At 62.8% G+C, this 54,437-nt stretch carries 56 protein-coding genes (2 of these 56 only partly in view); 35 read left to right on the forward strand and 21 right to left on the reverse strand.

Features of this window, described 5'->3' with window-relative positions; genetic code table 11:
• The 4 genes in view from HNQ39_RS27395 to HNQ39_RS27410 are tightly spaced (at most 9 nt apart) and all read left to right on the forward strand, a layout consistent with a single transcriptional unit that may run on beyond the window.
• Window positions 1–267, forward strand: partial view of a YjhG/YagF family D-xylonate dehydratase gene (locus HNQ39_RS27395; RefSeq protein WP_184203789.1) — the final stretch only. The gene continues 1,623 nt to the left of window position 1, outside the view; the window shows 267 of its 1,890 coding nt (coding positions 1,624–1,890); the start codon falls outside the window, past its left edge; its stop codon occupies window positions 265–267.
• Between the two features lie 9 nt (window positions 268–276).
• A complete protein-coding gene (locus tag HNQ39_RS27400; RefSeq protein WP_184203790.1) occupies window positions 277–678 on the forward strand; it encodes a hypothetical protein in 402 nt (133 codons plus the stop codon).
• 3 nt (window positions 679–681) lie between these two features.
• On the forward strand, window positions 682–1,131 hold the full coding sequence (locus HNQ39_RS27405) for an HNH endonuclease (protein ID WP_184203791.1): 450 nt from the start codon (window positions 682–684) through the stop codon (window positions 1,129–1,131).
• Window positions 1,132–1,137: 6 nt separating this feature from the next.
• On the forward strand, window positions 1,138–1,641 hold the full coding sequence (locus HNQ39_RS27410; protein ID WP_184203792.1) for a hypothetical protein: 504 nt from the start codon (window positions 1,138–1,140) through the stop codon (window positions 1,639–1,641).
• A gap of 1 nt (window position 1,642) precedes the next feature.
• Here the strand turns inward: HNQ39_RS27410 and HNQ39_RS27415 are convergent, their stop codons facing one another.
• Entirely contained in the window at window positions 1,643–3,217 is a 1,575-nt protein-coding gene (locus HNQ39_RS27415; RefSeq protein ID WP_184203793.1) for a diguanylate cyclase domain-containing protein, read from the reverse strand.
• Between the two features lie 44 nt (window positions 3,218–3,261).
• On the opposite strand from HNQ39_RS27415, the gene HNQ39_RS27420 reads away from it, so the two are divergent.
• On the forward strand, window positions 3,262–4,164 hold the full coding sequence (locus HNQ39_RS27420; protein ID WP_184203794.1) for a hypothetical protein: 903 nt from the start codon (window positions 3,262–3,264) through the stop codon (window positions 4,162–4,164).
• Here the strand turns inward: HNQ39_RS27420 and HNQ39_RS27425 are convergent.
• The gene (locus HNQ39_RS27425; RefSeq protein ID WP_184203795.1) at window positions 4,088–5,983 is read right to left on the reverse strand and encodes a hypothetical protein; all 1,896 of its coding nucleotides are present in this window, start codon (window positions 5,981–5,983) and stop codon (window positions 4,088–4,090) included. The genes HNQ39_RS27420 and HNQ39_RS27425 overlap by 77 nt on opposite strands.
• 75 nt (window positions 5,984–6,058) lie before the next feature.
• Between HNQ39_RS27425 and HNQ39_RS27430 the strand changes: the two genes are divergently transcribed.
• The 17 genes from HNQ39_RS27430 to HNQ39_RS27510 all read left to right on the forward strand — a co-directional run bounded on the left by HNQ39_RS27430 (window position 6,059) and on the right by HNQ39_RS27510 (window position 23,859).
• Window positions 6,059–7,318 carry an MFS transporter gene (locus HNQ39_RS27430; RefSeq protein WP_184203796.1) on the forward strand — a complete coding sequence of 420 codons (1,260 nt, stop codon included), beginning with the start codon at window positions 6,059–6,061 and terminating at the stop codon, window positions 7,316–7,318.
• Window positions 7,319–7,419: 101 nt separating this feature from the next.
• Entirely contained in the window at window positions 7,420–7,785 is a 366-nt protein-coding gene (locus HNQ39_RS27435) for an NADH-quinone oxidoreductase subunit A (RefSeq protein WP_184203797.1), read from the forward strand.
• Between the two features lie 15 nt (window positions 7,786–7,800).
• The gene (locus tag HNQ39_RS27440; protein WP_184203798.1) at window positions 7,801–8,274 is read left to right on the forward strand and encodes an NADH-quinone oxidoreductase subunit B; all 474 of its coding nucleotides are present in this window, start codon (window positions 7,801–7,803) and stop codon (window positions 8,272–8,274) included.
• 6 nt (window positions 8,275–8,280) lie between these two features.
• Window positions 8,281–8,892, forward strand: coding sequence for an NADH-quinone oxidoreductase subunit C (locus tag HNQ39_RS27445; protein ID WP_184203799.1), 612 nt, complete (start codon window positions 8,281–8,283; stop codon window positions 8,890–8,892).
• A gap of 84 nt (window positions 8,893–8,976) precedes the next feature.
• Window positions 8,977–10,143, forward strand: a complete 1,167-nt coding sequence (nuoD, locus tag HNQ39_RS27450; RefSeq protein ID WP_343075992.1) for an NADH dehydrogenase (quinone) subunit D — start codon at window positions 8,977–8,979, stop codon at window positions 10,141–10,143.
• On the forward strand, window positions 10,143–11,297 hold the full coding sequence (locus HNQ39_RS27455; protein WP_184203801.1) for an acyltransferase family protein: 1,155 nt from the start codon (window positions 10,143–10,145) through the stop codon (window positions 11,295–11,297). The genes nuoD and HNQ39_RS27455 overlap by 1 nt, the downstream gene beginning before the upstream one ends.
• 21 nt (window positions 11,298–11,318) lie before the next feature.
• A complete protein-coding gene (locus tag HNQ39_RS27460; protein ID WP_184203802.1) occupies window positions 11,319–11,855 on the forward strand; it encodes an NADH-quinone oxidoreductase subunit NuoE family protein in 537 nt (178 codons plus the stop codon).
• 2 nt (window positions 11,856–11,857) lie between these two features.
• Window positions 11,858–13,165: an NADH-quinone oxidoreductase subunit NuoF gene (gene nuoF, locus HNQ39_RS27465; RefSeq protein WP_184203803.1), complete on the forward strand. Its 1,308-nt coding sequence runs from the start codon at window positions 11,858–11,860 to the stop codon at window positions 13,163–13,165.
• A 9-nt stretch (window positions 13,166–13,174) separates the two neighbouring features.
• Window positions 13,175–13,951, forward strand: coding sequence for a glycosyltransferase family 2 protein (locus HNQ39_RS27470; protein ID WP_184203804.1), 777 nt, complete (start codon window positions 13,175–13,177; stop codon window positions 13,949–13,951).
• A gap of 2 nt (window positions 13,952–13,953) precedes the next feature.
• The gene (nuoG, locus tag HNQ39_RS27475; protein ID WP_184203805.1) at window positions 13,954–15,816 is read left to right on the forward strand and encodes an NADH-quinone oxidoreductase subunit NuoG; all 1,863 of its coding nucleotides are present in this window, start codon (window positions 13,954–13,956) and stop codon (window positions 15,814–15,816) included.
• Window positions 15,817–15,825: 9 nt separating this feature from the next.
• Window positions 15,826–17,250: a complex I subunit 1/NuoH family protein gene (locus tag HNQ39_RS27480; RefSeq protein ID WP_184203806.1), complete on the forward strand. Its 1,425-nt coding sequence runs from the start codon at window positions 15,826–15,828 to the stop codon at window positions 17,248–17,250.
• 3 nt (window positions 17,251–17,253) lie between these two features.
• On the forward strand, window positions 17,254–17,733 hold the full coding sequence (gene nuoI / locus HNQ39_RS27485) for an NADH-quinone oxidoreductase subunit NuoI (RefSeq protein ID WP_184203807.1): 480 nt from the start codon (window positions 17,254–17,256) through the stop codon (window positions 17,731–17,733).
• The gene (locus HNQ39_RS27490; RefSeq protein ID WP_184203808.1) at window positions 17,734–18,414 is read left to right on the forward strand and encodes an NADH-quinone oxidoreductase subunit J family protein; all 681 of its coding nucleotides are present in this window, start codon (window positions 17,734–17,736) and stop codon (window positions 18,412–18,414) included.
• A 2-nt stretch (window positions 18,415–18,416) separates the two neighbouring features.
• The gene (nuoK, locus tag HNQ39_RS27495; RefSeq protein WP_184203809.1) at window positions 18,417–18,725 is read left to right on the forward strand and encodes an NADH-quinone oxidoreductase subunit NuoK; all 309 of its coding nucleotides are present in this window, start codon (window positions 18,417–18,419) and stop codon (window positions 18,723–18,725) included.
• A 2-nt stretch (window positions 18,726–18,727) separates the two neighbouring features.
• Window positions 18,728–20,683, forward strand: a complete 1,956-nt coding sequence (gene nuoL / locus HNQ39_RS27500; protein ID WP_184203810.1) for an NADH-quinone oxidoreductase subunit L — start codon at window positions 18,728–18,730, stop codon at window positions 20,681–20,683.
• 3 nt (window positions 20,684–20,686) lie between these two features.
• Entirely contained in the window at window positions 20,687–22,144 is a 1,458-nt protein-coding gene (locus tag HNQ39_RS27505; RefSeq protein ID WP_184203811.1) for a complex I subunit 4 family protein, read from the forward strand.
• A gap of 2 nt (window positions 22,145–22,146) precedes the next feature.
• The gene (locus HNQ39_RS27510) at window positions 22,147–23,859 is read left to right on the forward strand and encodes an NADH-quinone oxidoreductase subunit N (protein ID WP_184203812.1); all 1,713 of its coding nucleotides are present in this window, start codon (window positions 22,147–22,149) and stop codon (window positions 23,857–23,859) included.
• Between the two features lie 34 nt (window positions 23,860–23,893).
• Here HNQ39_RS27510 and HNQ39_RS27515 read toward each other — a convergent pair whose 3' ends face one another.
• The 3 genes from HNQ39_RS27515 to HNQ39_RS27525 are packed head-to-tail and all read right to left on the reverse strand — an operon-like array spanning window position 23,894 to window position 26,055.
• Window positions 23,894–24,319: a hypothetical protein gene (locus HNQ39_RS27515; RefSeq protein ID WP_184203813.1), complete on the reverse strand. Its 426-nt coding sequence runs from the start codon at window positions 24,317–24,319 to the stop codon at window positions 23,894–23,896.
• Window positions 24,313–25,035 (reverse strand): SDR family oxidoreductase, encoded by a 723-nt coding sequence (locus HNQ39_RS27520; protein WP_184203814.1) that lies wholly within the window; start codon window positions 25,033–25,035, stop codon window positions 24,313–24,315. Before HNQ39_RS27520 ends, HNQ39_RS27515 begins: the two co-directional genes overlap by 7 nt.
• Window positions 25,036–25,086: 51 nt before the next feature.
• On the reverse strand, window positions 25,087–26,055 hold the full coding sequence (locus HNQ39_RS27525; protein WP_184203815.1) for a hypothetical protein: 969 nt from the start codon (window positions 26,053–26,055) through the stop codon (window positions 25,087–25,089).
• 105 nt (window positions 26,056–26,160) lie between these two features.
• Here HNQ39_RS27525 and HNQ39_RS27530 point away from each other — a divergent pair, with 105 nt between their 5' ends.
• The 3 genes from HNQ39_RS27530 (at window position 26,161) to HNQ39_RS27540 (ending at window position 30,115) form a co-directional block, all read left to right on the forward strand.
• A complete protein-coding gene (locus HNQ39_RS27530) occupies window positions 26,161–27,885 on the forward strand; it encodes an ankyrin repeat domain-containing protein (RefSeq protein WP_184203816.1) in 1,725 nt (574 codons plus the stop codon).
• Between the two features lie 25 nt (window positions 27,886–27,910).
• Window positions 27,911–29,173 carry a glycosyltransferase gene (locus HNQ39_RS27535; protein WP_184203817.1) on the forward strand — a complete coding sequence of 421 codons (1,263 nt, stop codon included), beginning with the start codon at window positions 27,911–27,913 and terminating at the stop codon, window positions 29,171–29,173.
• A 135-nt stretch (window positions 29,174–29,308) separates the two neighbouring features.
• Window positions 29,309–30,115 (forward strand): M48 family metalloprotease, encoded by an 807-nt coding sequence (locus tag HNQ39_RS27540; RefSeq protein WP_184203818.1) that lies wholly within the window; start codon window positions 29,309–29,311, stop codon window positions 30,113–30,115.
• A gap of 3 nt (window positions 30,116–30,118) precedes the next feature.
• Here the strand turns inward: HNQ39_RS27540 and HNQ39_RS27545 are convergent, their stop codons facing one another.
• From HNQ39_RS27545 to HNQ39_RS30420, 3 genes are all read right to left on the reverse strand, one after another.
• The gene (locus tag HNQ39_RS27545; RefSeq protein WP_184203819.1) at window positions 30,119–30,736 is read right to left on the reverse strand and encodes a redoxin domain-containing protein; all 618 of its coding nucleotides are present in this window, start codon (window positions 30,734–30,736) and stop codon (window positions 30,119–30,121) included.
• A gap of 8 nt (window positions 30,737–30,744) precedes the next feature.
• Complete coding sequence (locus HNQ39_RS27550) at window positions 30,745–31,215, reverse strand: hypothetical protein (RefSeq protein ID WP_184203820.1); 471 nt, start codon at window positions 31,213–31,215, stop codon at window positions 30,745–30,747.
• An 84-nt stretch (window positions 31,216–31,299) separates the two neighbouring features.
• On the reverse strand, window positions 31,300–31,422 hold the full coding sequence (locus HNQ39_RS30420) for a hypothetical protein (protein ID WP_281380369.1): 123 nt from the start codon (window positions 31,420–31,422) through the stop codon (window positions 31,300–31,302).
• Window positions 31,423–31,468: 46 nt separating this feature from the next.
• Between HNQ39_RS30420 and HNQ39_RS27555 the strand changes: the two genes are divergently transcribed.
• Genes HNQ39_RS27555 through HNQ39_RS27570 form a run of 4 tightly spaced genes read left to right on the forward strand, consistent with a single transcriptional unit; the run spans window position 31,469 to window position 34,953 of the window.
• The gene (locus HNQ39_RS27555) at window positions 31,469–32,824 is read left to right on the forward strand and encodes a hypothetical protein (RefSeq protein ID WP_184203821.1); all 1,356 of its coding nucleotides are present in this window, start codon (window positions 31,469–31,471) and stop codon (window positions 32,822–32,824) included.
• Window positions 32,821–34,167: a hypothetical protein gene (locus HNQ39_RS27560; RefSeq protein WP_184203822.1), complete on the forward strand. Its 1,347-nt coding sequence runs from the start codon at window positions 32,821–32,823 to the stop codon at window positions 34,165–34,167. Before HNQ39_RS27555 ends, HNQ39_RS27560 begins: the two co-directional genes overlap by 4 nt.
• Before the next feature lie 43 nt (window positions 34,168–34,210).
• Window positions 34,211–34,630, forward strand: coding sequence for a XisH family protein (locus HNQ39_RS27565; protein WP_184203823.1), 420 nt, complete (start codon window positions 34,211–34,213; stop codon window positions 34,628–34,630).
• Window positions 34,612–34,953: a XisI protein gene (locus HNQ39_RS27570; protein WP_184203824.1), complete on the forward strand. Its 342-nt coding sequence runs from the start codon at window positions 34,612–34,614 to the stop codon at window positions 34,951–34,953. Before HNQ39_RS27565 ends, HNQ39_RS27570 begins: the two co-directional genes overlap by 19 nt.
• Here HNQ39_RS27570 and HNQ39_RS27575 read toward each other — a convergent pair.
• The 4 genes from HNQ39_RS27575 to HNQ39_RS27590 form a co-directional block, all read right to left on the reverse strand.
• Window positions 34,950–36,224, reverse strand: a complete 1,275-nt coding sequence (locus HNQ39_RS27575) for a cyanophycinase (protein WP_184203825.1) — start codon at window positions 36,222–36,224, stop codon at window positions 34,950–34,952. The genes HNQ39_RS27570 and HNQ39_RS27575 overlap by 4 nt on opposite strands.
• Window positions 36,221–37,564 (reverse strand): sulfatase family protein, encoded by a 1,344-nt coding sequence (locus tag HNQ39_RS27580; protein WP_184203826.1) that lies wholly within the window; start codon window positions 37,562–37,564, stop codon window positions 36,221–36,223. Before HNQ39_RS27580 ends, HNQ39_RS27575 begins: the two co-directional genes overlap by 4 nt.
• Before the next feature lie 207 nt (window positions 37,565–37,771).
• On the reverse strand, window positions 37,772–38,248 hold the full coding sequence (locus tag HNQ39_RS27585) for a GNAT family N-acetyltransferase (protein ID WP_184203827.1): 477 nt from the start codon (window positions 38,246–38,248) through the stop codon (window positions 37,772–37,774).
• Entirely contained in the window at window positions 38,245–38,763 is a 519-nt protein-coding gene (locus HNQ39_RS27590) for a hypothetical protein (RefSeq protein WP_184203828.1), read from the reverse strand. Before HNQ39_RS27590 ends, HNQ39_RS27585 begins: the two co-directional genes overlap by 4 nt.
• A gap of 118 nt (window positions 38,764–38,881) precedes the next feature.
• Between HNQ39_RS27590 and HNQ39_RS27595 the strand changes: the two genes are divergently transcribed.
• Window positions 38,882–39,340: a DUF1579 family protein gene (locus HNQ39_RS27595; protein WP_184203829.1), complete on the forward strand. Its 459-nt coding sequence runs from the start codon at window positions 38,882–38,884 to the stop codon at window positions 39,338–39,340.
• Here the strand turns inward: HNQ39_RS27595 and phnE (HNQ39_RS27600) are convergent.
• From phnE (HNQ39_RS27600) to HNQ39_RS27615, 4 genes are all read right to left on the reverse strand, one after another.
• Window positions 39,327–40,073 carry a phosphonate ABC transporter, permease protein PhnE gene (phnE, locus tag HNQ39_RS27600; RefSeq protein WP_184203830.1) on the reverse strand — a complete coding sequence of 249 codons (747 nt, stop codon included), beginning with the start codon at window positions 40,071–40,073 and terminating at the stop codon, window positions 39,327–39,329. The two genes, HNQ39_RS27595 and phnE (HNQ39_RS27600), sit on opposite strands and share 14 nt — an antisense overlap.
• 91 nt (window positions 40,074–40,164) lie before the next feature.
• Window positions 40,165–40,959 (reverse strand): phosphonate ABC transporter, permease protein PhnE, encoded by a 795-nt coding sequence (gene phnE / locus HNQ39_RS27605; protein ID WP_184203831.1) that lies wholly within the window; start codon window positions 40,957–40,959, stop codon window positions 40,165–40,167.
• Window positions 40,956–41,726 (reverse strand): phosphonate ABC transporter ATP-binding protein, encoded by a 771-nt coding sequence (gene phnC, locus HNQ39_RS27610; protein ID WP_184203901.1) that lies wholly within the window; start codon window positions 41,724–41,726, stop codon window positions 40,956–40,958. Before phnC ends, phnE (HNQ39_RS27605) begins: the two co-directional genes overlap by 4 nt.
• 15 nt (window positions 41,727–41,741) lie before the next feature.
• A complete protein-coding gene (locus HNQ39_RS27615) occupies window positions 41,742–42,755 on the reverse strand; it encodes a phosphate/phosphite/phosphonate ABC transporter substrate-binding protein (protein WP_184203832.1) in 1,014 nt (337 codons plus the stop codon).
• 81 nt (window positions 42,756–42,836) lie between these two features.
• On the opposite strand from HNQ39_RS27615, the gene HNQ39_RS27620 reads away from it, so the two are divergent.
• The 4 genes from HNQ39_RS27620 (at window position 42,837) to HNQ39_RS27635 (ending at window position 48,518) form a co-directional block, all read left to right on the forward strand.
• A complete protein-coding gene (locus HNQ39_RS27620; RefSeq protein WP_184203833.1) occupies window positions 42,837–44,015 on the forward strand; it encodes an FhaA domain-containing protein in 1,179 nt (392 codons plus the stop codon).
• A gap of 102 nt (window positions 44,016–44,117) precedes the next feature.
• Window positions 44,118–45,611 carry a protein phosphatase 2C domain-containing protein gene (locus HNQ39_RS27625; RefSeq protein ID WP_184203834.1) on the forward strand — a complete coding sequence of 498 codons (1,494 nt, stop codon included), beginning with the start codon at window positions 44,118–44,120 and terminating at the stop codon, window positions 45,609–45,611.
• 6 nt (window positions 45,612–45,617) lie between these two features.
• Window positions 45,618–47,312, forward strand: a complete 1,695-nt coding sequence (locus tag HNQ39_RS27630) for a serine/threonine-protein kinase (protein ID WP_184203835.1) — start codon at window positions 45,618–45,620, stop codon at window positions 47,310–47,312.
• A 33-nt stretch (window positions 47,313–47,345) separates the two neighbouring features.
• Window positions 47,346–48,518: a M24 family metallopeptidase gene (locus HNQ39_RS27635; RefSeq protein ID WP_184203836.1), complete on the forward strand. Its 1,173-nt coding sequence runs from the start codon at window positions 47,346–47,348 to the stop codon at window positions 48,516–48,518.
• 92 nt (window positions 48,519–48,610) lie between these two features.
• Here HNQ39_RS27635 and melA read toward each other — a convergent pair whose 3' ends face one another.
• Complete coding sequence (melA, locus tag HNQ39_RS27640) at window positions 48,611–50,455, reverse strand: alpha-glucosidase/alpha-galactosidase (protein ID WP_184203837.1); 1,845 nt, start codon at window positions 50,453–50,455, stop codon at window positions 48,611–48,613.
• 93 nt (window positions 50,456–50,548) lie between these two features.
• Here melA and HNQ39_RS27645 point away from each other — a divergent pair, with 93 nt between their 5' ends.
• Window positions 50,549–51,016, forward strand: coding sequence for a DinB family protein (locus HNQ39_RS27645; protein WP_184203838.1), 468 nt, complete (start codon window positions 50,549–50,551; stop codon window positions 51,014–51,016).
• A 12-nt stretch (window positions 51,017–51,028) separates the two neighbouring features.
• Here the strand turns inward: HNQ39_RS27645 and HNQ39_RS27650 are convergent, their stop codons facing one another.
• The 4 genes from HNQ39_RS27650 to HNQ39_RS27665 all read right to left on the reverse strand — a co-directional run.
• The gene (locus tag HNQ39_RS27650; RefSeq protein ID WP_184203839.1) at window positions 51,029–51,925 is read right to left on the reverse strand and encodes a dihydrodipicolinate synthase family protein; all 897 of its coding nucleotides are present in this window, start codon (window positions 51,923–51,925) and stop codon (window positions 51,029–51,031) included.
• 18 nt (window positions 51,926–51,943) lie between these two features.
• Window positions 51,944–52,756 (reverse strand): M48 family metallopeptidase, encoded by an 813-nt coding sequence (locus tag HNQ39_RS27655; protein ID WP_184203840.1) that lies wholly within the window; start codon window positions 52,754–52,756, stop codon window positions 51,944–51,946.
• Between the two features lie 8 nt (window positions 52,757–52,764).
• On the reverse strand, window positions 52,765–53,784 hold the full coding sequence (locus HNQ39_RS27660) for an outer membrane protein assembly factor BamB family protein (protein ID WP_184203841.1): 1,020 nt from the start codon (window positions 53,782–53,784) through the stop codon (window positions 52,765–52,767).
• A 96-nt stretch (window positions 53,785–53,880) separates the two neighbouring features.
• Window positions 53,881–54,437 carry the final stretch of an outer membrane protein assembly factor BamB family protein gene (locus tag HNQ39_RS27665; RefSeq protein ID WP_184203842.1) on the reverse strand. It continues 718 nt past the right edge of the window, so 557 of the gene's 1,275 nt are visible here — the last part of the coding sequence; the start codon falls outside the window, past its right edge; the stop codon is at window positions 53,881–53,883.

Below are 54,437 nucleotides of genomic sequence, written 5' to 3' on the forward strand. Positions count from 1 at the left end.
GGCCCCGAGGCGCTGGCGGGCGGCCCCATCGGCAAGGTCCGCGACGGCGACACGATCGAGATTATCGTGGATCGCGTGAACCTCACCGCCTCCGTGAACCTCACCAGCGACCCCGACTTCGCCACCCGCCCGCTCCGCGACGACCTCGCCCCCGACCCCCAGCTCCCCGACGACACCCGCCTCTGGGCCGCCCTCGTCACCGCAAGCGGCGGCCTCTGGGGCGGTTGCGTCTACGACACGGAGAGCATCCTCGCCAAGCTGAGATAAAATACCCCCATGAGCCTGACAATTTCGTTGCCACCTGATGTCGCTCGTCGTATTGCAGACGAGGCGGCTCGTGAAGGGCTGGATGCACCGTCACTGGTGCTCAAGATCCTGCTGACTTCACCGGGTGGCTCAGGGATGAGTGAGCGCGAGGCAGAGCTAGTCGCACAAATCCATCGCTTGAGTGCGCCCAAATCGCTGAGTGAGCAGCGGCGCTACCAAAAGCTTCGCCGAAAAAATCAGGCAGGAGAGCTCACGGAGGCAGAGCGTGAGCAGCTTTTTGCCCTCATCGACACCGATGAGCTTCGTGCGGCAGAGCGACTGGAGTATCTTGGGGAGCTAGCTCAGCTACGGGGCACCTCGGTACGCGAGGTCATGAAGTCCCTGGGCCTGCGAGTGCCCGGTGTTGCCTAGTCAATGGCCCTACGGAGACGCCCCACACAGCGGCAACGTGAGATTATCACAGAGCGTGCCGAGGCATGTTGTGAGTACTGCAAAACGCCTCTCATCCTTGCCAATGTTGAGAACTTTGAGCTAGAGCACATTGAGCCTGTCGTTTCGGGTGGCTTGACCGTGCTGGAGAACCTAGCGCTCTCCTGCCCCGGCTGCAACGATATCAAGCAGGTGCAAACACAAGCACTTGACCCTGAATCGGGCGCGTATGTAGCGCTTTTTCATCCACGCCAGCAGCTCTGGGAGGAACACTTTGCCTGGAGTGCAGACGGCCAGCTGATCCAGGGAAAGACTCCCTGTGGTCGTGCCACCGTCGTCGCACTACGGCTTAATCGCATCGGACTCGTCAATCTGCGTCGTGCCCAGTGGGCACTTGGAATCCATCCGCTCCAAGAAAAGAGCGAGGAAAGCTAAGACAATATGCCAGACTCCAACGAAAGTGATTTTGGTGAGGAAGACGATCGAGAACCATCGCCACCGCCTGATCGCATTACGGCGCTAACACTGGAGCGCTTCGGCGTAGAACGGAGCTACCAGGCGACTTTTGCGATTCAGTTCGAGGAATACGATGCAGTCGTTTCTTATAGTGGGCAGGGCATCGGTCTGGAAGGTAAGCGTCGCGGTAAGGTGAAGTTTGCCCCACTGTGGAACCTGATTCTCCTGCTTGCGGAGCAGAGCCATACACTCGCCGATCACTACAGGCCTGATGCGACATTTTCTTATTCTTTTGGTACTCTCTTCAATGCAAAGCTGTTCATCCACCGTGGCGAGTACACACAGCGTATTTACTGCCAGGACGGTGAGGCGCCGCCGCTGGTACAAGTCGCACTTCAGCTTCTAGACTTACTTCTTGATCAAGCTGTCTGGGAAGGCGAACCGTTCACAATTCATCGCTTCCCACCAAATCTAGTGCGTGATTTGTAGGTTAGGCGGCGGCTCGGAGGGGCTCGGTGGTGATGTCAAAGCTGTGGGTGACACAGTTCTTGCCGTGGTTCTTGGAGTAGTAGAGCGCTTGGTCGGCCTGCTCGGTGAGCTCTTTGGGGTCGCGGGTGTTGAGGCCTAGGGTGGCGACTCCGACACTGATGGTCACGGGGCGGCGGGGCCAGGGAAGCTCGGCGATCATGCGGCGGCAGCGCTCCGCCACGACCCGGGAGTCGTCGGCGCTGGTGTGGGGGAGCACGATGGCAAACTCCTCCCCCCCGTAGCGTGCGGCGCAGTCGGTCACGCGGGTGGCTTTGAGCAGCGCATCCGCGATCGTGCAGAGGACATCGTCGCCGGCGGGGTGCCCGAAGGTGTCGTTGTAGGACTTAAAGCTATCGACATCCAGGAGAATCAGCGAGAGGGGGTACTGGTAGCGCACGCTCATCCGGTACTGGCTGAGGAGCTCTTCCTGGAACTTGCGGTGGTTCTTCAGGCCGGTCAGCCCATCGACAGTCGCCTGCGCTTCGAGCTGGAGGTTGGCCTCGGCGAGCTCCCGCTGGCGCTGCTCTAGGCGCCGGTTGAGCTTGTTGAACTCGATCAGCTGCTGCTCGGCGATTTTTTGGAAGTGCCTCCGGTCGCGGATATCGGCGAAGGTGGCGACCGCGGCGTAGGGGCGCACCTCGTGGGGGCGGAAGAGGGGCGCGGAGTTGATCGAGACCCAGAGCACCTCGCCATCGGGGCGGTGGAGGCCCATGATGACGTTCTCTTGGGGGACTCCCTCGCGCAGAGAGACCGTGATGGGGTGCTCGTTGCTGGGAAACGGCGAGCCATTGTCCCGCACCGCCATCCAGCGCGGGTCGGCGAAGGTTAGGCCCTGGAGCTCGTCGGCCCCGACTCCCAAAAGCTGCTCGGCGCGGGGGTTGCACAGCACAATCCCGTGGCTGGGCTCCTGCACAATCAGCCCATCGTGCATCGCGGCCACGGCTTGCTGGAAGCGGTCGTCGGCCTCTTGGATATCGAGCTGCGCCACCGAGAGCTCTTGTAGCAGCTTGCCCTGGCTCTGGAGGTGGACAAAGAGCTCTAGCTGCGAGACAAGAGTCCGTGCGAGGCGCTGGAGTCCTTGCTTCTGGCTCTCCGTGAGCTTCTTAGGCTTGGGGCCAAGGACACAGAGCGCCCCCAGAACCTGGCCGTCTTGGGTGACCAGAGGGGCTCCTGCGAAGAAGCGAGCGCGTGGGGGCTCCGTGACCAGAGGGTTCTTGGCAAGGCGTGGATCACGGGTGGGATCGCTGACCACCAGCACCTCGGTAGGGCAGGCCATGACCAGCTGCACAAACGGCCAGATGCCCGCGGTCTGATCGGGCTCTAGGCCCACGGACGACTTGAGCCAGCGTCGCTCCGCATCCGCAAAGGCAATCAGGCCAATCGGCATCCCCGCGAGAGAGAGGGCAAGCTGGGTTGTATCCTCGTAGGTATTCTCTGTCGAGGACTCAAGCGCAGCTGTGTCTAAGACGTGGTAGCGCTGTAACGCCCAGAGACGCCGTGCCTCGTCATCAGTGAGTTGGGAGTTTGTGTTTGGCAACAGATATCCTCTGCCCGATATTATGGGAATAGAAAGTATTTATATTGAGAGAGAGCGACCAAATTTGGCAAAGACCGGTACTGGGAGCAGGTAGTGCGGCGGCGCTCCCCGTCTGGGGAAATACAAAGGGGCTTCGGCTCGGGCTCCCCCCGACACCAGGGCCGCCGGGGCTCCTGCGTGTCTATGCACCCTACTTAGGCCAGGCCTACCCACGGGTCGTCAACTACATCGCGGTTGAGCCGGTCGTGGCGGGGCGGCGCGGGTTCTCGGAGCTAGAGAGCCGTGGGATTGTGGCGGGCGAGACCAAGGAACAGGGAAAGACCTTGACCGTGCGCTTTACGGTGGAGCCCCTGGCCAATGGCGCGAGGCCGATGATCGAGGCGGTCTTTCACGCGGAGCGCCCCTACGACGTCACGCTGCGCTGCCTTGCCGCACCGGGGAGTGCCCCGATGGAGCGCTGCATCCTCACCGCGACCATGGGCAACTACGGCCGGCTGCGAAGGCTCTTTCTCAAGGACCGGGTGGTCGAGGCAAAGACCCTCTGGCCCACCCTGGCTCCCGACCGCCTGGGCTTCGAGCCCCACCGCAGCTTTCCCGCCCACGAGCTCGTGAGGCGCGGCAACGAGGTCGTGCTGGCGGCGGAGACCGACGAGGCAGACCTGCTCGCCGCGACCTATGCCCCGGCGACATTTCCCGGCTGGTTCTACGAGGGCAAGCCTGGTCGGCATCTCTGGCGCACCAAAGAGGTCCCTGGCTTGATCGCCCGTGTCAATGCCCGCCGCACCTACTGGCTGAGCGAGGCCGCGATCCCCGGCGGGCTTGCCTTTGAGAACATCGAGCTCGACGCGCCGTTTGTGAGCGGCCAGGAGTTTACCTTTGCGATTGAGCCGCAAGCCGCGCCTGATAGGCCGTCTCGGACGCCGTCAGCTCCGCAAGCTCCCGCTTGAGCTGGCGCTCTTGTTGGGCGACAGAGGGCACGAGCAGCGCATAGGCCACGCAGAGAGCCGCAGCCACGGGTAGGGCGGTCTGTGCGGTGCCTCGTGCGACTCCGTAGGTGGCGGGAACCCGGCGTCGCCAGCTCACAAGCGCCAGTCCCACGAGCCAGAGAAGGGGTAGTGCCAGAGTCACTCCGACGAGGCTCGTCCAGAGCAGGACGGCCCCTTCCATCTCAGGGGCACTTGTTCCGCCAGCGAGGCCTTGCATCAGCCCCACCATCGCCAGCCACGGCGCGATCGCTCCCGCCTCGGCGCGCACCAGGAGCGCGATGGCGAGATAGGGCAGGAGCCAGGTCGCGGAGAGCAGACCGAGCCGCCGTCCCCAGCTCCCCTCGGCCTTGCGGAGCTTCCAGAGCGCCACAGGGAGCAAGAGGGGGCAGAAAACGAGGCCCAGCCCCCAGCCGACCGCCGGGTGCGCGGCCTCTCCCGCAGGCCAGCGGCGCAGGAGCAGCTTGCCGATCCCCCCGAGAAGCACTACCAGAGCAAAACTCAGCAAGAGATTCAGTGCTGTCAGGTGCCTAAAGTTCTGGATCATGACTCGTGATACGCCATAGAGAGACTGATCGGTTGTTTTCTCGTAGGTTGCAGTGAGCGTCTCCTTGCGCGCCCGGTTTTGCACGATCGTCTCAACCAGGTCTTTCGCTCCGTTCTTGGTCGCAAAGGCCTTCCACTGCCGCAGACGCTCCGTCGCCACTGCCTCAGCTTGTGCCTTACGCGTGGCCTGCTCTTCCGCCGAGGGGAGATCTTCTGTACAGTCGAGGCAGCCCGGCGGCCCCTGAAGGTGGGCCTGTGCGGCGGAGGGGGAGGCGACTGCGGGGGCACCCCCCGGCCGGCCGTAGGCGACAGCGACCATGGCGGTGCCCACCAGTGCGCCGATATGGTTATTGCTCTGCTGGCCGACTCTCTCTCCTAGTAGCATCACCGAGCGGCGTAGGGCGAGGCCATTTTTAATATCGCCCGCTTGCTCTTTCTGCATCGCTTGCACGGTCGCGAGCCGTGCAAGGGCACGTAGCGAGGCGTAGTGGGGAAAGAGGGTGGCGGCGGCGACCGCGGTCTCGGTGAGGGCGAGCTGTGGGCCAAGCGCTGCCTCACGGAGCCGGAGCGTCCCCTGCATCTCCGTGCGCACGCCATCATCGAAGCGCGGGCAGAGCGCGGCGCGGTGTAGAGCGGCCTGCGCCTTGGAGTCCCGCTTCAGGCCGTAGAGCGTCAGCGCCTCCATCGCCGGAAAGAAGGCGTTCGACGGATCGAGGGCCGCGCCGCGCTGGGCATCGGTGAGGGCGCGCTCGAAGGCGGCACTATCAATGGGGCGATCTTGTGCGCCACGAAGCGGCTCTGCGGAGAGAAGCTCTTGCTCCTGGGCGCGGTTGCGCGGAAAGAGCTCCCCACGACAGGCACAGCGCAGCGCGGCGATGTGCCACTCGGGACGGTTGCTGGTCTGGGCACGCGCCCGGAGCCGAGGGAGGAGCTTGGTGCGGTCTGTGTCCTGAAGCACCCCCGCGATCTGAAGCTCGGTATCGTCGGGGTGGGCCGCCAGGGTGCGGGCATACGCCTCCTCCGTGTGCTGGGGCTCCGGTGCGGGAAGTGCCCAGGAGAGCGGCATGTCCTCTTGCTTCAGCCCGAGGCTATAGAGGTTCTGCACCACTTTTTGCGAGCCTCCAAAGACCATCCCAAGCTGCGTGCGAGCCAGGTTGCTTGTCAGGGGATTGAGCGCGGCCGTCGCGAGGGCGGCACCCGCCAGGAGAGCGAAAAAGCGAGGAGAGCGCAGGTTCATAAGAGCAAGAACGTCCCAAGAGCACTTTTGGTTACGGTACCGTCGCTCTGGCGGCTTTTGGTTGTACAATCCACCATGTCCACCAAAGCTGCTGACACTCCCTCTCTGCCGGGCTTCTCCCAGATGGTGCTCCTGCTGGGGCTGGGCTGGGGCCTGACCAATATCGCCTACGGCATCTACGACCTGCCGCTTAAGTTTGTGCTCAAGGAAGAGCTTCATCTCAATGCCCAGCAGATCTCCGCGTTCTTTGCGCTGGGGGTCTTTAGCAACTATGTCAAGCCGCTGGCGGGGATCCTCACCGATAGTGTCCCGCTCTTTGGGACACGCCGCCGCTGGTACCTGATCCTGAGCCTCTTGCTCTGCGGGCTCGGGTGGCTGATCCTGGGGAGTGTCCCTCGCAGCTACAACTTGATGCTCGGGGTCTTTGCGACGACTTATACCATGGTGATGATCATCTCCACGACCTTCGGGGGGGTGATGGTCGAGACCGCGCAGCGCTTTGCGGCGGCGGGGCGGCTGACCGCGCAGCGGATCGGGATGTTCCGGCTCGGGTCGCTGGTGGGCGGGCCACTGGGGGGATTTCTGGCGAAGTTCCCGCTCCTGCTCACCCTGAGCCTCTCCGCGACCCTGCACTTTGCGCTGATCCCGATTGTCTGGTTCTGGCTCAAGGAGCCGCAGAAAGCGACCCTGAATAAAGAGCTCTGGCACGAGGCAGGGGAGCAGTTCCGGGGGCTGGTGAAGAGTAGAGTGGTGCTGGCGGCGGCGGGGATGATCTTTCTGATCGCGGCCTCGCCGGGCTTTAACACGCCGCTGTTCTTCTACCAGACCAACACCCTGGGGCTCTCCAAGCAGTTTCTGGGGAACCTAACCCTGATCGGGGCGGCGTTTGGGCTCCTGACAGCGGCGGGGTACCACAAGTTCTGCCAGAAGGGGAGCATGCGGCTGATCCTCTATGTCAGCATCTTAGTTCATGCGCTGGGAACCCTCTTCTACCACTTCTACCAGACGCCCGGCACGGCGATTGCGATCACTGCGCTGGAGGGAGTCACCCAGACCTTGGCGGTGCTGCCTGTCTACGATCTTGCGGCACGGGGAACTCCTCGGGGCAGCGAGGCGTTAGGGTACTCGGTGATGATGAGTGTCTGGAACCTCACCAACTCCCTCTCGGACTGGGTGGGCTCGACTCTCTTCACGAAGTACGGCTTTGGCTTCACCCACCTGATCTGGCTCAACGCCGGAACGACCGCGCTGGTGCTCCTGGTGATCCCGTTTCTTCCCCGTGAGCTACTCAACAAAACCGATGGGCTGCCTCAGGGAAAAGACGACCATCCCTAGGCGGGAAAACCGCTTCCTTAAACGACAACGATTGATTTTAGAAGGGGGTTTGTGATAAACTTCGCAAAGTCAGACGGACGCGTCTGATGAGAAACATAGCTATGCTCAACTCCTATATTCCGGTCTTGGTGATGGGGCTTGCCGCCGTGATCCTCTCGGCGGTCTTTATTCTGCTCTCTGCGGTGCTCGGCCCGCGGCGACCCTCTCCGCAGAAGAACAGCCCCTACGAGTGTGGGGTGACTCCCATCGGCTCCGCGCGGGAGCGCTTCCCCATCAAGTTCTATCTCATCGCCATGCTCTTTATCGTCTTTGATATCGAGACGGTCTTCCTCTATCCCTGGGCAGTGACCTACGGGGCCAGTGGGGGAATGATGCTCTTCAACCTGGTGGAGATGGTGGTGTTTGTCGCGATCCTGTTTGTGGGCTACATCTATATCTGGCGTCGCGGCGCCTTCGAGTGGGGCTAGGAAACAAGAGTTATTATGAGCCAGGAAACTGACCAGCCGTTTTTGACGGCATCGCTGAACAAGATGGTGAACTGGGGGCGTAAGAACTCCCTCTGGCCCGCCACCTTCGGGCTGGCCTGCTGCGCCATCGAGATGATGGCCTCCACCGACAGCCGCTTCGACCTCTCCCGCTTTGGCTCCGAGGCGTTCCGGGCCTCGCCGCGCCAGGCCGATCTGATGATCGTCAGCGGGCGTGTCTGTAAGAAGATGGCCCCGGTCCTGCGCCAGGTCTACGACCAGATGCCCGACCCCAAGTGGGTGATCGCGATGGGCGACTGCGCCAGCAACGGCGGGGTCTTCAACAACTACGCCGTCGTGCAGGGTGTCGATCAAATCGTCCCCGTGGATATCTATGTCCCCGGCTGCCCCCCGAGCCCCGATGCGCTGATTCACGCCGTCATGGAGCTTCAGAAGAAGATCGATAAAGAGCGCTTTAGCGAAAGATATTGATAAAAAATGGTAGATGTTGATGTTCGTCTGGGGCTCTCGGGCTCGGACTTAGCGATTCGCGACCGGACCTTCAAGGCCGATCTTGCGCGGCGGGGGGAGTCCAATCTCACGGCCGACGAGTCACCGGAGGTGAAGGCGCTCGTGGACGCGGGCTATGGCGCGGAGATTGTCGCCAGCAAGCGCTTCCGCGGCCAGGACTTTATCACGGTCAAGAAGGAGCGCATTGTCGGCCTGCTGACCGTGCTGCGCGATCACGCGTCGCTGGAGTACAAGCTGGTCTCCGATATCCTGGGCGTGGACCTGCTGGGCTTTGAGACCGAGCCGCGCTTCGAGGTGGTCTACAGCCTCTACTCGCTCAAGACCTACCGCCGGATCGTGGTCAAGGCGCAGGTGGGGGAGGACGACCCGACCATTGACACGACCAGCGGGGTCTGGCCCGCCGCCGAGTGGCCCGAGCGCGAGATCTACGACATGCTGGGCATCACCTTCAACCACCACGCCGACCTACGCCGCATCCTCATGCCCGACGACTGGGTGGGGCATCCCTTGCGGAAGGACTTCCCCTTGGGCGGCGAGGAAGTCGAGTTTTCTCACAATGTCCGGGAGCAAGGCAAGTAGACCATGAGCGCGTCTTTAGAGAAAGTGCCCCAAGCGGGCATCGAGATCGAGCGGTATCTGGACCCGGAGACGGCCCAGGAGACCATGACCATCAACATGGGGCCGTCGCATCCTTCCACGCACGGCGTGCTTCGGCTCGTGCTGGAGCTCGATGGCGAGACGGTCGTGCGCTGCACGCCGCATATCGGCTACCTGCACACTGGCATTGAGAAGACCATGGAGAACCTGAGCTACTACAAGGCTCTGGTGCTCACCGACCGCGAGGACTATCTCTCCAATCTCTGTAACAACCTCGCGTACTCGCTTGCCGTCGAGAAGCTGCTCGATGTGGCCATTCCGCCCAAGGCCGACTACATGCGTGTCCTACTCAACGAGCTGGAGCGGATCGCATCGCACTGCCTCTGGCTGGGAACCCATGCGCTGGATATCGGCGCGATGAGCATGTTCTTCTACACCTGGCAGGACCGCGACCGGATTCTGGAGCTCAAGGAGCACCTCTCTGGCGTGCGCACCAAGACCAGCTGGATCTGCCCCGGCGGCCTGCGCGGCGATGCGCCGCAGGGCTGGCTGGAGCGTGTCCGTGCGTTTCTGGACTACTTCCCGGCGCGCATCGAGCTCTACGAGGGCCTGCTGACCAACAACCCCATCTGGATCGAGCGTACGCGCGGGATCGGGATGCTCAGCGCCGAACAGGCGATCGCCTTTGGAATGGCCGGTCCAAGCCTGCGTGCCAGCGGTGTCGCGTTTGACCTGCGAAAAACCAACCCGTACTCCCGCTACGAAGAGTTCGATTTCGATATCTGCGTCGGCACCTATGGCGATGTCTACGACCGCTACCGGGTGCGTATGGCCGAGCTCTGGGAGTCTCTGAAGATCTGCGAGCAGTCCTACGCAAAGGTGGTCGAGATGGGCGCGAAGGCTCCCGTGCGCACTGCGGACCGCAAGATCGCCCCGCCACCCCGTGCCGAGCTGGACACATCGATGGAGGCCCTGATCCACCACTTCAAGCTCTACACCGAGGGCTACCATCCGCCGGTGGGCGAGGCCATTGGTGCGGTCGAGGGCCCCCGCGGCGAGAAGGCCTACTACGTGGTCAGCGACGGCTCCAACAAGCCGTACCGGGTCAAGATCAAGGGCCCGAGTTTCTACAACCTTCAGGCGCTCCCCCAGATGTGTGAGGGGCGCATGGTCGCCGATGTGGTCGCCATCATCGGCTCGATTGATATTGTCCTGGGAGACATTGACCGCTAATGCAAGTCCCTAATACCAGCGAACAGAAGGCCAATAAATTGGCCTTTCTGGATGGTTTTCGAGGACTTGCTTGTGTCTATGTGGTGCTGTACCATTTTTGGTTTGAGCTCTCTATTGCCTACTCAAGTATTTTAACCCAGAATATAAAGTCATACTTTAGGTTTTTGAATTTTGGGAACTGCTCCGTTGCGGCATTTATTGCGATTTCTGGCTATTGTTTGATGTTGTCGACTGTGAGATCATCAAGCGATACATTGAAAAATGGCTGGAGAGAGTTCCTAATTCGCCGGTGTCGGCGTATATTGCCTGGTTACTATGTGTGCCTATTATTAGGCATTGTTTTGATGAATGGCTCGGATGTTCTTCATAAAAGCCTTCTTTTTCAGAATGCAATTCCAGTAGATATGTTCTCAGGGGTGATATCCCATTTATTATTAATACATAATATTAATCAGAATTGGGTTTTTAATATAAACCCGCCTTTATGGAGTGTGGCAGTGGAATGGCAGATATATTTCATGTACGCGTTTGTGATGATGCCACTGTACTCTAGATTTAAGGCAAATTCTTTATTATTATCTGGAGCAGCACTTTCTGTGGTTTTATTTGCGATATCGAGACTCCCAATCGCTTTTTCAAATAAATTTTTCTGGCCGCACTCCTGGTTTGTCTTTATCTTTGCCCTAGCTGCATACGCTGCATGGTATAATTACAGAGTTGCTATTAAAGGTATGTCTGATGCTGCGAGATTGATGTTTGTATCTGCTATACTTGCCGCGTTTTGTTTGTTATCTGTTTTGTTTTTTACCAGGGATGATAAATGGTTAGAGCATCATAACTATATCGTTGAGTTATTGTCAGGTGGTATCTCAATCGGGGTGATGGTTCTATGCATTGATGCAATTTTAGGGAATAAGAAGTCTTTCTTGGTTGGTTTTTTGTCGTTGCCTTTCCTTGTTTTTCTCGGGAAAATATCCTACAGTATCTACTTGTACCATTGCTTTGTGATGGCTGTGGTAATATTTTTAGTGATGAAGTACCTTGGGGCTGGCTTCTTATCCGTATTTGCCACACTCTCTCTAGCTCTGAGTCTTGTTGTGCTTCTCTCTTATTTTTCTTATAAATATGTCGAGCGACCGTTCATGCGGGTTTAGGAATTTTTAGGAATATTGGTAATGTCTAAGTTTACGGAAAAAGATAAGGCACGCCTCGATGAGCTGATCTCGCGCTACCCGACCAAGAAGGCGGCGCTGCTACCGTCGCTCTGGGTGGCGCAAGAGGTGTACGGCGGCTGGCTCCCGCTGGAGGCCATGGACGAAGTGGCGCAGCACCTGGAGCTCCCGACGGCCGATGTGCAGGGTGTGGCCACGTTCTACACCATGTACAACAAAGAGCCGCGCGGCCAGCACGCCATCGAGATCTGCCACAATGTCAGCTGCATGGTGCTCGGTGCCGAGCAGCTGATCCAGCACTGTGAGCGCAAGCTCGGGGTCTCCGCGACCGGCGAGACCACGGCCGATGGGGTCTTCACCCTGGCGCGGGTCGAGTGCTTGGGCGCGTGCTGCAATGCTCCTGCCGTGCAAGTGGGCGGAACCTACTACGAGAATGTCACCGCCGAGCAGATGGACGCGCTTTTAGAAAAACTCAAGAGCGCCCCGAGCGAGGTGGTCACCCCGCCCCAGTCTGCCATGCCTGAGATGAGGAAGTTCTAGCCATGAGTGAGCAACCCCAGCTTCTGTACAAACACCGTCATGTTCCTGGCATCAACACCATCGATGTCTGGATGGCGCACGGCGGCTACGAGAACTTTAAAAAAGCCCTCGCGATGGAGCCCGATGCGGTGATCGAGGAAGTGAAAGTCTCCGGCCTGCGTGGGCGCGGGGGCGCGGGCTTCCCGACCCATATCAAGTGGAACGCTGTCCCCAAGAACCGCGATGTCGAGCACTATCTGATTATCAATGCGGATGAAGGGGAGCCAGGGACTGCCAAAGACCGTGATCTGATGAACGGCCTGCCGCACCTACTGGTCGAGGGCTGTCTGATCTCCATGCACGCCATCCGGGCGAGCAAGTGCTATATCTACATCCGCGGCGAGTACATCGAGCCCTGGAAGAGTGTCCAGAAGGCCATCAACGAGGCCTACGAGAAAGGCTTCTGCGGCAAGAATGTCCTAGGCTCCGGGCTGGACTTTGACATCTACACCCACCTCGGGGCGGGGGCCTACGAGTGCGGCGAGGAGTCCGCGCTGATGAGCTCCCTGATGGGCGAGCGAGGTATGCCGCGCATGAAGCCGCCCGCCGCGCCCCTGCCGATGATCTCCGGTGCGTGGAAGCGACCCAGCGTGGTCAACAATGTCGAGACGGTATCGACCTTGTTGCCCATTATCGAGCTGGGTGGTGCCAAGTACGCCGAGATCGGCTATGGCTCACCGCGCTCGCGGGGCACCAAGCTCTTCTCCATCTCGGGCCATGTCGAGAAGCCTGGGGTCTACGAGATCGTGCTGGGGACGCCGTTTAGCGAGGTGCTGGAGCTCTGCGGTGGGGTTCGCAAGGGCCACACGCTCAAGACCTACATCCCCGGGGGGTCGTCGATGGGCTTTGCGCCGCCCACCCCGCTGGACTACCCCTTCGACTACGAGGGCATCCCCGCCAATACGAAGACCCTGGGGCTGGGCTCGGGCGGGCTGATTGTCTTTGACGAGACGACGCCCATCGTGCCCATCACGCAGCGGCTGGTGGATTTTTATCATCACGAGAGCTGCGGCAAGTGCACCCCCTGTCGTGAGGGGCTTAACTGGCTCCACAAGATCTACGGGCGCATTGTCGCCGGGGCAGGCAAGGAGAGCGATATCGACCTGATCTGGGATATCTGCGACAGTATCCGCGGCAAGAGCTTCTGCGCACTGGGCGAGGGAGCGATCTGGCCGGTGATGACGAGCTTGCTGCTCTTTAGAGACGAGTACTTGGCCTACATTCGGGGCGGGAAGGACGCGATGACCGATCTGACGACGATCGGTCTGTAGGGCTCTCCGATGGTCAAGGGCCAGAAGGTGATGGTGGTGATGCCCGCCTACAACGCCGCAAGGACTCTGGAGAAGACCCTCTCCGAGATTCCGAGCGATATTGTGGACGAGGTCCTTCTGGTGGACGACTGCTCGAAAGACGAGACCGTGGCGGTGGCGCAGAAGTTGGGGATTCCATATGTGGTGCACCCGAAGAACCGGGGCTACGGCGGCAACCAGAAGACCTGCTACACCGAGGCGCTGAAGCGAGGGGCGGAGATTGTTGTGATGCTCCACCCGGACTACCAGTACACGCCCAAGCTGATTGGGGCGATGACTTGGTTGGTGGCATCGGACGAGTTTGATGTGGTGCTGGGCTCGCGGATCTTGGGGAGCGGTGCGCTCAAGGGGGGGATGCCCTACTGGAAGTACGCCGCCAACCGCTGGCTGACCGGCGCGGAGAATGTCCTGCTGGGCATGAAGCTCTCGGAGTACCACACCGGGTACCGGGCGTTCTCGCGTAAGGTGCTGGAGACCCTCCCGCTGGAGGAAAATAGCGACGATTTTGTCTTTGACAACCAGATGCTGGCGCAGGCGGTGCGCTTCGGGTTTCGGATCGGGGAGATCTCCTGCCCGACCAAGTACTTCCCCGAGGCATCGTCGATTAACTTCAAGCGCTCGGTAATCTATGGTCTAGGGGTGCTCGGGACGGCGGTGGCCTACCGGTTGCATGTGTGGGGCGTGAAGCGCTCGAAAATCTTTGAGGACGGGGGCAAGAAATTGCCCGGCGCGGTAAGAGAACAATAGCTATGGCGGACGAGAAACGAGAACAGACGCCGCAGGAAAAGGCGGACGCGGCGAAGGCCGTGGCGGATCAGGACAAGGCAGCGGCGGCGGGAGTCGAGCTGGTGAACCTGGTGGTGGACGGCGCACCGGTGGCGGTGCCCAAGGGAACCCTGGTGATCGAGGCGGCGTTTCGCGCCGGGAGCGATGTGCCCTACTTCTGCTACCACCCACGCCTCACCAGTGTCGGGGCTTGCCGCATGTGTCTGGCGAGTGTCGAGCTTGAGATGTTTGGGCAGCGGCGCGCCAGTATCATGGCCACCTGCACGATCCCCTGCTCCGAGGGCATGGTGGTCAAGACCCAGACCCCCGAGGTCAAGAAGGCCCAGAACGGGATTCTGGAGCTGCTGCTGGCCAACCACCCGCTGGACTGCCCGATCTGTGACCGTGGCGGTGAGTGCCCGCTGCAGAACATGACGATCTCCTACGGCCCCCCGACCAGCCGCTACACCGAGGAGAAGCGCCACTACCCCAAGGCCAAGCCCATCTCGGACTATGTCGTGCTGGACCGCGAGCGCTGCATCACCTGTATGCGCTGCACCCGCTTCGCCGACGAGATCGCCGGCGATGGCAAGCTGGACCTGATCAACCGCGGTGCCCAGACCGAGATCGGCCCCTTTATGGGCGCGAGCTTCGACTCCAACTTCTCGGGCAACACGATCGAGATCTGTCCGGTCGGGGCGCTGACCAGCCGCCAGTTTCGCTTTAAGGGCCGCCCGTGGGAAGTGAAGTCCGTGGACTCGGTCTGCTCCAAGTGCGGCAATGGGTGCAATATCGCCGTCGGCCATCGCCTCGGGGAGCTGGTGCGCATCAACGCCCGCACCAACGAGGAGATCAACGAGGAGTGGACCTGCGACCGCGGCAAGTTCGGCCACGCGTATGTCAATAGCGAGGAGCGCCTGACCACGCCGCTGATCCGCGACATGGACGGCAAGCTCCAGCCTGCTAGCTGGGACGCTGCCCTGACCAAGATTGTCGAGGCGCTCAAGCACTACAAGCCCGAGCAGATCGGTGGGATCGGCTCGACGCGGGCGACGCTCGAAGACAACTATCTCTTTGCCAAGCTGCTCAAGGGAGCGATTGGGACGGCCCATGTCGGGCATCAAATGCACCCGTACCCGCTGATCCCGATGCAGACCAGTATCGCCGAGCTGGAGAGTGCGAAGAAAATTATCTCGGTTGGCATGAAGCTGGAAGACGACCAGCCGATTGTCTACCTGCGGGTGCACAAGGCGCGTAGCAAGAAGGGCGCGAGCTGGGTTCAGGCCGCGACGGTCGCTGAGGCGATCGAGAGCCTGAGCGAGGGCGCGGTCCTGCTCCTGCCTCACACGCTCTCGGAGGCGGACTACGCCGCTGCGCAGGCCGCGTGTGCGGAGAAGAGCGCAAAGCTCAATATCCTCCTGCCCGATGCCAACTCCTGGGGAGCCGTGAAGGCGGGTGTCACCGGCGGCGAGCTCGCGCAGATTCTCTCCGGTAACCTAAAGATGCTCTATATCTTGGGCTCCGACCCGGTTGTGCGGTATCATGACCCGGCAAAAGCGCGGGAGGCTGTCGCGAAGGCGGAGTTTGTGGTGGTGCAGGAGCTCTTCCTCACCGAGACCGCAAAGCTCGCTAGTGTGGTGCTCCCTGCCGCAAGCTTTGCCGAGAAAGACGGCACCTTCGTCAATATCGAGGGCCGCGAGCAGAAGATCAAGCAGGCAATCGCGCCGCGTGGCGACTCCCGCCCGGACTGGCGCATTCTTGCCGATCTGCTGGCCCGCCTCGGGAAAGCGCAGCCGTACTTCTCGGCGCGCGACATCTACCGCGAGTGGGAAAAGGCGCAAGGGTAGTCAGAGATTATGGATATCTGGCAGCAACTATTCGTCCTGCCGGGCGACAAGATTGAGTGGTGGGCCGAGGTGGTCCGCTCCGTCCTCCGACTGGTGATCGCGCTGGTGGGGGGGCTGGGGTCGGTGCCTATCTTGGTCTGGCTGGAGCGCCGGCTTCTGGGCTGGTACCAGGGGCGCTTGGGGCCCAACCGTGTGGGGCCGCAGGGCCTCCTCCAGCCCCTCGCCGATGCGCTCAAGCTCATCACCAAAGAGGACATCACCCCCACCAATGTCGATAAGATCCTCTACTACATGGCGCCTGGGGTGGCACTTGCTCCCGTGATCATGTCCCTGACCGTGCTTCCTTGGGGGAGCTCACGGGACTGGGGAGCGGTTGCGCCGCGCCTCGACACCGGCGGAATCCTGCTGCTCTTGGCCATCGCCTCCATCGAGGTCTATGGCGTGATCCTAGCGGGGTGGTCGTCGAATAACAAGTACTCGCTACTGGGGAGCCTCCGTGCGGCGTCGCAAGTGATCTCCTACGAGCTAGGAATGGGCCTCTCGATCCTGGCGGTCCTGCTCATGGCCGGCCAGGTCAGCACGATTGGCATTGTCCAGCACCAGGGAGTCTTTGAGCTGGGCCCGGATGGCGTCAGCGGCTACCCCATCGGGGAGTCTGCCTACACCTGGGCACCACAGGCCGTGAGCTCGGGCTTCTGGAACTGGCACTTCTTGGCCTTCTTCCCGCTTGGGCTAGTGGCCTGTGGCATCTATCTTATCTCGATGCTGGCCGAGACCAACCGCGCCCCCTTCGACCTTCCCGAGGCCGAGACCGAGCTGGTGGCCGGCTTCCACACCGAGTACAGCTCCTTCAAGTTCGCGATGTTCTTCATGGGGGAGTATGCCAACATGGGCATTGTCTCCGCCATTGCGATCGTCCTCTTCTTCGGGGGCTACCTTGCGCCCTGGGGGCCGCTGGGCCACATCCCGATGAGCGTCTTCGGAGTGCCGGTCTGGGCGAGCCTACCGGGCTGGTTTGTCGATCTGAGCAACACAGGAATTGGGATTCTCTGGCTGGTGCTCAAGTGGTTTGCGCTGATTGGCTTCTTTATCACGGTGCGCGCCACCCTACCCCGCCTGCGCTACGACATGCTGATGAAGCTGGGGTGGAAGGGGATCATCCCCGTGGCCCTGATCAACCTGCTGCTGATCGCCCTCTCGATGGCGCTGCAGCAGACAAAGCTCGGCTGGTTTGGGCACTTTGTGGCGCTGGTTCCCGGTGTGGTGCTTCTGGGCGTGCTCTTCCTCTGGAAAAAATCCAGCTACGAAGCGGCGGCCAAAGAGGCGCTCTCGACCGCGCTGGTGCCTGCTGGAGAGAGTGTCGGGATCGCCCGCCTACCGATCCGCCGCGAGCCTGTCACCGTGAAGATGGCCCCGAGAGTGAGCGAGGACTAGACCATGTCAGATTTCTGGGCAGATGTAAAACAGATAGCGACCGAGGTGGCCGCGCCCTTCAAGGGCTTGGCGACTATCGGGAGCAAGCTAACCGAGAAGAAAACCACGATCGCGTACCCTGAGTTTCGCCGACCGATGGGGGTGCGTGCACGCTGGCGCCATGTCCTCAACCGCTACGACAATGGCATGGAGAAGTGTATCGGCTGCTCGCTGTGTGCGGGTGCCTGTCCTGCCAATGCGATCCTCGTGGTGGCGGACGAGAACAAAGACAACGCCCGCTACTCGCCGGGGGAGCGCTACGCCAGCCGCTACGAGATCAACATGCTCCGCTGTATCTACTGTGGCTTCTGTCAGGAGTCCTGCCCGACCGGAGCGATCGAGCTGAAGGATATCTACGAGCTCGCGGAGGATAGCCGCAAGAAGCTGGTCTACACCAAGGAGATGCTGCTGGTCCCCGATCCAAACCGGGAGAGGGTGGACTAGATGATTCTCTTTTTGATGGTGGCGGCCCTGGCTCTTGTCGCGGCGCTCCTTGTGGTGCTCAACCCCAACCCGGTGCGCTCCGCGCTCTTTCTGGTGGTGAACCTCTTCTGCATTGCGGGGCTCTATCTCCTGCTCAATGCCTACTTCCTCTCCGCGGTGCAGGTGATTGTCTACACCGGGGCGATCATGGTGCTCTTTCTCTTTGTCATCATGCTCCTGAACCTAGGCACCCCGGACCGGTCGCTCAACAAGCTCAAGGCCCAGACCCCGGTGGCGGTCCTGGGAGGGCTCCTGCTGGCGGGAGCGCTGGTCTGGTCCGTGACCAAGGGGACCGCGCCCGTGCCCGTGGAGCAGCATCGCAGTGAAGCTACGGAGAGCCCGGCAGAGAAAAAAGACGAGTCTTCCGAGTCCACTGAGGCCGCGCGTGAGGAGCAGAAAGAGCGAGGACGGGTCGAGCCGGAGCACGAGTCGGCGACTGCGGAGCGCCTGCCGCTGCGTGCAGAGCCGACGGTCGATGGCTACCCGCTGGGCTCGCCGCAGGGGATTGGCAAGACCCTCTACAACCCGAAGCTTCCCTGGCTCTTCCCCTTTGAGCTAACGAGTATTCTCCTGCTGATCGCGGTGATTGGCTCCGTGGTACTGGCGCGCCGGGCCTACGGCGAGGAGGCGACAAAATCATGAGCATGGCTGAAGTTCCCCTGTCCTGGTACTTGATTCTCTCCGCGCTGCTCTTTGCAACGGGCGTGGTCGGAGTGCTGATCAAGCGCAACCCGATCGTCATTTTTATGTGTGTCGAGCTCATGCTCAATGCCGTCAACCTGAGCCTGGTGGCCTTTGGCCGCTACCTGGGGGACGCAGGCGGGCAGATGCTCTCAATCTTCGTCATGGCGGTCGCGGCGGCTGAAGTGGCGGTGGGGCTGGGAATCCTCATCGCGATCTTCCGGCTCCGCGATAATATCAACGTTGACGAAACCAACACGATGCGAGGCTAACCTTGGAATTTCTCCCCTGGATCGTCCCGCTGCTACCGCTGGTGGGCTTTCTGATCAACGGCCTCATCGGGGCAAAGCTCCCCAAGACCGTCTCCGGTGGCCTGGCGACACTCCTGCTCTGGGTGGCCTTTGCGTGCTCCCTGGTTCTGCTAGGACAGGTACAGGCAGCAGAGGGCGCAAAGCGCATTTTCTCGTCGGAGTTTGTCTGGTTTGAGGCCGGCAACCTGAGTGTCAGCTTCAAGCTCTCCATCGACACGCTCACGGCACTGATGCTCCTGATCATCACCGGAGTCGGGGCGCTGATCCATGGCTACTCGATGGGCTACATGAGCCACGAGAAGAACTACAGCCGCTACTTTGCCTACCTCAACCTCTTTGTCTTCTTCATGCTCTTGCTCGTCATGAGCAGCAACCTGGTCGGGATGTTTGTCGGCTGGGAGGGAGTCGGGCTGGCATCGTACTTGCTGATCGGCTTCTGGCAGGAGAAGAAGTCCGCCACCGATGCGGGCAAGAAAGCCTTCATTGTCAACCGAATCGGGGACGCCGCGTTTCTGATCGCGCTGTTTCTGATCTTCCGCCACTTTGGGACCTTCGAGTTCTACGGCAAGAACGGCATCCTGACCAAAGAGGGAATCGAGGGCGCGAACGCGATCGGCTACGAGCTCGTGGCGACAACGGTCCCGATCCTGCTCTTCCTCGGTGCCTGTGGCAAGAGTGCGCAGATTCCGCTCTATGTCTGGCTCCCCGATGCGATGGAGGGCCCGACCCCGGTCTCCGCACTGATCCATGCCGCGACCATGGTGACCGCGGGTGTCTACCTGCTCTGCCGCACCCACGTGCTCTTTCTCATGTCGCCCAGTGCGATGACCCTCGTGGCCATTGTCGGCCTGCTGACAGCGCTCCTGGCAGCTAGTATCGGCCTGGCGCAGAACGACATCAAGAAAGTCCTCGCCTACTCGACTGTCTCGCAGCTCGGGCTGATGTTCTTGGCCTGTGGCACCGGCGCGTTTGGCGCGGCGATGTTCCATGTCACGACCCACGCCTTCTTCAAGGCCCTGCTCTTCCTGGGCTCCGGCTCGGTGATCCATGCGATGGGCGGCGAGCAGGACATGCGCCAGATGGGTGGGCTTGCCAAGAAGCTCCCAACCACCTACCTGACCATGTTTGTGGGGACCCTGGCGATCTCGGGGATCCCGGGGCTGGCGGGCTTCTTCTCCAAGGACGAGATCCTGCTCAATGCCTTTGGGGGAGTGGGCGGAAGCCCTCTACTCTGGGCGGGTGGCCTGCTGGTCTCGGCGATGACCGCTTTCTACATGTGGCGCATGATGGCCAAGACCTTCCTGGGTGAGTTCCGCGGCACCGAGGAGCAAGCGCACCACCTACATGAGTCGCCGGTCTCCATGACCGCACCGCTAGGTATCCTGGCGCTTCTCTCCGCACTGGGTGGCCTCCTCAACCCCGCCGCGCTTAAGCCCTTGGGCGTGAGCCTGCCCGATACCTTTGGCCACTTCCTCGGCGAGAATGTCGAGTGGCGCACCGAGGCCAATGCCCTGCATGTCTCGTCGGAGCTGATGCTCCTGATCGCCTCCGCGGCTGTCGCGGTGGTGGTCTCCTTCCTCGCGTGGAGCCGGGTCAAGGCGGCCAAGAACGGCGAGCTCCTCACCGAGAAGCAGCGGGAGAGCGGCTGGTACCAGCTGGTCTACGACAAGTGGCGGGTCGATGAGTTCTACAATGACTTTTTTGTCCACCGGGGCAAGCTTCTGGCAAACTGGCTCTGGCGGGTAATCGACCTACGCGGGATCGATGGTCTAGTGCAAGGGGTGAGCAATGGCTTTGCTGGGCTCTCCAATCAGCTCGCACGCTTCCAGAGTGGCTATGTCCGAAGCTACGCCCTGACCATGCTGGTGGGCGTGGTGCTCGTGATCCTGACATCGCTGCTGGGCCGGGGAGGGAAATAAACCATGTCACTTCTGACCTATCTCATCCTGGTCCCTGCACTGGCCGCGCTCCTTATCGCCTTTCTGCCACGGGCACAGGCGCGTCTGATCGCCTGCCTTGGTGTTGCTGTTACTTTCCTCCTCTCGCTTCTTCTGCTCCGCGGAACTCCGAATCTGGCGGGCTTCTACGAGAGCACGCTCCAGAAGAGCACCTGGCTACCTGTACTGGGAATTAGCTACCAGGTGGGGGTCGATGGTATTGGGGCGCTCTTGGTGGTCCTGACGGGGCTCCTCGCCGCCCTCGCGGTGATCACCCCCTTCAAGGTCGCGGAGGGCAAGGAGAAGACCTACTTTGGGGCGCTCCTGCTGCTGGAAGCCACCCTGATCGGGGCGTTCTCTGCGCTGGACCTGATCCTGTTCTATGTCTTCTTCGAGGCCTGTCTGATCCCGGTCTGGTTCCTGATGGGAGTCTTTGGGGGAGAGAAGGCGACCAAGGCCCTGATGAAGTTCTTCATCTACACCGTGGTCGGCTCTCTGGTGATGCTGGCCGCGATTATCTGGCTGGGGGCACGCTACCAGAGCTTTGACTTCCTGCTGATTCAGGCAAGTCTCGCCAAGACACCCCTCATGGGGATGCTGGGGGTCTGGCTGATGCTGGGCTTCGCAGTCGCCTTTGCTATCAAGACCCCGCTCTTTCCCTTCCACTCCTGGCAGCCGGAGGCCTACGCCGCTTGTCCTACCGCGGGGGTCGTGCTGGTCTCGGGAGCGATGGCGAAGCTGGGAACCTACGGCTTCTACCGCTTCTGCCTCATGCTCTTCCCCGATGCCGCCCGTACCTATGCGCCGCTGTTTATCGGCCTCGCTGTCACCGGGATTCTCTACGGCGCGGTTGTCGCGGCGATGCAGCGGGATGTCAAGCGCCTGATCGCGTACTCATCGATTAGCCACCTGGGCTATGTCGTGCTGGGGCTCTTCTCAGGGAGCGCCCAAGGGGTCTCGGGGGCGCTGCTGCAGATGATCAACCACGGTGTCACGGTTGGGGGCCTGTTCCTGGTGCTGGGCCTGATCGAGGAGCAGACTGGGACGCTGCGCATCCGTAGCCTCGGCGGGCTCTGGGACAAGGTGCCGGTCCTGGCGCGGGTCTTTCTGATCCTGACCCTGGCGTCGGTGGCCCTGCCGCTGACCAATGGCTTTGTGGGAGAGTTCTTGATCCTGCTAGGCACGTTCCAGACCTACCCGGGTGCGGCGGCTCTGGCGACAACGGGGGTGATCTGGTCGGCGGTCTACATGCTCTGGATGTTCCAGCGCGTGGTCTATGGAGCCGCCCGCACCGAGCATCCCATGAACGATCTTACGGGTATCTCACGTATCGTGCTGAGCGTGGTGGTCGTGCTGGTCTTTGTGCTGGGGGTCTACCCCCGTGCCTGCCTCGATCTGATACGCCCCGGGCTCGTGGTCGCGGCACCGACGGAGGACAAGTAGTCATGACAGAGACACTGGAGAACCTACAGGCGCTACTGGCCCCGCTGGTAGTGCTGATCTGCGGGATGCTTGTCCTGCTCCTAGACCTGCGCCGGAAGGCATTTGCCGAGCGCAAGTCGCTGGCTCTGACCTGCTTTGTTGGGCTGGCCCTCGGTGCCTTTGCGACCCTACCGGGTCTGGGAGCCGCGGCTCTCTCGGGGATCAAGCTGCAGGCCGCGGATCAGTCCCTCACCCGACTCTTCGGCGGGGGGATGACGGTTGATGGGTTTAGCTCCCTGCTGAGCCTCACTCTTTGCCTTGTCGCCGCACTGACCATCGGGATGTCGGGGCGGTATCTCGAAGATAAGAAGCTCCCCTTTGGCGAGTTCTACGCACTAGTCCTCTTTGCTACCGCGGGGGCCATGGTCATGGTCAGTGCGCTGGACCTGGTCAATGTCTTTGTGGGGCTTGAGGTGCTCTCGGTCGCGCTCTACATCCTCGCGGGCTACGCTCGCCGTGAGCTGCGCTCGGAGGAGTCCGCGGTAAAGTACTTCCTCCTGGGAGCGTTTGCGTCTGGTTTCCTGCTCTATGGAATCGCTCTGGTCTACGGCGCAGTGGGGATTGCGGTGCGCTCGGGGGCACTCGGTTCAATCCCTGGCTCGTTCACCAGTCTGATTACCCTCACCGAGGCACTCCATGGAACGGCAGGTACGGAAGCGGCTCTGGGACACTCCCCGCTCTTTCTGGCGGGAATCGCGCTGATCCTAGTGGGCCTTGGATTTAAGGCATCGCTCGTTCCTTTCCACTCCTACGCGCCCGATGTCTACCAGGGTGCCCCGGCTCCGATCGCGGCGTTTATGTCCGCCGCCGCCAAGATCGGGGCCTTTGTGGTCCTGGTCCGGCTCCTCATGCCCTTCGCGGAGCCGGGGGTTGGTGGGGAGGTCGTGCGTAACGCCTTGGTGGGAATCGCGGTCGCGACCATGCTGGTGGGAAATATCCTCGCCATTCGCCAGACTAACCTCAAGCGCATGCTCGCGTACTCGTCGGTGGCACACGCGGGCTACCTGCTCGTCGGCGTGATCGCGGCGAGCACTCCCAGTGCGAGTGGGCGGATCAGTGCACTGGCTGCCGATAGCGTTGGGTTCTACTTGCTGGCCTACTCCCTCATGAACCTGGGAATCTTCGCCGTGACGGTCTGGCTGGGACGCTCAGGCGAAGAGGAGTTCTGTGAGATCGGTCGTTTTGCGGGGCTAGCTCGCCGCAACCCGGCGGCTGCCGCTGTGGTGACCATCCTCATGCTCTCGCTGGCGGGGATTCCGCTAACCGCAGGCTTCCTCGGGAAGTTCTACCTCTTCTACGCCGCGATGCAGGCAGGGCTGGTCTGGCTGGCAGCAGTGGGGCTGGTAATCAGTGTGATCGGGCTGGTGTACTACCTGAACCTTGTGGTGCAGATGTACTTCCGCGAGCCCGCCGACGATACCAACCCGGAGCTACGGGCGGGGGCTGCCAAGAACGTGGCGGTTGTCTGCGCCGTGCTGCTTCTTGTCCTAGGGATTCTCCCCTCAGGGATTCTTGGGCCGACCCGGATCACGGACAACCTCCAGCTCATGGGAGCGACCATCACCGACCCTGGGATGGCGGCCGGCCGGCCTCGTCCTGGTGGGGGTGGCCCCGCCGCGCCCCGTCCGGGCAACGCGCCCAATGCGGCTCCCGCCCCCGGCGGAGCGCCCCAATAAGTAAAGTCCCCCCGGTGCGAGCCGGGGGGACTTTTTATTTTCCTTTGAACGTGCAGTGGTCGCGGTGTGGCCTAAAGAATGGGAGGAAGTGCTCCTTGTGCCGCACCCCAATAAAGAGCGCCAGTCCCCCCAGAACGACGACTACCGGGAGCCCCTTGGGATCGAAGAACAGATCGTAGAGGGCGATATTGACCAAGATCGGTCCCAAGACAAGCAGGCCTAGGGGAGCGAGCCGCCCCCCCAGGATCAGCGCTCCGCCGATCATCTCCAGCGCCTTGACCACGTGCAGATAGCCGGTGCTACTCAGCAGCCCGAGAAACTCCTCCGCCTTGGGATTGGTCGGGGGCATCGGCAGAAAGTGCAGGAACCCATTGGCCCCAAAGACCAGAAATGCAAGGCTCAGGACGACCTTGGCAGCCGCGACGGGGAGATTCTTCGGCCCAACGGTCTCAGCTACCACGGCAGGCGGTCTTGCTTGTGGAAGTAGCCACCCGTGGGGCCATCGGCAGGGAGGGTCGCCAGCCAGACACTGGTCTCCGCGCCCTCGGAGACCTCAAGCATTGCCCCTTCGCCGCCGAGCTCGGTCTTGACCCAGCCGGGGTGGGCGGCATTCACCTTGATCCCTGTTGGCTCCAGCTCACGGGCCAGGTGCACCGTGTACATGTTGACCGCCGCTTTCGACGCCCCGTAGGCCGCGGCAAACCCGGAGGCACCGTAGATAGGGGAGCCGGGCGTGGTTGCCATGGTCAGGGAGCCCAGGATGCTGGTCAGGTGGACGATCCGGCCGGCGTCGCTCTTTTGGAGTAGCGGCAGAAAGGCTTGCGTGGTCTCGACCAGCCCAAAGAGGTTGGTCTCAAAGGTCCAGCGCCAGTGGGCGAGGTCTTCCGTGGTCGTGGGCTTGTTGAAGGTCCCCAGCCCCGCGTTGTTGACCAGAATATCCAGCTTGCCCTCTGCTGCCTCAATGGTTGCGACTGCCGCAGCAATGCTCGCGGTATCCGTGACATCGAGCTGGAGGGTGTGGACTGCGCCCGTGATGGTCTTTGCCGCTGCCTCGCCCCTTGCAAGATCACGCGATCCCAGATAGACCGTGATCCCCTGCGCGGCGAGCTGCCGTGCGGTCTCTAGACCAATACCCTTGTTTGCGCCGGTAACCAGCGCGACTGTTGTGTTTCCCATGCCCTCTAGTACAGCCAGCTCTCCGGGCGGTTCCCTGGCCTTTCGGGCAGGCTAGCCAAAGAGCCCCGGCGTGTCGAGGCGCTCGATATGGGTGAGCCTATGGACAATCCGAGGGCGCTCGAAGTCGGGGTGGGTGGTGGTGACCCGCTCGACACTCGCCCGCACGAGCCCTGCCAGCGGGATGCCCCGGAGCTGCAAGGCGCGGGCCTTGTCCACCCGGAGCGTGTAGGGCTGCTGGTCGCTCCCACACAGGATCTTGCACGAGCCCGCGACGATTGTCCCGGTCTGGAGCTCGCCGGTCAGGACGATATTCTCGACCTTGGTATGGGCATCGTCGAACCAGACCTGCCGCTCGGTGGCGTGGCGCGGGGTGAGCACGCCGGGCTGCGCGAGGTTCTTGGTGCGGAAGGTCATCACCAGCTGCTGGGCCGCGATCTGCTTCATCACCTGGACATAGCTACGCCGCACCGAGTCGTTGGTCAGGTGGCTGCTGATCTGCTCGTGGGTCGCGTTGTCGTCGAGCATCTGCGCCAGCAGGTCTGCGGGGGTCTCGGGGTCCAGCTCGATCAGCTCAATCTGCCCTGTCTCGGCCTCGGTCTCCGGGACCAGGTAGAACGGCAGGCAAAACGCGCCGGGCTGGGTGGCAACCCCGGCCTGGAGGGTGAAGGGCTGGGTGGGAGTCAGGCGCTTGACCATCAGCTGGATATTGCGTAGCAGCTCCGCCAGCACCGCGAAGTCCATGCGCTGGTGGGCGACCCCAGCTCCCTCCCAGAGAATCTCCCCATCCGGCTCGCCCGCCTGCGCCACAGGAGTGGGCACGGCAAGAGGCTTCGGTTCCGGGCTGGGCGGAGGAAGCACGACGGGAACCTCAACCTCAATCTCAACCGGAGGCTCTGCCTCTGAGTCAGGCTCAGTGGCAATGGGTTCTGGAGCCGCAACTACAGGAGCGGCTAGTGGCTCGTCGTCGTCAAAGAGGCCGCCCAGAGAGGGCGGAGAAGGGGGGGAGGGGTCTCGTCGCATGGGTTTACGTTTCTGCTTGCTCTTAGTTCGGGAAATCCCTCCCCGATTCCTACCCGTAAAAGACATAGCCTTGTCTGATACACTAAGAAGCAAGGAGTGACAAAGATGCTTTCAACCGATGCCGATAAGGCCCTCTGGCTTGCGATTCTCGGCAAGGATGCCAAGGGAGTGGCGCTTGCTGCCCAACAAGGAGCGGATCTAAACGGGCGGGTGCCCCAGCTGAGCGTGAGTGTCGCGCTACAGATACAGCATAGCCTGGCAAAGGAGCACGATACCCCGGTAGACGAGCGTACACAGGTTGCTCTCACAGAACATGCCCTCAGTACCTTGCAGCGTGACCCACGCTCTCGCGATCACTTCACCGAGGCTACGTGGTCGCCCTTGTTGGTCGCGTGCCACTACGAGCTCGCCGAGGTTCGCAATGCCTTGCTCGCTGCCGGGGCCAATCCCGACGAAGCCGATGAGACGGGGCTGACACCGTTGCTAATCGCGGTACGGAAGGGCGACACGGAGGCGACACGAGCGCTTTTGGAGGCGGGGGCAGATCCCAATCACTCCCAGCCAAGAGCAGAACGTGGTGTGGGTGCGCAGGGGCATAGCCCGCTGGTACGGGCGGCCGGCGATGGCAACCTCGCGCTGGTGGAGCTGCTACTCGCTCATGGTGCGGAAGTGGATAGGCCCAACAGCGCAGGGCAGACCGCGCTCCTAGCCGCCTGTGGTCGTCCCCATGGAGCCGTGAGCTGGAGCGATCTCAGCGAGAGAGAGGACCGCGAAGAGACCTCGGGCGATCTCGTTGCGACGATGGCCGCCATGACGGAGCAGCTAGGAAAGCGGCGTGCGCCCGAGGAGCGTGTTGGGGACTGGGACGCGATTGTGACACTCTTGCTGGAGCGTGGCGCAGATATTGAGACGGAGGTTGAGGGAGAGTACCCGATAGTTGGGTTTGGGCTGACTGGGACACCCCTGATTCAGGCAGCAGGGCGCGGCGATCTCCCTCTTGTCGAGAAACTCCTCACCGCAGGCGCAGCGCCCCGTGCTGCGGGTGGAACCAGCCCTCTCCATGCCGCGCTCCAAGGAGCAGGATCGCTAGCGGTTCTCCAGCGCCTGCTGGACGCTGGCGCGGACCCTAATGTGCGCGATAGTGAGCCAACACCAGTTGTGGGGCTCGCCGCCCGCTCGGGGAACATGGAGGCTCTAAAGCTCCTGCAAGCGTCTGGGGTAGACATCCATCAGCGTGGGGAGAAGTCGGGGGGAACCCTGCTTCATGTTGCGGCGGACACCGGAAAGACCGAGGTGCTTGCCTACCTGCTAGACCAAGGACTGGAGTGTGATGCCCCCATGATCCGGCCATCACACACCGAACATACACAGAAGCTCCGTGATACGCTTGAGAAGCTCAAACGCGAGCCCCAGTCGTCTGTCTTACAAGAGGCTCTAGCGGCACCCCCTGAGACACCGGAGCCCCCCATCGAGGGAGTGACTCCTCTCATGGTAGCGGCGGTGCGTCACCGAACCGAAGCGGTTGCTCTCTTGCTGGAGCGTGGGGCCGACCCGCACCGGCGTGACAGTGCGGGCAAGACTGCACGTGACTATGTCCTATCGTCCGCGGAGCAGTTCCAGAGCAAGCGGGGTAAGGTGCAGGAGCTGATACAGCGCGATATTAAGCAAGACCTGGGAGATACCCTCGAGAAGCTCCCCGAGGCAACAAGGGCGGGACTGGACGAGCAGATGCAGAAGTTTCAGGCCACGTTTACGGGCATGTTCGACCAGATGTTTACCAAAAAACACCAAGCTGCTGAGGCGACTCTCGCACTGTTTCCAGAGAACTAGGCACGTGGCGAGGTAGACTCCTCCCATGCGTATCGTTCTTGCTACCTTGGGCTCCTTTGGTGACCTGCACCCCTTTCTTGCTGTCGGGCGGGGGCTGGTTGCGCGGGGGCACACGGTGACTCTGGCGTCGTGCCCGCAGTACCGCGCCAAGGTGGAGGCGGCGGGGCTGCGCTTCGCTCCGCTCCGGCCCGATGCACCCGCGCCGGAAGATGCCAGCGAGCTCGCCCGTAAAGTGATGGACGCGCGCGAGGGCACCCGTACGGTGCTGAAAGACTGGGTCATGCCGGTCCTGCGGGAGACCTACGCGGATCTAGCGGCCGCCTGCGACGGCGCGGACTTGCTAGTCAACCACACGATTGTCTTTCCGGGGCCGCTCCTGGCGCAGAAGACGGGCCTCCCTTTTCTCTCGGCGGTGCTCCAGCCGATTGTGTTTTTCTCCGAGTACGACCCCTGTGTCCCGCCGACCACGCCGCGCTGGCAGGGCTTTGCGCGGCTCCCAAGGCCGCTGGTGCGGGCGGCGTACCGGCTGGGCTGGCGCATGACCCGGCCCTGGCTCGCGCCGGTCGATGCCTTTCGCGCCGAGCTGGGGCTCCCCCCCGACCCGCGCCACCCGCTGATCGAGGGACAGTTCTCGTCGCGGGGGACTCTTGCTCTCTTCTCGGCGGCGCTGGCCGCACCCCAGCCCGACTGGCCGATAAATACCGTCCAGACCGGCTTTGCCTTCTACGACTCCCTCGATGGCAAGACCGAGGCGCTCCCCGCCGCGCTGGAGACCTTTCTGGCGAGCGGGGAGCCGCCCGTTGTCTTCACGCTTGGCTCGTCGGCGGTGATGACCGCAGGGAATTTCTTTGAGCAGGCGGTGGAGGCCACGAAGACGCTCGGTTGCCGTGCGGTCTTGCTGACGGGGCGCGACCAGCCGGTGCCTCCAAACCTGCCCGCGAGCATCCTGGCCGTGCCCTACGCGCCGCACTCGCGCCTCATGCCACGGGCTGCGGTCAATGTGCACCAGGGAGGGGTGGGGACCACGGGGCAGGCGCTGCGAGCCGGCAAGCCGCAGGTGGTTGTCCCCTTCGCCCACGACCAGCCCGACCACGCCGCCCGTATCACTCGCGCGGGCTTGGGTGCGACCGTCTACCGCGACTCCTGCACGGCCCGAACCCTCGCTGCCGCCCTCCAGCCCCTCTTGAGAGATGCCGCCCTGCAAGAGCGGTGCCGCATGGTGGGAGAGCAGCTCCAGCAAGAAGACGGTGTCGCACGCGCCTGCGAGGCGATCGAGCGCGGGCATTAAAATACCCGACTTGCCCATGGGGAGCGCCCCGTGGGCGCGGAGAGTATTGTGTGCTGTGCGTCCCCGGGACGCTCCCAACCCGAGGCGGGGATTGGAAATCCCCGCCTCTCCTCGAGCTCTGGTAAAATAGACACGATGAGACGCTCCCCCCAACTGATGATTGCGCTGGTGATTGCTGTTGTCAGCACGATCAGCTACTTCGGCAACCGCACCAACAACGAGTACACCGGCAAGGTCCAGCACCTGGCAATGACCACCGACCAGGAGATCGCGGTGGGGCTACAGTCGGCACCTGAGATGGAGGCGCAGTACGGCGGGGAGAGCCGCGACCGAGCGGCGGTGGCGAAGGTCCAGGAGGTGGGCCAGCGGCTCCTCAGCCGGGCGATCAAGCAGACTCCCTACAAGTTCCAGTTCCACCTGCTCGCCGACCGAAACACGGTCAATGCCTTCGCGCTCCCCGGCGGCCAGGTCTTTATCACCGAGGCGCTCCTGCGAAAGCTCCACACCGAGGGCGAGCTTGCCGGGGTGCTGGGGCATGAGATGGGCCATGTGGTCGCGCGGCACGGGGCACAGCAGCTTGCCAAGCAGCAGCTCAGCCAGGGCCTGGTCGGGGCGGCGGGCGTGGCGGCCTACGATCCCAACAACCCCTCACGGAGCGCGGCAACGACGCAGATGGCCGCGCTGGTGGCATCCACGGTCAAGATGAAGTTTGGGCGGGGCGATGAGCTAGAGGCCGACGAGCTTGGGGTGCGCTTCCTCCCCGCGGCCGGCTACGATCCCCGCGCGATGATCGGGGTGATGGAGACACTCCAGTCGGTGGGCGGGGGGCGACAGCCGGAGTTTTTCAGCACGCACCCCAACCCAGAGCACCGGATTGAGAAGATCAAGGCCGCCATCGAGCGCGAGTTCGCTAGCGGTATCCCCACCGGCCTGGAGCCCTAGCGCCTAGAGACGGGTCTGAATGGCCCGCTCCAGCTCTTTGGTGTCGATCTGCCCGCTCCAGTGCTGTAGGATCTGGCCGTCTTTGACCAGCAGCACCGATGGCACGGACTTCACGCCCCACGCCTGCCAGATGGTCTCGCCGTTTAGCAGGATCGGGTAGGTGAACTTGACCCGCGACTTGGCAAGAAACGGGACCACTTTCTTGGCCCCTTCTTCGTCGAGCGAGACCCCCAGCACGGTCAGACCCCTGGCGCTGTACTTTTCATGGAGCTTCTGCAGCTCGGGCATGGCTTTGACGCACGGGACGCACCAGGTCGCCCAGAAGTCCACTAAAATCAGCTTGCCCTTCAGGGACTCCAGCGTGACGGTCTCGCCGCTGGGGGTTTTCAGGGCAAACGGCGGCGCGGGGCGTGGAACCGGCGCGGGGAGGTAGGCCTCGGGGTCTTTGAGGAAGCGCTCTACCTCGCCTTTGTTGCAGAAGTAGTAGGTCTTGCCCTTGTAGCTCGCCGCCCCTGCAGGCTTCTCTTCCTCGGACTCACCGCTCTGGGAGCAGATAAAGCAGAGGGCCTTGGCGGGAAGCTTGCCCGTCACCCGTTGCGCTCTCTCTTGAAACCATCTCATACAGCACCTCAAAAATTCCTTGCAAAAGCGATCCCAATGCGTCGATTAAACGCCGCTATCAGGCTGACACTCTCGCCGCGCTTGCCAAACCACGAGAGGGTCGTGTGGCCGTACTTGCCGTCGCACATCGGCAGGAGCACGAGGTTGTCCCGGAGCGCGACACTCGCCCCAAAGGGTATCAGCACCTCGCGGCCAAACTCGGAGTACGCCAGCCCGACATACGGCGCAAGTTTTCCCTCACTGCCTCCGAGCTGCTTCTGCGCCGAGACAAAGTAGCTCATCCCGCGCGGCGTCCCGATCCGGTCGCTGGAGAAGCCCGCCACAACTCCGGGACGGCTCTCGCTCTCCGGCTGGATAAAGTAGTTCCCCACCGGGTTGAGCTTCGCCTCGGGCGCACTGGCATTGAACTCCACCCCCAGCTGGAAGCGCGGCGAGATGCGCCCGGTCAGGGTCGTGCGCCAGCGGGGACGCTCCTGCACGGAGTCGACATAGCGCTGCGCGAACTGAAACTTTCCCTCGACACCACTCGCACGGAGCGGCGATCCCTCACCGGGTCAGCCCGTTCACGGCGGGAGTGTCGCGCGTAGCTTTTCCTTCACCGACTGGCCGCCTGCCTCCTGGGCCCACGCCGGAGCGATGCCGAGCGCGAGAACGCTCAGCAAGAGGCTAGTTGGTATCCGGTTCATATCGGTTATGGTACCCTGTGCGTCAAAGAAAAAGGGAAGGCTCACCATGACACCGTACAACCCGATTCGTCCTCATCTGACGGCCCTGCACGCTCTCGCCGTTCTGCGCTGGGATGCGGGCGAGCAAGCGATAGCACTCCGACTCTGGCAGCAGCTCTGCGCCGTGGTGGACTGGTTAGAATCGCTCAAGGATGATCGAAGGTATTGGTATGGACACGACTACGATACCAAGGTGTATCTGGAAGCGCTGACCATGCTAGGGCGGGAGCGTGAGGCGCGGGCCGCTGTTGCAGAGTACAACCCTAAGTTTCCCAGTCTTTTTGAGAGCTATACCCAGCACATTCAGGTCGCGCTACGCCGCCGTCACCACATACCTGGGCCCGATGCCATGCCTCGTCCACAACGCATGAGCGTCCCTGGGCGAGTGGAAAGTGCCCTCGGTGCGGCAGACTGGGACCGGGCTCTCGCGCTCCTGGCAGAGGTCTCGCCCCACGCTCTCTATGAGAAACATAGGGCAGCACTTCGTGCCAAGGTTGCGGCGGCGCTGTGGCAAGCGGAGCAGACAGAGCGAGCGGTCGGGCTTCTGGAGCAAGCCGAGGCCGAGGCGCAGACGATCCTGCCGAGCCAGCGCAATGAGACACTCCACTGTATCGCCGAGGGCTGGGCGGTCTTTGATCGTGAGCAGGCGCTACGGGTCTACCGCGAAGCTGTCGAAACCCTGCAAACCATCCCAGAGCGCTCTCGTGGAGGCTCCGTGGATCACTTGATTCTCTCCCTGGAAACAAGCGGCTTCTACGGCGAAACCCCCGAGCTTCTCGACGAAGTCCCCGACTGGAACGAGCGCCCCGCCGCGCACAAAGCGAGCCTGTACCATGGGATCAAGTGTGTCCAGCAAGGGCCCACCCCCGAGGCTTTAGAGGACCTCACCGATGCCCTACGCAGTGCCATTGTCGCTCTCCCGAGCGGCCCCTACGAGAAAACCGTTCAACAGTCCGTCCGGGCGCTACTCGGCGCGAGCTACCTGCCTTTTGATCTGGCGGACATGAAGCGGCTACGGGAGCACCAGTGGTCGGAGCCCTTCGTGGAGTACTTCTGCTATCTCTATGAAAGCGACCAGTTGCCTGTAGAGTTCCGCTCTCTCTTGCCCCTGAAGGATGCCGAACAAAGGGCTATCTGGCGGAGTATTCCCGAGACGAGTAAGAACCCCGAGCGAGTCGTGAAGTTTCTAAAGACGTTGCGGCCCTGTCTCGAACTTGCCTACACCCTAGCCCGCTTGGAGCGCTTCGAGGATGCACTGGCGACCGTGGAGCAAGTGATGCCAGAGGACTACTTACGGGAGCATACTCCCACTGCACGAAGTATCATTCGCATACAGGCATCGGTAGGAATTACTCTCTTATGATGAGTCCTCCATCAGAACTAGAGTTACACCTGGAAGCCCTGCACGCGCTTGCGGTCATGCGCTGGGATGCGGGAGAGCATGAGGCGGCTCGTCGCTTCTGGCGGCAAGGCTGTGCGATCTACGAGAGCCTGAGCTGGGATCAGCAGCTCTGGTCTTCGTTTCCCTATACCGAGGCTTTGGTGATGCTGGGGCGCGACACGGAGGCGGAGAGACTGGTGAGGGAGAGCCGCCACGAGCGCTGGGAGCGTGCAAAGCTACACCCCGCCTGGCGACGGCTCGGGCGGCCTTTCGAGGACCCGGAGCGGGTAGCGGGCGACAGCCAGCCCTTGGACTCTGTTGCTCTCCGGGCGCAGATCTTACGGGACGCTGAGCAAGGGCGCTGGGCGGCGGCGCTCCAAGGAATCACGGAGCTCTCCCCGCACTTGCTCTACAACCACCATCCAGCGGCGGTGCGTGCAAAGGTCGCGGTTTTGCTGTGGCAGGCCGGTGAGCGGGAGTGGGCACGCTCGCTTTTGGATCAGGCGGAGGACGAAACACGCGCGATCCCGCTGCACTACCGGAGCGATACCCTCGCCTGTGTCGCGGAGGGCTGGAGTGTGGTGGACCGGGCGCGGGCAAGCACGCTCTACACCGAGGCCACCGAGGCGCTTCTGGCGGTCCCCTTTGGCTACCGCTGGAAGCCGCTGGAGAAGCTCATCGGGTCGCTGACAAGCCAGGGCTTTTTTGCGGAGGCCACCACGCTTCTGGAGAGCACAGCGAGCTGGGAGCGGCAGAAAAACGGGCTGCGTGTCTTTCTCCGCGCGAGCCTGCGCCACGGGGCCGGTGTCCTCAGAGCCGGAGCCAACCCGCTTGCCCAGGAGCGTCTCTGGGAGACCGTCCGCCAAGCGGCCCCTCTGCTCAACGCGCCCAACGACATGGATACCTACGAAGACAAGGAGCTGATGCAACAAGCGCTGGAGCAGCTCGCGCGCACCCACACCCCGCTGAGCCCCTATGACTTTCTGCTCTTGAAAGATCTACGCTGGGGCGAGGCGCTCGCGGCATACTGTTGCCTCTCTTTTGAGCAAGGCAACCTACCTGATGAGCACCTGAAGCTCCTTTGCTACCTGCGTGGGGTGGCCTACGAGATCGCGTGGTATCTCTCCCTAAACTCCCCAAGCCCCGAAACGGCGGTGCGCTTCCTGAATCTCCTGCCTCCCACCGAGGCCGCTGCCTACGCCCTAGCCCGCTTGGGTTGCTTCGACGAAGCCCAGGGGATTGCCCGTCAGCTGTCAGACCAAGTACAGGGTGAGCAGGCACTGTCCGTGATTCAAAGACAAGCCGAAGCGGCGGCTACTCGATAACTTTCCGGGCCGCAGGACGGTATGATACTCTCACGGAGACGCTATGGCACGAGATGTTTATCATGATCCGATTCGTCATGCGCTAGAGGCGGATGGTTGGATAATTACGGATGATCCCCTGACGCTGCGTTTTGGTGAGCAGAATGTCTTTGTGGATTTAGGAGCAGAAGCGCCGCTGGGGGCAGAAAAAGGGGGGCGGAAGATTGCTGTTGAAGTCAAGAGCTTTCTGGGGAAATCTGCCATTACAGAGCTCGAGCGTGCGCTGGGGCAGTTTGCTTTCTATCGGTTTCTTCTGCGGCGGGATCACCCAAACAGACTGCTTTATCTGGGAGTCTCGGAGGATGTGTATGTAGCACTCTTCGACACTGCGGATGGGCGAGACTTAATGGCAGATGCTCAGGTACGTCTTGTGGTTGTCAACATTGTCAAGGAGGAGGTTGTCGAATGGATCGAGATCGCCTAGCACTATTTCGGAGGACGCTCCATCAGATTTTTGAGAAGTACAGCCAGTTCAAGCTGTCGTATGCGGATGTGGAGACCGAGCTCGTTCTCGATGATGAGCGAGGACACTATGAGCTCTGGCAGATTGGCTGGCAAGGGCCAAAGCGCATCCATGCCTGTATTTTGCATGTGGATATTAAAGACAGCAAGATCTGGGTGCAACACGATGGCATCCATGAAGGCATCACTGATGAGCTGCTAGAAGCTGGAATAGAGCCCCAAGAGATTGTCCTTGCCTTCCATTCTCCTGCTGCCCGAAAGTACCTCCCCTTTGCGGTTGCCTAGTCGATAACTTTCCGGGCTGCGAGGTCATACTTTTTGCCGCTGGCGACCGACTCGGGGCCGGGTTTGCCCGCGTCGTAGAAGTTCACACGGGTGCGGCCGGTGATCTCGGCGACCGAGCCTTGGACAATCAGCGCCGTGGCTTCGTCGATGCCAACTCCTAACAACTGCGGATAGGTCTTGATAAGGAGCTCCATGTCCTTGAAGCGGTTCCGCTGGGTGAAGTGCTGGTCGATTGCCATGCCGGGGAGAAAGCCCAGGCCGCGCTCGTAGCCGGGGGCGATAATCTCCTCGGGGCCGAGAGGATTGCCGCGGGCCATGTACTCGCCCTGGATGGAAGCGCCTGCGCTGCTGCCTCCGATCACGCCGCCGCGCTTGAGGACCTCGTGCATGAGTTTTTCCGCCTTGGTGCCCTCGTAGGCATCGACAAAGCGCCACTGTCGCCCACCGCCAAACCAGACTCCCGTGGCGCGCTTGAGCAGGGCTAGTGCCTCGGGGCTATCGACGGTCTCGGGGGTGCGCCCGCGGAGCTCGACCACCTCCTTGGCTCCCGCGCGGCGTAGCGCCTCGGCCATGCCGTCTTTGGGTGGGAGCGGGTCGGGCATGGAGATGGGAATCACCGCGATCACGGCTTTCTCCGGCCCACCGGCGAGCTCCACAAAGCGCTGCGTCAGCCCCTGCGGCATCCCGCCCCCACCGATAATCACCAGGGTCCCCGACGGCACCTTCGGCGTGGCGAGTGTCTTGGGAGGGAAGACGGGCTCGGTGCGCTGGCGGCTCCAGCGGCGCAGAGCGGTGAGGTCGGCGAGGCGCTTGCGACCCGCGAGGGTGACCCGCTCCTCGGGGCTGAACTTGGTCGCAACGAGGCGAATCGTCACGGGCACGGCCCCGAGAAGCTGTATCTCCCGCCCGACAACCGCCAGCGCCGCGCCCTCGGGGAGCTCGTAGCGAATCGCAGCATTGGCATCGGGGAGGAGCCCCTCGCGGAGTGCCACTTGCGTAAACGCCGTGTTCCCTCCGAGAGTGGCACCACGGGCCAGCGCGGCCTTCAGGGCATCGAGGATTTTCCCCTTGGGGGGCTCCTTCAGCTCCCACCAGACCCCCGTGGCCTCGGCGAGCTCGCGAAGGTCAGGGAGCTTGTCTTTCACCGCGACAAACTTGCCCTCCAGCGGCTTGGCGAGGCGCGTGAAGGTCAGAAATGCCTCCGGGGCGGCGGGGCCGGGGCCAGAGAGGATTAGTGCGCCAGGGATACCATCGGCGAAGCTTGGGATCATGGTTGTTTTCCTGCGTTCGAGAAGCTGGGATAGCGGTCGAAGTCGTCGTTGCCGGCAGCGCGTGGGTCGCCGGTTTTTTGGAGGGTCTCGTCGAGCTGGGCACGGAGCCGGGCGAGGGTTGCGGCGTGCTTTGGACTTGCCGCGAGGTTGGTGAGCTGGTGCGGGTCGGCCTTGAGGTCGTAGAGCTCGTCGGCGGGGCGCTTGCCCGTTGCCCAGGCGGCAAAGCGCGGGTCGGTGCTCTCCACCACGGCCTGCTTGCTGGGCGAGCCCTTGAGAGAGCCCGCTTGGTCGATATCGGAGTAGAGCGGCGGCTCACCGGCGGGCCAGCGCTCAGGGGCGAGGTTGCGGATGTAGAGAAAGTCTTGGGTGCGGACAGCGCGTGCGGGATAGCCCAGGTTCCCGGTGCGCGCCTTCACAAAGTGCCGCTCCCGGCCAAAATACACCGCGTCGCGCTTCTGCTTCTTCCCCGCTGTGAGTAGCGGCAGGAGGCTCTGGCCGGTGATGGAATCGGGAACCTTGATACCGGCGGCCTCTAGGAATGTCGGGGCGAGGTCGGTGTGGCTGACGAGCTCGAGGCGCTTTTGACCGGGCTTGATGCGCCCCGGCCAGCGGAGGGCGAGCGGCATACGGGTGCCCGCATCGTAGAGGTTGGTCTTGCCATGGGGAAAGGGGAAGCCGTTGTCGCTGGTGACCACGACAAGCGTGTTTTGTGCCCGCCCCGTGCGCTCCAGGGTCGCCAAGAGCCGGCCCAGCTCACTGTCAAAGTCCTCGATCTCGCTGTAGTAGTCCAGCATATCCGAGCGCACCTCGGGGGTATCGGGTAGATAGGGAGGAACGACAACGCTCTCTAGTTTCTTGCCGCGCTTGCGCCCAATTCCCGCTTCATAGGTGCGGTGCGGGTTGAAGCTGCCAAACCAGAAGCAAAACGGGGCACTGTCGGGGACGGTCTTAAGAAACGCATCGAAGCTGGCGAACTGCGGCCCGGCAGGGTTGTTCTTACGTCCGTGCTTGGTAAAGTCCCCCGGTCCCCAGCCCTTACCGGTGTGCCCGACCGTATAGCCTGCCTCGCCCAGCAAGTCTGTGTAGACCGGCGCGGTGTTGGGCCAGAACGACCAGAGATTGGCGCCCTCGCCAAGCCGCCAGATATGCTGCCCCGTGAGAATCCCCCCGCGCGAGGGCGTGCACGACGGCGACGCGCAGAACGCATGGGTAAAGAGCGCCCCCTCCTTTGCCACTCTGTCGAAGTTTGGGGTCTGGGCCACGGGGTCCCCATAGGCACCAAAGTGGCTCCACGACGCATCATCGGCGATGACAAATAAAATGCTGGGCCGCGCTTCCATGGCTCATTATGCCACAGAGTCGTGCGAGTGTACGGAACCACGAAGGAAGCCCGGACAACGTAGAGACCCGGACAACGAGTGTCCGGGCTTAAGAGGGCGACGCTCGCCTTCGCGAGCAGGAGATTCTGTTGGCTGCGAAGGCAGCCGTCGCCCTCTCAAGCCGAGACCCTTGTGGTTACGGCTGGTTACGGTAACTCGTCCCTTCGGTTAGAGTCTGCGGGCGTAGTGGACCTGGCGCGCCACTTCCTCGAAGCCGAGACTGGGATACAAGTGCTGCCCGATGGGGTTCTGCTCCAGGGTCTCGATCTTGGCGACCTCCATGCCACGCTCCCGAAAGAACTCCAGCGCCCGCTCCAGCAGTGCCCGACCGATTCCCTGACCTTGGCACGCGGGATCGACCGCAAGATTCGGAATCCACCCGATCCCGCTGGCGGGCTGGAGTCGGGTCGTGACATAGCCGATGGGCCGGTCGCTCGTATCCACCGCCACGAAGACACCGTCGGGCTGAAGCTCACAGTCCAGCGCAATCGCCGCGAGCTTGCGCGCCTCCCACCCCGACGGCCCAAACGCCCCGAGGCGCTCCTCCATGTTACGGTCGATCGAGACCGGCCCAAAGGTCAGCGCCGTGATCTCCTGCAAGCGCGGCAGATCGTCGGGGCGGAAGACGCGCAGAGCGGGAGTCATCCGTGTGCTCGCATCAGCCGCAGTGTCACTTGCTCCGAGCTCCCATCGGCAGTAGGGGAGAAGCGTGCGGTGATGTCCCAGGGCTCTGCGAGGTGGCTGATGCGAATCATCCCCAAGAGCTCGACCCCCCGCAGGTCACGGGAGACATCTGCCAGGTACTTCAGGCGCTCGAGAAGCGAGGGGAGTAAGTGCCCTGGTACCTGAAAGGCAGGCTCACCCTCAAGAGCGACGGTCAGCGGCAGCGCATCGGCAGGGAGGATCATCCGTACCTGCTCTCCCTCGGCTTTGAGTGTCACCTCGGGCACCTTGGCCGCGATAACGGTTCGCAAGATCGTGTTTACCAGCCGCGCCGTGGGGCTCCCATCGTCTGAGGCCTCCGCAAGACGCCGTTTGGGTTCAGCATAGCCTTGTCGGTAGAAGGCAAACCAGGCGCGGCTCTGGGTGCGAAGGACAAGAAAGAGAAGGGCAAGGACGCCCAGCAAGATGGCACCAAGAAGAAGATAGATTCCCGTCATTTTAAACCTCCTCGGGGTAAGCTCAAAAGCCCGTAGAGACATCGTCGATCATGGCCTCAGTTTACCAGAGGAGCGGGCCCTTTTCCGGGTCGGGATTTTCCGGCGTAGTACTTGCCACATGAAAGAGACCATGATCGGCGCGTGGGTGGGAACTAACCTCCTCAACCTTAGCTGGCTACCCAACCCGCAGTACCTCTCCGATGCCACCTTGACCGTGGCGCGAGTCGCGGGAGGGAACTTCTTTGAGGTGGCCTACACCTGGAGCCACGAGGAAATCCCCCACAGTGGCCGGATGCTCATCAGCGTGAATCCGGGCAATAGCAAGGCCCAGGTGGCCTGGTGCGACTCCTGGCACCAGAGTGTGGGGCTAATGCTCTGCGACGGCACCGTGGACGACACGGAGACGCTCACGGTCTTGGGGACCTACGGAGCGCCCCCCGGCCCGGACTGGGGCTGGCGCATCACGCTCGGCCAGCCCACCGACGAGACCCTGGAGCTGGTGATGGTCAATATCCCCCCCGGCGGCCCCGACGATCTGGCGGTGCGGGCGACATTTACCCGGGCTATGTCAGCTTAGCGCGAAGCTTGGCGCTGAAGAAGTCTACCAGCAAGACGGTCGCGACAATCCCGATGACGATCATCCCGATCTCGGGCCAGTTGCCGCCCAAGCGCTGGATCTGGAGGAGGGTACCGATTCCCCCGGCGCCCACCAGGCCCAGCACCGATGCGGAGCGGACATTGAGGTCGAAGCGGTAGAGCGCAAACGAGAGGAAGTCCGGGAGAACCTCGGGGATGATGCCGTTGCGAAAGACCTCCAGCGGCGAGGCTCCCGTGGCGGCGAGGGCCTCCAGAGCGCCCTTGTCCACGGTCTCGATACGCTCTGCGTAGAGCTTGCCCACCATCCCAATCGAGTGAATGGCGATCGCCAGCACGCCCGCAAACGGCCCCGGCCCCACGGACTTGATAAAGGCGATCGCCAGCAGGATCTCCGGGAAGGTGCGGATCGCGTTGAGGAGCAGCTTGCCCACAAACGGGAGCGCCGCCAGCCGCGCGAGGTTGCGGGCCGCCAGCACGCCAAACGGAAGCGCCAGCACCGCCGCGATGGCCGTGCCTAACGCCGCGATCTGGATGCTCTCCCGCAGGCCCGTGAGCACATCGGGGAGGTAGCTTAGCTTGGGAGTCAGGAGCATCTGGCGCAGGATCTCGCCGGACTCCTTGGTGTTGGGTGGTGTCGAGTTCCGAATCCCTCCCAGGGACCAGGCCACCAGCGCCACCACTGCCAATGTGTAGACAATGCGCCAGGCTCTCATACTTCCCCCCTAACCCCCGTGCAACGGGGGGACAAATTTGAACCGGATTCCGCTTTTTTCCCCCGCCGGGCGGGGGTTAGGGGGTAGGCTCTCATACCAGCCTCCCGCGGAGCCAGGTGGAGAAGGAGTCGATCAGGAAGACAACCCCAAAGGTAATCAAGATCACCAGCCCGACCCGTGTGTACTGGAGCAGAGAGAGCGACGACTGCAAGACCATGCCGATCCCGCCCGCGCCTACCACGCCCAGCACCGACGCGGCACGGACATTGATCTCAAACGAGTAGAGCGTGTAGGCCAGGTAGTCCGGCCCCACCTGCGGGAAGACCGCGCAAAACGCCTGCTGGAACCGTGTGCCGCCTGCCGCTGCGATCGCCTCCATCGGGCCGGGGTCGATGGTCTCGACGCTATCGCAGAGGAGCTTTCCCACCACCCCGAAGCTAAAGACCAGGAGCGCCAGAAAGCCCGCCATTGGGCCGATCCCAAACGAGGCCGCCAGCAAGGTCGCCAGCACGAGGTCCGGGACAGAGCGCACGAGGTTGAGCACGGCCCGACCTGCGGTGTAGAGTGCCTTCCCTGCAAGGGTCCGTGAGGCGATCAGGGGAAGAGGGAGGGCCAGGAGCGCTCCAAACAGGCTCGCCGCCAGCGCGATACGCAGGGTCTCGATCAGCCGCTTGGTGATCTCCGGGAGCATCTCGGTAGGCCAGGGCTTGCCCTCGCTAGGGAAGAGCTTGCGGAAGAACTCCCCGATAGCGGGCAGGTTCTTGCTTAGCTCCGAGCCGCTAAAGCCCGTCCCCAGGGCGCTCCAGTAGAGCACCCCAGCGACAATAGCCGCCGCCAGCCAGCCCTTCCAAGCTCCCCCACTCTTGGGGGCCGGGGGGGCACTCATTCGCCCGCGCCTCGGAGGTCGTCGGGGCGGATCTTGCGGTTGTAGATACGCTCGAAGTCCGCCTCTTGCATGCCACGGGCAGGGCCATCGTAGACCAGCTCTCCGGCGCGCAGGCCGATCACGCGGTCCGCGTACTCCTGCGCCATGTCGATAAAGTGCAGGTTGACCAGAGTAAGCAGGTTCTCCTCGCGTGCCAGATCGCGCAGGTCCCGCATGACTTGGTGGGCCGTGGGCGGGTCGAGCGAGGCGACCGGCTCATCGGCCAGGAGGATGGTCGGCTGCTGGGAGAGCGCACGGGCGATCGCCACCCGTTGCTGCTGGCCGCCCGAGAGCTGGTCGGCGCGAACCCCCTCTTTCTCGGAGATTCCCACACGGGCTAGCGACGCCTTCGCCAGCGCGATATCTTCCTTGGGATAGAGCCCCAGCAGGGTCTTCCAGGTCGGCAGGTGCGCCAGGCGGCCGTCCAGAACATTCTTCAAGACCGACTTGCGGCGCACCAAATTGTAGTTCTGGAAGATCATCCCCACCCGCGAGCGCACCCGCCGCAGCCCGGCATCGTCGAGCCCCACCAGCTCCACGCCATTGACCATCAGGCTCCCCGATGTTGGGGTGACCAGGCGGTTGATGCAGCGGATCAGGGTGGACTTGCCCGCCCCCGAGAGCCCGACCACGGCGATAAACTCACCGGGGACAAACGAGAGCGAGACACTCTTGAGCGCTTGGTGACCGTTGGGGTAGGTCACGCTCACATCGCGGAAGGCAACGATCGGTTCGGGCATGGCCTACTTTTTCGGTGCTCCCGCGGGAGCGGCAGGGGCGGCAGCGGGGGCTTTGGGCTTGGGCATGTAGTTGTCGAGCGGGACATTGAGCGCCTTGGCCACATCCCGCACCACGTCGTAGTCGCCGTCTTTCGCCTCCGCAAAGCCCTCGACCTCGTAGATCGCCTTAAGGGTCTTCTTGCCCTCTTCGGACTCGGCGTACTTGAGGAAGGCGGCCTTGATCTTCTGGACCAGCTCGGGATCGAGCCCGGCGCGCACGGAGATCGTGTCGTTGGGGATCTCGTCGGTCTCGCCGATCTTGATCACTTTTGTCTTGACATCGGGGAGGGTCTTCTCCACTTTGTTGCGCGCATCGTCGTAGACCGCCGCCACATCAACCTGGCCGTTGTAGACCGCACGCACCGCGCTATCGTGGCCGCCGGCAAACGTGGTCTGGGCAAAGAAGCTGTCGGCGTCGATATTTTTCTTCTTCAAGTAGTAGCGCGGAAAGAGGTTCCCCGAGGCGGACTGGGGATCGACAAAGGCCATGCGCTTGCCCTTGGCCTCCTCGATACTCTTGATCCCCGAGTCGGCGCGGGTGATGAACATCGAGTGGTAGGTTGTCTTGACCTCTTTGGTCGCCGGAATCTCGCGGGCGGTCTTGAGGATAACATCGGCGGCGCTCTTGTCTTTGGCCAGGACATAGCCCAGAGTCGGGAGGGAGCCGATATCGACCTTCTTGCTCGCCATCGCCTCGATCAGCCCGACATAGTCCGTGGAGACAAACGACTCGACGGGAATCCCGAGCTCTTTTGTGAGATAATCGGCCAGAGGCTTGGCATTGGCGACCGCTTTATCGGCCTCCACCGAGGGAACGAAGCCTAAAATCAGCTTGGTGGGCTTGTCGGTGGGAGCGGAAGCGGTGCCCGAGGGGCCGCTTTTTCCCGCGTCCGACGACGGGTTGCAACCTGCAAGCGCGATGCTGGTCAGAGTAAGTGCTGCGGCGAAGATAAGTGAGCGACGGCGGATTGGGTTCACGGGAACTCTCCTCAAAACGGATTGGTATAATGCCGTTAAATTTCGCTTGTCAGTATACCCGACAGAATCAAGGAGACAGCGGTGGACGTACTGGAGAAACTCAATCGGCGCTTTACGGATGCCTACGAAAAGCTTTTCAAGGGCCAGGGGGACGACGAGCTACGGCCACGCGATATCTTGCGTCGGGCGGTGCTGGCGATGGAGGATGCCCGCCGTGAGGGGCTCGATGGTCAGAGCTATGTCCCCAATGTCTATGCCCTGACGATCGCGGTCGAGGACGACGAGGAGCGGCAGCTGGTCCGGGCCTTCCTCGATGCCGATGAGCTGGCTCAGGCGCTCGCCGAGAAGATCGGGCAGCACGGCTACAAGACACGCGGTCCCCTACAAGTGATCCTGGACGAGGTCGAGGCGGGCGAGGGAGTCGAGCGCGTGAAGATCGCCACCCGCTGGGAGGCGGGGCCGCTGGCCGCGACACCGGCCGCTCCCGGGGAGGAGCCGCTCGTGGCCGCCCCCGAGCCCACCCCCAAGGAGCTGGGCGAGCTGGGCACGGTCCCCGCGCCGCGCCCGCACAGCCCCGGCGAGACCCTGGCGATCCTGACGGTCCAGGGCAGCGATGGCCGCACCGAGGAGCTCCCGCTCACCGCGAGTGGGCTCCAGATCGGGCGGGGCAAGCAGGCGGGCAACGACCTGGTGCTCGCCAGCGATGGCATGGTCTCCAAGAAGCACGCACGACTTGCCTGGGAGGGCGGGCGCTTTGTCCTCTACGACGAAGGCAGCACCAATGGAACCTACGTGGGGGGCGAGCGTCTTACCCCGGGAAAAGGCATGCCCCTCGCCGATAGCGATGAGCTGCTCGTGGGGCAGACCCGCCTGCGCCTGCACGTCCCTCAGGACTCGCTGACGGTGCCCTCGCCCTTTGCCAAGCCCACTGCTCCGCCGCCGCTTCCGGGTGCCGGGGGAGCCGGGCCGACCTACCGCCTGGTCTCCGACACCGGGGAGGTATTTCCGCTGGCATCCCGAATGTTACTGGGGCGCGCCCTCACCGATGATATTGTCTTGGTGGGCGAGGGAGTCTCCCCACAGCACGCACGGGTGACCCTGCGCGAGGGGATGGTCCGTATCGAGGACCTGGACTCCAAGGCGGGGACCGTGGTCAATGGGGAGCGTATCCCGGCCAACTTCCCGGTGGCGCTCTACCCCGGCGACACGATCCAGCTCGGGGGGCTCCAGCTACGGCTCCAGCAAGGGACGGGCGGATGAGCCCCGTTCTGCTGAGCCTCTTGCGCGTCGTCTTTGCCCTCTCCTTGCTGGGGTTTATTCTTGCACTACTGTTCTCCCTGCGACGGGAGCTGAAATAACGCTATGTCTACGCTTTCGATCCAACTGGCCGCCGATACCCACAAGGGAATGCGCCGCTCTGGCAATGAGGACACGTTTGGGGTGTTCGCGATCCCCGGCTACGAGGCCGCTTTTGTGGTCTGTGATGGGATGGGGGGGCTCCAGGCAGGCGATATCGCGGCCAACGAGGCGGTCCGGGTGATCGAGGCCACGCTCAAGGCACGCCTCCTGCCCGACTCCGACCCCGCCCAAGTGCTCCTCGCGGCCCTGCGCGGTGCCAACGATGCGGTCAACTCGCTGGCGCGCCCGCGGTCCGACGACGACGAGCCGACACAGGGCAACGAGCCCGCGCCCAGCAACGCTCTGATGGGGACGACGGTCGTGGCGGGTGTGGTGCGGGCGGGGACACTCTGGGTGGCGCACGCGGGCGACTCGCGGGCCTACCGCTTCCGCAGCGGGCGGCTGGAGCGCCTCACCAACGACCATAGCTTTGTCGATGAGCAGGTGCGCGCCGGCAACATGACCGAGTCCGAGGCGCGGGTCTCGCGGTTTCGCAACATGATCACCCGGGCCATTGGGATCGATGCGGTCCTAGAGCCCGAGGTGCGCCAGGAGACCCTCCTGCCCGGCGACACGATCCTGGTCTGTAGCGACGGCCTCACGACGATGCTCCTCGACGACGAGATCGCGCCCTTGCTGGCCGAGCCACGCGGGAGCCTGGAGCGCCAGGTGCAGGTCCTGATCGACGCGGCCAACCGCAAGGGCGGCCACGACAATATCACCGTGCTCCTGGTGGGCGCGGGGGGCAAGGGCGCAAGCGAGGGCGACACTGCGCCTCTGGAGAAGCGCGGCGGCGGAACCCGCGCCCCGGAAGGAAGCCGCGAGAGCCGTCGGCGACGCAAGCCCGCTGGCCCCTCGACGGTCGTGCTCATGCTGGCGATGCTCGGTGGGCTGGCATTTCTCACCCTGCTCCTGCTGGCGCTCTCCCCGATCCTGCGCAGCCAGCTCGCGGCCAACCTCAGCGGGAAGCCCACCACGCTCTCCGCCCCGGTCCTGCCCGACTACCGTCGTCTGACCTACAGCGACACCCCCCTGCGCATTGTCGATAGCCCGCTTGCCAGCCGGAGCCAGCTCGCGCTCCTCCCCGAGGGAAAAGTGGTCTTTGTCCGCAACTCCGGCGAGCAGGTGATCCTGGCGCACCCCAGCGGCCCCGAAAAGGTGCTCGTCAGTGACCTAAAGGTGCCCGATAAAGTCCAGGCAGACATGAGCTCGCCCGATAACGAGGTCTATGTCGCCACCGACCCCCAGGGAAATATCTACATCTCCTACGCCGGGCGTGGGGTGATCAAGAAGCTCAGCCCCGAGGGAGCCGAGCTGACCCGCATCTCCAAGCTGGACCGCCCCGGCGCACTCACGATCGAGCCCAAGAGCGGGGACATCTACTTTATCGATGCCACCAACCATGTCCAGGTGCTACGGGCCAAGCTTGTCGCCTCGGCAAAGCCCTCCCCCAAGTAAAAAACAATGCCCATTGGCCAGATTGGAAAGTACGAGCGGCTAGAGATCCTAGGGCACGGTGCCTCGGGGATTGTCTACCTTGCCTGGGACACGCTGCTACGGCGCAATGTCGCGCTGAAGGAGATCCGCGCCGCCGGCCCCGAGCAGGAAAAAGTCCTCTCAGAGGCACGTGTGCTGGACCGCCTGCGCCACCCGCATATTATCGAGGTGCACTCGGTGGACCTGCAAGAGGGCGTGATCCTGCTGGACATGGAGCTGGTGCGCGGCAAGAACCTCGCGGAGGTGCTCCGGGACCGGATGGGAAGCCCGCTGGAGCCCGCCGCCGCGGTGAAGATTGTCCTCGCGGTGCTCGATGCGCTGGCCTTTGCCCACGAGCGGCGGATTCTGCACAAAGACATCAAGCCCGCCAATATCCTGATCGGCGACGATAACACGACCATTAAGCTCACGGACTTTGGGCTCGCCGAGGCACTGGGGACCGCCTCGGTGGCCGGGGGCGGGGGAACCTATCCCTACATGGCCCCCGAGGACTTCGCCGAGCAGGCCGACTCAGACTGGCGCTCCGACCTCTGGGCCGTGGGAGTTGTGCTCTACGAGCTGGTCACGGGCAAGCGCCCCTTCGCCGCCGCCGATACCCGCAACCCGTTTTCCTGGAAGGCGGCGATCGAGACCGAGGCGCCTCCGCCCACCGGGGTGAGCGAGGCACTCGATGCGGTCGTGGTCAAGGCGCTCGCCAAGGACAAGGCCGGCCGCTACCAGACCGCCCGTGCCTTCGCCGAGGCGCTCCAGGCCGCCGCCACGGGGCTCCCGGCTCCCGCGCCTGCGCCCGCTCCGGGGCCCCCCCCTGCCCCCGTGGCCGCCCCCGACCGCCTGGTCTTCTCCGATGGCACGGTGGTCCAGACACTCGATGAGCTCCTCACCGGGGCGGCACGCAACTGGGACGAGTCCCGGCGGGCGCTGATCGAGGGGCGCTTTGAGACCTTCTTGCGGGCGATTGGCGAGCCCTTTATCGCCGACCTGGCGCGAGAGCTCGCGGGCCGCGCCGACCGCGGCCCCGACCGAAAGCTCCGAGAGTTCTTGGAGCGCGCTCGCCCCGAGGACCCGGTGGAGCAGCCCGACGATGCCGAGCATACGATTCCCTTCTCCGCGCTGAAGGAGCGCCTCGCCCGCTTCGATCTGGCGGGAGAGCTCCACGCCGGGGGAGGACAGGCGCAGCTCACCCCGCTCGTCACGACACCGGCCCCGGCCCAAAAAGTCCAGATCGAGGCGGTGGTGGGCGAGAAGGCGCTCCCTAAAGAGGGCATGCGCTGGTGGTTTATTCCGCTACTCTTGCTCACGCTGGCACCAGCCGCCGCAGGGTTTGGCTCGGCTGGGGGGGCGAGGCTCAATAGTGGCCTCGCCCTGACCGGGCTCGTGAGCGCGATGCTCCTGCTGGTCTCGATTGGCACGCGCCAGCCGCTCTGGACACGGGTCTTGGCGCTCTTCCCCGTGGCGATTGGGGTGATGGCGGGCGGTGTCCTGGCGGCAAGGGCGATCCAAGGCAGTCCGACTCCCGGTGCGCTCCTGACGGTCTCGGTGATGGCGCTCCTACCACTGGGCATCCTCCTGATCCAAGCCGCCACCGCCCGCCGGCTCTGGCGTCTCTGGCTGGCCCTAACCCTGCTCCTGGCACTGGGGGCCGCGTTTTTCCTGCGTTCTTAGCCACCCAAGACACAAGCAGGTACAATCCGGGCCATGAATGGAATTTCTGTGGCAGAGTATGCAGCACGGCGTGAGCGGGTGCTGGAGGGCCTGGGAGGCGCGGCCGGGGTGGTCTTCGCGGGGGAGGGCGGCCCGCCGCTCCTGGGGCGCTGGACCGCAAACAAGCACTTTATCTACCTGACGGGCATCACCAACGAGCCGGGAGCCGCCGTGCTCTTCGACCCGACCTCGCCCGACCCGAGCAAGCGTATCACGCTGCTCTTAAGATCCCGAGACCCCGAGCGGGAGCACTGGGACGGCTACCGCGATCCGCTCAACCATGCCCTGAAAGAGAAGACGGGCTTTACGAGCATTGCGCGCAGCGGCGGGATCGCCGGGGCACTCACCAGCGCGGCCCGGCGCGGTCGGCGTTTTGCCTGCCTGCATCCCTACTCGGTCTATCCCGGCGCGGTCTCGCCCGACCTGGCGGCGTTTCGCCAAGTGACGGAGCGCGTTCCGGGTGTCGCCATTGAAGATAAAACGCAGCTGCTAATAGAAATGCGCTCGATTAAGTCCGAGGCGGAGCTGGCGCTGATGCAGAAAGCCGTGGACGCGACAGTCGATGGCTACAAGGCTGCACTGGCCGCGATCCAGCCGGGCGTGAGCGAGCGCGTGGTGGCCGAGGCGCTGGAGAGTGCGTTTCGCAAGCACGGCGGGGAGCATGCCTACAACCCGATTGTCGGTGGTGGGATGAATGCGACTGTCCTGCACTACATGGACAACGACCAGGTTCTCAAGGAGGGCGAGCTGGTGCTCATCGACGCTGGGGCGAGCTTTGCGGGCTATGCCGCCGATGTGACACGTACCTACCCCGTCTCGGGGCGCTTCACCGACGAGCAACAGTATCTCTACAACCTGGTGTTGGAGTCCGAGCTGGCGGGGATTGCGGCCTCGCGCGCCGGGGCCGCGATGTGGGAGGTGGACCGCGCCGCCCGCGCCGTGTTCGAGAAAGCGGGGATGCCGGACTGTTACACCTACGGGGTCGGGCATGGCCTCGGTCTCGATGTCCACGACGCCCTCCCCGATGGTGTTTTGAAGCCTGGCATGGTCATCACGATCGAGCCGGGCCTCTACCTGGCCGACAAGGCGCTGGGAATCCGCATCGAGGACGATATCCTCATCACCGACGGCGACCCGATCAACCTCACCGCTGCGATCCCGAAGTAACTTGCCCCCCTAACCCCCGTGCAACGGGGGGACAAATCGGAATCCGATTCCTTGTATTCCCCCCGCCGGGCGGGGGTTAGGGGGCGGGGAGGCTAGAAATTCGGCTTGGGAACCGCGACTCCGAAGCCCCAGCCGTGGACGGCGTTGGTGATCTTGACCAGAATCCGGTTGACCCCCTCCTCCAGGCGGATCGAGGCCTGATCCTCTTTTTCCGTGTAGCCACGGAGGGCATCGTTGTCGTGGACGACGACCCCGTTGATCCAGATCTTAATGCCATCGTCGGAGCCGCACTTGAGGATGGTCTCCCGGGCATGGACCGACTCCAGCTCGGTGTAGGCGTAGGCCACGGCGTTGTCGTGGTTGCCGATGGCGCGGCCCAGGTTCACGTAGCCCTTTTTATTGGCGATGGTCTCGCGCCAGCCGGTCTTGTGCTCCCCGCTGGCAAAGATGTCTTCGTCCACATCGGGCGCGACCCAGCCGGTGCTGACACCGCTCTCGCCGAACGGTCGAACAAACGGCCCTAAGACGCGCCAGCTCAGGAGATCGTCCTCGTGCCCCTCTTTCTGGGCGGCGTCCCAGCTCGCCCGGAGCTCTTGGGGTGTCGGGGGATTGAAGGTCTTGCCGCTCGTGGGAACCAGGGTCTTCTTCGTATCAATAGGCGGCAGTAAGTCTCCGTGGGCGACAATCAGCTCATCGCACATCTCCACAATCTGGTCTGTGGAGAGGGTGGCACCGGTGAGCGGGTCGAACATCGCGGCCTGGTAGATATGGTCGCGGCGGCCCTCTTGCGCGGCGCGGATAAAGAGCTCGTGCTGGGTGACATGCGGCATCATGTAGCCAATGAGCTGCGGCGGCAGCGCCCCGACCGTCGTGAACTGCAGGCCGGCCCGGTCCACCAGGGTCGGCACCTCGGCGATGGCATCGTTGGGCAGGTTGGAGATCGCGCCGTTGTTGGGCATGTTCCCGTAGACCACCGACGGCGTCCCCGTGACGATCGAGTGAATAATAGTGGAGCCGTACTCATGGGACTTGTGCACCGTGATCGGATCGTCGGAGCGGGCAAAGACCTTCATGCGCTCGAACTCATCGACAATCCCATCGCAGCGCCGCAGGTACTCGTCCATGGGCACCGAGAACTCCGCGATCTTATCCTTGCCGCGCGGGATAAACCACGGGTTGTACTCCGCGTTGTGCTCGCTAGACTCGGTGATGAAGTAGCCCAGGCGCTTCATGAGCTCAAAGCGCACCTTGTTCTTGGCAAAGATCGCCGGATCGCCCATCGCCTCAAAGAGCCGCGGATACAAGTCCTGGCCCTCGCGCTCCAGCTTGGTGTAGAAGGCCATGTGGTTGATCCCGGCACACGTGAAGCCCACCTCACTTGGGTTCACGCCGATATAGCCCATGATCTGGTTCAGCGTGCCTTGGACGCTATGACACAGCCCGACCGCCTGGATATTGGAGCTGCGGGTGATGGTCTGCATGTTCATGCTCATGGGGTTGGAGTAGTTGAGCAAGACCGCCTTCGGGCAGATCGCCATCATGTCCTCGACCAAGCCCTTGAGCATGGGGTAGGTGCGGAGGGCGCGGAAAAATCCCCCCGGCCCGGTCGTGTCGGCGATCGTGAAGCCGAGGCCGTACTTGCGGGGAATCTCAAAGTCCACCAGGGTCGAGTCGAAGCCGCCGATCTGGACCATGTTGATCACAAAGTCCGCGCCCTCCAGCGCCTTCTTGCGGTCCAGGGTCGCCTCGATGGTCGGGCTGGCTCCGAGCGCCGCACCCACCTTGCGGCACAGCGCGGCCCCGACTTCTAGGCGGTCCGCGTCGATATCCATGTAGGAGAAAGTCGCGTCCTTGAACTCAGGAAACGAGAGAATATCACCGGTGAGGTTTTTTGAAAAGACGACGCTGCCTGCGCCAATCATGGCTACTTTTATCATGGGCGTAGTGTACCCAATCCCGCCAAGCGCACGCTGGAAAAACCGAAAAAGAAAACACTTGTTTTCTTTTTCAGGGCGTGCTACACTGGCCGCATGACAGTTCAGCAACACCTTGTGCAGGTCACCAAAGAGTCTGCCGCAGAGTTCTTTCGCTACGCCGCCACCGTCCCCGAAGAGAAGCTCGACTGGGCTCCCCTGGAGCTCGGGCAGTCGGTTCTCTCGATGTGCCGTGAGATCGCCGCGACACCGGGCTGGGGGCTGGATGTGATGCTGGCGACACAACGAACCGACGAAGAGCGGCAAGCGGCGTTTGCCCAGATGCAGTCGTGGACCACGATAACGCAGTGCCAGGAGGAGTTCGAGAAGCGCTTTGCCCTCTGGGCACCGTATGTCGAAGCGCTACCTGACACCCAGCTCACCGAGACACGCTGGCTTCCCTTCAACGGCGGCCGCGACCACACCTACCTGGAGATGCTGGAGTACCCCCGCTGGAACTGCACCTACCACCTCGGGCAGGTTGCCTATATCCAGACCCTCTACGGCGACAAAGAGCTACACTAGCCGCCTAAGGAATTAGAGCGCCCCAAGCTCCCACAAGCGCGCCACCAAGACCTCGGCTTGCGCCGCAGTCAGGGGGCGTAGGGGCGGGCGCGGCGCTCCCACGGGAACTCCCACTCCCTCCATGATTGCCTTGCCGCTGGGAAGCCCCGGATTCTGGAGCAGGGCGCGGACGGCATCCATCACGACATCGGAGAGGCGTCGTGCCTCGGCCTGGTCGCCCGCCGCAAACGCTGCGCGGAGCTTGTGGTAGAGCGGCGCGGAGTAGTTGTAGGTGCTGCCCACGAAGCCAACCGCCCCGACACTCAGCGCCGGGAGCATGCACTCATCGGAGCCCCAGAAGATATCGTAGCGCCCGTTCTCAAAACGCAGGCAGGCAGCGAACTCTAGGAGATCATTGTGGGTGAACTTGAGGCCCGCAAAGCTGGGGATGCGGTCGGTGGCCTGCTCCAGCAGTGGGATCATGGGTAGCGCCGCGCCGGTCAGTGCGGGAATGTGGTAGTAGAAAAACGGCAGCTCGGGCGCGGCGGCGGCGACCGGCGCCATAAAATCCAAGAGCTGCCCTACCCCGGCGGGCTTAAAATAATACGGAGCCAGCGCCGAGATACCGTCTGCGCCCGCCGCTTGTGCATCGGCTGCCAGCTCGGCTGCATCAGGAATGCTCGTGTGCCCCACATGGACAATCACCTTCAGCCGCCCCGCCGCGAGCTCTACCCAGCGCCGCGCCACCGCCTTGCGCTCCGCCCCGCTCAGCGAGACCCCCTCGCCCGTCGAGCCACAGACAAACGCGCCGATCACGCCATCGGTAATTAACTTCTCGCACTGTTTCTCAATAACGCCAAGATTGAGGGAGCCATCGGCGGCGAACGGCGTGTGGGGAGCCGCAATGAGCCCCGTCCAGTTGGTCTTCATGAGGGGATTCTACCAAAATTATCTCTCAGGGGTTGGGGCGTTTTCCCGAATCCGCCGGATGCGCTCTTTTAGGCCATCGGGGAGCTTCTCTATCGAGTTCTGTGTCGCTCCAGACGAGAGAGCGTACTCCTTTAGGATCGCCTGCACCACTCGCTCTGGGTCGCCGATAACTTTCACGGCAAACGCATCGGCAGCCTTTTCGCGACGGTCTCTCCAGATTGTTGTGGCAGTGATCATACCAAGCATGAGCACTCCCCGTATCCCCTCGACCGTGAGTGCCGCACGGCCAAGGGGAGTACCAAACCGGTGCTGAAGCCACTCTTGCAGCCCTGTGGTGAAGAGTCCCAGGATACCGTAGCTGGCAAAGCCCAGAAGGGGAGCCCACTTGATCGCGCCAAGGTGGATGTTGTGGGCGATAAGCACCTCGGCCTCGCGTGGGGTCAGGTTGCGCAGGAGGGCGCTGGAGAGACAGAGGGAGCCTGCGGGAGTGCGGTAGGCGTCGACCTTGGAAGAGGGGAAGACATACAGGCGCTGGATAACCACACCCGAGCGTGCCGCAAATGTCCCCGCACTCTCCGCCATGGGGTGGTCGTTCTCCAGGCGAGTGCGGGTTCTCGCCCTTGCCCACCAGCCCACCGCCACCCAGCTGGCAATGAAGAGAAGGTTCCCCAGAAGGAAAAGCAACCGCCACAAGGTGACAGAGAGGCCCTCTAGCAGAAAGAAGCCATAGTAGAGAAGTCCTCCCGCAATCAGAGGGTAGAGGGAGAAGCTCAAGATAACTGCGAGGGGGACTTTGTCCTCGGGGAGCGTGGCTTGCTGCTGTGAGCGCATCTCAGGGGCTACCGGAAGCAGTAGACATAGCCGTCGTCGGAGCCGACCAATACTTGGCCGTTGAGGACGCAGGAGGAGCCCATGACGGGGCGGCCAATCGGGAAACTCCAGACTTGCTTGCCATCGGCCAGGTTCAGGAAGTAGAGCCGCCCGTCCTCCGAGCCAATCACCACCTTGCCGTCGCAAATGACCGGGGAGCCGTCGATCTTGCCGCGCGTGCGGAATCTCCAGAGCGCCTTGCCGGTGTCTTTGTTGAGGCAGTGGACAAACTTATCGCGCCCCCCGATCACCATACGGTCCCCGAGCACGGCGGGCGACGAGTAGTACGGGAAGCCGCGGTCGCGGTAGGTCCAGACGTTCTTGCCCGATGCCAAGTCTACACACACCACCGCGTTGCCGTAGTGCCCCAGGTAGACCCGGCCGTCCTCGATGGTCACCGAGCCGGCGATGTAGTCCCCGATATCGATACTTGTGAGCTTCTTACCATCTGCGATACTCACGACATGGAGGATGCCATCGCAGCCGCCAAAGACCACTTTTCCCTGGTAGATCGCGGGCATACCATTGACATAGTTGTCGGTCTCGTAGGTCCAGTTCAGCTTTCCGGTGTTGGCATTGACACAGTGGACCCGGTTGTCGTAGCTACCAAAGACGAGCCAGGGGGTCTTGCCATCGGGAGCGGTCGTGAGGTTCGCCGCGCCTAAAATCTTATCGTCGGTCTTGTACTTCCACACCAGCTTACCCGTGGCGGCATCAAGGGCGTAGAGGCGCGCATCCGACGAGCCAATCACCACGAGCTTTCCTACCAGACGCGCCGTGGCCTCGATCTCGCCGTTGGTGGGGGTTGCCCAGAGCTTCTTCCCATCGGCGAGGCGCACGGCGTAGACCTTTTTATCCGCCGAGCCAAAGAAGACACGCCCGGCGCTGTCTACCACGGGCGACGATAGCACGGGCTTGCCGGTCTTGAACCGCCATGCCTGCTTGAGTGCGTTTGCCAGCTTCCCTGGCGCGATTCGGAACTGCTGCATAATTTTTAGGCCCCCTAACCCCCGCCCTGCGGGGGGGATTTGCGGAATCGGATTCCTATTTGTCCCCCCGTTCCACGGGGGTTAGGGGGCTGGTAGCTACCGCCCCACGCAGTAGAGTTTATCCCGGGTTCGGATGAAAAGATTGTTGTAGGCAACGGCGATACTGGAGCGAATATCGGCCCCTTCGGTGTCCATGGGGTTCTCTGCTAGGAGCTTACCCGTTGCTGCCTCAAAGACAAACACGACTCCGTTAAGGTCGATCACGTAGAGCTTGCCGTCGGCGAGGGTGGGGGAGCCCCAGCACATCTGCCGACCGGGTGTCGGGACACTCCAGACAACCGCGCCGCTCTTGGCCTCGATACAGGAGAGCGATTTTTTCACATCACTGAGGACATAGAACTTGCCCTGGCCAAAGCACGGCGTGGGGACATCGCTGGTGACATTGCTGCGCTCCTCACTCTTCCAGGCGGGTGTCGCGGTCTCAAGCCGGGTCGCGTAGACCGGGGCGCGCTTGGGAGCACAGACCAGCACGACTCCCTCGCCCGCGACCGGTGAGGGGACGAGACGCCACCACTGCTCGCGGTGGCCCTCGTTCCAGGTCCCCCAGCGCCAGAGCTCCTTGCCCGTCTCCGGGTCGTGGCCGGTGACCACAT

Source organism: Armatimonas rosea, assembly GCF_014202505.1.
In the GTDB taxonomy this organism is placed as follows: domain Bacteria; phylum Armatimonadota; class Armatimonadia; order Armatimonadales; family Armatimonadaceae; genus Armatimonas; species Armatimonas rosea.

What these genes read in the sequence shown, in the direction of transcription:
- nuoF (WP_184203803.1), top strand. Translation starts at nt 11,858, where the DNA reads ATGAGTGAGCAACCCCAGCTTCTGTACAAACACCGTCATGTTCCTGGC.
- HNQ39_RS27570 (WP_184203824.1), top strand. Translation starts at nt 34,612, where the DNA reads ATGGATCGAGATCGCCTAGCACTATTTCGGAGGACGCTCCATCAGATT.
- HNQ39_RS27435 (WP_184203797.1), top strand. Translation starts at nt 7,420, where the DNA reads ATGCTCAACTCCTATATTCCGGTCTTGGTGATGGGGCTTGCCGCCGTG.
- HNQ39_RS27595 (WP_184203829.1), top strand. Translation starts at nt 38,882, where the DNA reads ATGAAAGAGACCATGATCGGCGCGTGGGTGGGAACTAACCTCCTCAAC.
- HNQ39_RS27405 (WP_184203791.1), top strand. Translation starts at nt 682, where the DNA reads ATGGCCCTACGGAGACGCCCCACACAGCGGCAACGTGAGATTATCACA.
- HNQ39_RS27645 (WP_184203838.1), top strand. Translation starts at nt 50,549, where the DNA reads ATGACAGTTCAGCAACACCTTGTGCAGGTCACCAAAGAGTCTGCCGCA.
- HNQ39_RS27565 (WP_184203823.1), top strand. Translation starts at nt 34,211, where the DNA reads ATGGCACGAGATGTTTATCATGATCCGATTCGTCATGCGCTAGAGGCG.
- HNQ39_RS27575 (WP_184203825.1), bottom strand. Translation starts at nt 36,224, where the DNA reads ATGATCCCAAGCTTCGCCGATGGTATCCCTGGCGCACTAATCCTCTCT.
- HNQ39_RS27510 (WP_184203812.1), top strand. Translation starts at nt 22,147, where the DNA reads ATGACAGAGACACTGGAGAACCTACAGGCGCTACTGGCCCCGCTGGTA.
- phnE (WP_184203831.1), bottom strand. Translation starts at nt 40,959, where the DNA reads ATGAGTGCCCCCCCGGCCCCCAAGAGTGGGGGAGCTTGGAAGGGCTGG.
- HNQ39_RS27520 (WP_184203814.1), bottom strand. Translation starts at nt 25,035, where the DNA reads ATGGGAAACACAACAGTCGCGCTGGTTACCGGCGCAAACAAGGGTATT.
- melA (WP_184203837.1), bottom strand. Translation starts at nt 50,455, where the DNA reads ATGATAAAAGTAGCCATGATTGGCGCAGGCAGCGTCGTCTTTTCAAAA.
- HNQ39_RS27400 (WP_184203790.1), top strand. Translation starts at nt 277, where the DNA reads ATGAGCCTGACAATTTCGTTGCCACCTGATGTCGCTCGTCGTATTGCA.
- nuoG (WP_184203805.1), top strand. Translation starts at nt 13,954, where the DNA reads ATGGCGGACGAGAAACGAGAACAGACGCCGCAGGAAAAGGCGGACGCG.
- HNQ39_RS27480 (WP_184203806.1), top strand. Translation starts at nt 15,826, where the DNA reads ATGGATATCTGGCAGCAACTATTCGTCCTGCCGGGCGACAAGATTGAG.
- HNQ39_RS27650 (WP_184203839.1), bottom strand. Translation starts at nt 51,925, where the DNA reads ATGAAGACCAACTGGACGGGGCTCATTGCGGCTCCCCACACGCCGTTC.
- HNQ39_RS27455 (WP_184203801.1), top strand. Translation starts at nt 10,143, where the DNA reads ATGCAAGTCCCTAATACCAGCGAACAGAAGGCCAATAAATTGGCCTTT.
- HNQ39_RS27525 (WP_184203815.1), bottom strand. Translation starts at nt 26,055, where the DNA reads ATGCGACGAGACCCCTCCCCCCCTTCTCCGCCCTCTCTGGGCGGCCTC.
- HNQ39_RS27545 (WP_184203819.1), bottom strand. Translation starts at nt 30,736, where the DNA reads ATGAGATGGTTTCAAGAGAGAGCGCAACGGGTGACGGGCAAGCTTCCC.
- HNQ39_RS27655 (WP_184203840.1), bottom strand. Translation starts at nt 52,756, where the DNA reads ATGCGCTCACAGCAGCAAGCCACGCTCCCCGAGGACAAAGTCCCCCTC.
- HNQ39_RS27410 (WP_184203792.1), top strand. Translation starts at nt 1,138, where the DNA reads ATGCCAGACTCCAACGAAAGTGATTTTGGTGAGGAAGACGATCGAGAA.
- HNQ39_RS27540 (WP_184203818.1), top strand. Translation starts at nt 29,309, where the DNA reads ATGAGACGCTCCCCCCAACTGATGATTGCGCTGGTGATTGCTGTTGTC.
- HNQ39_RS27560 (WP_184203822.1), top strand. Translation starts at nt 32,821, where the DNA reads ATGATGAGTCCTCCATCAGAACTAGAGTTACACCTGGAAGCCCTGCAC.
- HNQ39_RS27625 (WP_184203834.1), top strand. Translation starts at nt 44,118, where the DNA reads ATGTCTACGCTTTCGATCCAACTGGCCGCCGATACCCACAAGGGAATG.
- nuoK (WP_184203809.1), top strand. Translation starts at nt 18,417, where the DNA reads ATGGCTGAAGTTCCCCTGTCCTGGTACTTGATTCTCTCCGCGCTGCTC.
- HNQ39_RS27585 (WP_184203827.1), bottom strand. Translation starts at nt 38,248, where the DNA reads ATGACTCCCGCTCTGCGCGTCTTCCGCCCCGACGATCTGCCGCGCTTG.
- HNQ39_RS30420 (WP_281380369.1), bottom strand. Translation starts at nt 31,422, where the DNA reads ATGAACCGGATACCAACTAGCCTCTTGCTGAGCGTTCTCGCGCTCGGC.
- HNQ39_RS27470 (WP_184203804.1), top strand. Translation starts at nt 13,175, where the DNA reads ATGGTCAAGGGCCAGAAGGTGATGGTGGTGATGCCCGCCTACAACGCC.
- HNQ39_RS27590 (WP_184203828.1), bottom strand. Translation starts at nt 38,763, where the DNA reads ATGACGGGAATCTATCTTCTTCTTGGTGCCATCTTGCTGGGCGTCCTT.
- HNQ39_RS27440 (WP_184203798.1), top strand. Translation starts at nt 7,801, where the DNA reads ATGAGCCAGGAAACTGACCAGCCGTTTTTGACGGCATCGCTGAACAAG.
- HNQ39_RS27505 (WP_184203811.1), top strand. Translation starts at nt 20,687, where the DNA reads ATGTCACTTCTGACCTATCTCATCCTGGTCCCTGCACTGGCCGCGCTC.
- HNQ39_RS27530 (WP_184203816.1), top strand. Translation starts at nt 26,161, where the DNA reads ATGCTTTCAACCGATGCCGATAAGGCCCTCTGGCTTGCGATTCTCGGC.
- HNQ39_RS27630 (WP_184203835.1), top strand. Translation starts at nt 45,618, where the DNA reads ATGCCCATTGGCCAGATTGGAAAGTACGAGCGGCTAGAGATCCTAGGG.
- HNQ39_RS27445 (WP_184203799.1), top strand. Translation starts at nt 8,281, where the DNA reads ATGGTAGATGTTGATGTTCGTCTGGGGCTCTCGGGCTCGGACTTAGCG.
- HNQ39_RS27535 (WP_184203817.1), top strand. Translation starts at nt 27,911, where the DNA reads ATGCGTATCGTTCTTGCTACCTTGGGCTCCTTTGGTGACCTGCACCCC.
- HNQ39_RS27490 (WP_184203808.1), top strand. Translation starts at nt 17,734, where the DNA reads ATGATTCTCTTTTTGATGGTGGCGGCCCTGGCTCTTGTCGCGGCGCTC.
- HNQ39_RS27460 (WP_184203802.1), top strand. Translation starts at nt 11,319, where the DNA reads ATGTCTAAGTTTACGGAAAAAGATAAGGCACGCCTCGATGAGCTGATC.
- HNQ39_RS27635 (WP_184203836.1), top strand. Translation starts at nt 47,346, where the DNA reads ATGAATGGAATTTCTGTGGCAGAGTATGCAGCACGGCGTGAGCGGGTG.
- nuoD (WP_343075992.1), top strand. Translation starts at nt 8,977, where the DNA reads ATGACCATCAACATGGGGCCGTCGCATCCTTCCACGCACGGCGTGCTT.
- nuoI (WP_184203807.1), top strand. Translation starts at nt 17,254, where the DNA reads ATGTCAGATTTCTGGGCAGATGTAAAACAGATAGCGACCGAGGTGGCC.
- HNQ39_RS27555 (WP_184203821.1), top strand. Translation starts at nt 31,469, where the DNA reads ATGACACCGTACAACCCGATTCGTCCTCATCTGACGGCCCTGCACGCT.
- HNQ39_RS27430 (WP_184203796.1), top strand. Translation starts at nt 6,059, where the DNA reads ATGTCCACCAAAGCTGCTGACACTCCCTCTCTGCCGGGCTTCTCCCAG.
- phnE (WP_184203830.1), bottom strand. Translation starts at nt 40,073, where the DNA reads ATGAGAGCCTGGCGCATTGTCTACACATTGGCAGTGGTGGCGCTGGTG.
- HNQ39_RS27425 (WP_184203795.1), bottom strand. Translation starts at nt 5,983, where the DNA reads ATGAACCTGCGCTCTCCTCGCTTTTTCGCTCTCCTGGCGGGTGCCGCC.
- HNQ39_RS27580 (WP_184203826.1), bottom strand. Translation starts at nt 37,564, where the DNA reads ATGGAAGCGCGGCCCAGCATTTTATTTGTCATCGCCGATGATGCGTCG.
- HNQ39_RS27660 (WP_184203841.1), bottom strand. Translation starts at nt 53,784, where the DNA reads ATGCAGCAGTTCCGAATCGCGCCAGGGAAGCTGGCAAACGCACTCAAG.